This is a genomic window from Arenibacter sp. F20364 (genome assembly GCF_023015905.1).
Classification (GTDB): domain Bacteria; phylum Bacteroidota; class Bacteroidia; order Flavobacteriales; family Flavobacteriaceae; genus Arenibacter.
Map to the genome: position 1 here is coordinate 1 of NZ_JALKBD010000023.1, position 57,671 is coordinate 57,671.

The following is a 57,671-nucleotide window of genomic DNA, read 5'->3' on the forward strand; positions in this document are numbered from 1 at the left end:
TTTCATAACTTTAAATTTTATGATTAAACCTATCCTAAAGGTAGTGAACGGTAAGGTAACACTTGCTTGAAGCTACCTTTAGGTTTAGTTCAACACTGTCCTCAAAATCTTTGGCATGGGCTTCGGATTCGGATACTCCCTGAATACTGGCTCTTTGGGTTTTCCCCACATGTTGTTCAGTGATCCTAAACAAAGGTTTTATTCTTCTAGCCTCCCGGATATAGGGATATTTTGCCAACCCATCATTGGTTCCCATTACGTCCGGCCTCAATCTAATTCCCGGCCAACCTTTGCCACCATCGGCCCTCGGGGCTTCGGTTTGTAGCCAATACAAGAGGGACAAACTTAATTGTTTGGCCCTGACAAAATGATGTTTTAGTTCCTCATCACTTACATCTACCACATTGCCCAGAAAATAATCGTTCTGGGGGTAATTCACCAAGGTGATATCCCCAGTAAGAAAACCTTCTTTAAAATTATCCTTGGCCAATATTCTGCGATAGTTCCATAGGTTCAATACCTCCCCCAAGCTATTGCCCTTAGGATCGAACCCCAAATTCTTAGGTTGAAGGGTCCTCGGGCTGGAATAGTTGAGCTCTAACAGTTTCCCTGCCCATGGTTTTTTCATTTCAGGCTTATAGTCGCGCCAAAACGCGTACTCCTCAGGTTTATCTATGGTCCAATCCTCATTGGACCTATAATCCATTGCAAAACAGACCGTATAGGCCTGATTATTTGTGGGATCAGCAATTTCGGCCGCATGCAGCTCCCCGGTATCGGATTTGGCTTCGGCCCCACAGACATACTCGGTTCCTGTCATGGGCAATAAATCGCCCAATTCCGTAGCGTCTGCAAAATAGGGGGCTACCAAATTCTTGATCTCCCCAGAGCGAAGGTTTTTAACCCTAACCGATTGTACCCTATTCCCCTTGGTAGAGGCGTCCAAGGCCACCGTTTCCTTTAAAAGGACCAGTTTACCGGCACTGATATAGGGATCGAACATGGTTTCCAACACCCGTAACGAAATTTTGGGCTCATGGCTAATTTCGGAAACCGATGCATTACCGGGATTGAACCGTTCGTTTTCTGCAAGCTCTGGTTTTATAGGATAGTTATTGCTATAATACGCCCTGACTTTTTTTCTGAATTCCCTATATAATGCCGTAGCCCCAAAGTCGTTGATCCATTTATGCTCATCCGGGGGTACGCCCTGTTGGGTTAGTTGTCCACCTATCCAATCGGTCTCTTCCGTCATGATAACGGTAAGGCCATTGCGCAGTGCCCCTAGGGCAGTGGCACAGCCCCCGGTCCCCCCACCTATGATGACCAGATCCGCCTTTAAGGTCCTCCCCTCTATGTCTATATTGTCGACCTTTTTAGAATTTGTTTTCCCATGGGATGCATAAATAGGATTCAAAACCACAAATCCAGTGCCAGCGGCCAAATTGCCCAAAAAATTTCTTCTTTTCATAGGTATTAAATTACGAAAATAGCTGTACTGCTTTATATGGAGCAGTTAACAATATTAACAAGAAAGAAAAAATGGTTTCCCAATGTTCCTTTTAATCTAAACTGACTCAAACTATTTTGAGACTAGCTAAAAACGAATATAAAATTGACTACTGCTTCATTTCTGAGCGAACCGATTTTATCCAAGAAGTGTGCAACTGTAATAGTTCATTCAACTTTTCTGGATCGGACTTGGCCAAATTGCTCTTTTCACCAATGTCATTATCCAGGTTCACCAAATACAATTTATCTAAATCTATTTTCTCCCCTTTACCAATGGGCTCCCTTACATTGCCTATAAGTTTCCAAGGACCCTTACGTATTGCCCATTGGGCCATTTTGTCATCATAATTATCCAATTGCCAGTGCACCACCTCATGTACGGATTCCTTTTTGTTATCCAGAATAATGGGCATAAGACTTTTCCCATCCAAATCTGCCGCCACTTTGGAATTGGTCAATTCTGCAAGGGTAGGAAACCAATCCATTTCCATACTAAGCTGATCCCTAACTTCATTTGCGGGGATTACTCCTGGATAGCGAATAATGGCCGGTACACGGATTCCACCTTCGAACAGACTGAATTTACTTCCCCTATAGGGTCCTGCATTACCCCCTCCCCAAAAGGCCCTTTCCTCCAAGGAATGTCCATGATCGGATTGAAAAACAACTATGGTATTATCCGTTAAACCCATCTCATCCAGATAATCCAGAACTTGGCCAATTTTCTCATCGGTATTGGACACAAAGGCGGCATATTCTTTTCTAGGTGTTGGAATATCCTTGTAATGGTCCAACCACTTTGTAGTTCCTTGGTAGGGATAATGGGGTGCATTGAACGCCCAATAAATAAAAAACGGCTTGTCCTGCCTGTGGTTGATCACCTGCTTGACTTCCTCTACCATTAGATCGGAAAAATGTTGGCCATCATAATACACCTCCTGTGAATTTCTATACAAGTCGTGTTTATTCGGTCCGTCCCAATAGAAGGTGTGGGAATAATTATCGATACAACCCCGCTGATGCCCAAAGAAATAATCGAACCCCTGTCCGTTGGGCAAGTTCTGCTCCCTGTGCCCAAGATGCCACTTACCAATTAAGGCGGTATAGTAGCCACTGGGGTTGAGCATCTCGGCCATGGTAATCTGTTCTGTAGGCAGTCCATGTTCACCGCTCTTATCCGCACGTTCCGGTATCGGGACATTGCCTTCAAGACCTGCCCTCAAATTGGTCTTCCCTGTCATTAGGGCGGCACGTGAGGGAGAACACACCGGCGCTCCCGCATAGAATTGGGTGAACCTCACCCCCTCCTTGGCCAACCTGTCCATATTGGGGGTATACAGGTCGGTAGCCCCATAACTATTGAGGTCTATGGAGCCTTGATCATCGGTCATAATAACAATGACGTTGGGTTGACTTTTTACGGAAGTTTGGGGAAAAATTTCTACGGGAAATAATAAAAAAACTAACCCTAAATTAATGCCTATTGATTTCTTAAATACGTTCATTTGGTTGATTTAATTATTTTAAAATTTAGCTGTCGCATAAAGGTTGTAAAAAAGAAATAAACTCCCACAATGAAATGTGGATTTGTTTATGTGCTCATTACCAGTATCAAAATAATTTGAATATTCGATACTAGAAAAAAAGGAACAATGGGAAACCATTGTTCCTTTTAAAACCAAATCCACTTAGATGTCTTTTTTAGTTGGAATTGTCCGCAACAAACTTATAAATTTCATTTTCCTTTAAGGATATGGCTTTTTTCAATCCCCCATATGAAACAGTGATTTCTTGTTCTTTGGCTGCCATAATATTCGCATAAAGCAGTTGTCCCTTTTCCCATTTCATATCTACGGTTATATTCCCCCTCGCCTTAAGTCCTTTAACACTTCCTGTAGGCCAAGCTTTTGGCAAGGCCGGTAAGAATTCAATGGCTCCGGCGTGACTTTGCAAGAGCATTTCAGCAATGCCCGCAGTGGTTCCAAAATTGGCATCCATTTGGAAGGGCGGATGAAGCCCGAACATATTATTCGCTGTGCTCTTGGTAAGAACGGTTTCCAAACTGCTCTTAGCCTTGTCTCCATCGCCCAAACGCGCATATTGGTTTATGAGCCATGCCGCACTCCAGCCAGTACCTCCGCCACCGTTAGCAATCCTATAATCCAATGACTTTTTGGCGGCCTCGGCAAGAGTCGGGGTCTCAATCCTACTAATTTGATTTCCGGGATGCAGTGCAAACAAATGGGAAATATGTCTATGCCCGGGTTCTACTTCCTCAAATTCCTCTGCCCATTCCATTAATCGCCCATCACCCCCTATTTGGGGTCCCGCCAAGTTATTCTTAGCTTCTTCAACCTCTTGGATATATGGATCCCCTATGCCCAGTATTTCGGAAGCATATAGAAAATCGGTAAAAAGTTGCCAGATTACTTGCTGATCATGGGCGGGCCCCATGCTAATCTGACTCCGACTGCCATCTGGGGCGATAAAAGTATTTTCAGGCGATACCGCAGGTCCCGAGACCAACTTGCCGGTTTTGGGGTCCTCTACCAACCAATCCATATAGAAATCTACCGAGCCTTTCAACACTGGGTACATCTGCTTTAAAAAATCCTTGTCCTTTGTAAAGGCATAATGCTCTGCAATATGGGTACTCAGCCATGCACCGCCACCTGTATGCATTCCCCAGGAGGCACTTTCCCCCGGAGAGGTATAGCCCCAAACATTGGTGATGGGGTGCAGCACCCAACCTCTGTTGTGATACTGTACGGCTGCGGTCCTTTCCCCTGATGGTACCAAGGAGGTTAATAAATTGAACAATGGCAGGTGCAACTCAGATAAATTGGTCGACTCTGCCTGCCAATAGTTCATTTGTACATTGATGTCCGTATGGTAGTCCCCATTCCAGGGGGTTTGAATTTTATTGGCCCATATGCCCTGTAAATTGGCAGGCAAGGTACCTGGCCTAGACGAGGAAATCAATAAATAGCGCCCGTATTGAAACATTAATTCTTCCAGATGTGGGTCGTTTTTGGTCTCCTTATACTTTTCCAGCCTTGTATCGGTGGCTATGGGCACTATTTCTTCAGGAGTAATATCCAAGCTAACACGCTTATAGTAATTTTGGTATTCCTCTTTGTGAGCTGCGAAAAGTTCATCAAAAGATTTGGTCAGCGCCTTTTGTATATTGGCTTTCGTTATATTGATATAATCACGGCCCTTATAATTTGGCGGGTCCAAAACATAATCTGTGGAAGCCGATAAAAACAAGGTAACTTCATCCGCTTTTTTAACAATTAAACTGTCCCCAACATATTCCAAAGCCCCATTTTTAGCAACCCCTTTTAGTCGCACCATATACTCCAAGCCATCTTCTCCCTTACCATTGGGCAAGGCCCCCGCCATTATCAATTGATTGCTTTCAGAAAAGGTTTTAGAATTCTCGGGACGGTCCATTGTTGTGCTGAAAGAGATCTTCCCTGGTTTATCCGCCGTAAAGCGGGCCACCATTACCTGATCTGGGTAACTGGTGAAAATTTCCCTTTTGTAATTCACGCCATTTTGGGTAAAGCTGACACGGACAACGGCATCATCCAGATCCAACTCCCGATGATAGTTTGTATAAGCTGATTTTTCTGTATTGTTTATCCAAAGATCGCCTAAGGTTTGAAAGCACCCAAAGGGAACCTCAGCCCCATTCCCATGTCCAGATCCTTCCCCCTTGCAGATTTGAGTACTATTGGTAAGTTCGGTAGCTTCCTTATAATTGCCATTGAACAATAGTTCACGGATTTTGGCCTGGGCAGCAAAAGCCTCGGGATTGTCATTGTCATCCGGGCTTCCAGACCACATGCTCTCTTCATTTAATTGAATTCGCTCCAAAGGTACATCCCCGAATACCATGGCCCCAAAGGACCCGTTACCCAAGGGAAGCGACCTTAGCCATTCAGCATCGTCCTTCCAGCCATTTGGATCGTCTTTGGCCGTGGCCAAGGCCGGTTCATCATACCAGAGTTTTAGGTGGTCCTTTTCGGGTGCTTTTTTTTCCGAACTACAAGAGGTGATAAAAAGTAAAATACTTAATGCTAGGGTGATTTGCTTCATTAGAGGAAGTGGTATTGGTTATTTTTTGGCGTACATCTTGTAAAACAAAACATTAATAAAATAAAAACCTATTGGATTGAACTTAAAATTTTAGCAAGGACCAAGTGGTAATGCACAGGATTTTATCAATATTGTTTTCCTTCAAATATAAAATCCACATAGACCATTATCATAAACTAAAGACTATTTCAATGCTTCCAACTCCATACTGCCAACATATTTAGCTTTCATTTCAGGACTTATTTGGCCATTTTCATTTTATTGGGTCGCCCATTCCAATTTCAATTTTGACCCATAAAAAAGGGCTCCAATATTCTGGAACCCTTCTACTCTCAACTAACTTAACTACTAACTTTTAATTGTAAGGCAATGACCAGGCATTTGGCACTTGCACCCTTTATGAGCTAGTCTTAGCTTCGCATTGTATTTAGGTATAAAACTACACAATTCCTGATTTGCCAAGGATGAACCATATACAACAATACTTAATCGAAATGATTTTAATTTATACTTATCCTTTTATGGCCTTCGCTTATAATATCCTTGATATATATAGTGTTACTTCCTTCATCTTTTAAGGAATTCAACTTATAAATGTTGTCCAATTGACTCTTGAAATGAGCAAATGCCCCATCACCAATTTGCTGAATGGCATTTATCGCGATCAATTTAATGCCTAGATGTTCATCATTCAGATATTTAGAAATTGTTTCGCTTGCAATACCGGTTTGCCCAATTTGATATAAGGTTTTTGCGGCCAGAATAGCAACATCTGGGCAATCATCCTTCAACAATTCCTTTATAGCTTGCTGCGTATCCCATTCTTGGGCGGCAATCCGTGTCAGTCCCATTAAACTCCAATAGCGTACCGTGGCATTTTTATGGGTAATCCCTTTTTGAAATAGAGCATAGTTGTCTTTATCGCCGGTAGCCGACTTAAATGCAACCTCTACAATTTTTTCAATAGGATAATTTTCAGATTGGGCATACTCATATATTGTACCTGTTCTATTGATTTCAATAAGCTCGGATTCCGGTATAAAAGAGGCATTCTTGGTATTGATGGCATTATCTCTCAACTTTCCAAAAAGTTCTTCCTGTACTATTTTGTATTCTGGATTATCTGCAAGATTATTGATCTCCCAAGGGTCATTCTTCATATCGTATAGTTCCATGGTTGGTTTTTTCTCCCAGAAATAGCTTTGCGCTTCATTGCATTCCCCATTTCTATAGGCCTGCTCCCAAGCCCGGGCCGTAGCAGCTCTCCACAAGTACGAAATATGCTGACCTGTAGGTCGATCGGGATAAAAATTATAAATAAGCCGATAACGTTTATCACATACCCCCAACATATAATCGATGCGTTCATCCATCCTACCTCGGAAAAAATTGACATGATCGGGTGCTTCAGTGCTATACTTCCCCAAAAATGGCTTTCCGTCCATATGCTCAGGAGTAGGAATCCCAGCGAGGCTCATGACCGTTGGACCAAAGTCTATAAAACTAACCAATCGATCGTCCGTACCATTGGGCTTGGTAGGAGCCAATTTCTTATACTTTGGCGGAAATTTAATTAAGAGTGGCACACGTGTTCCCGTATCGTATAAAAACCTTTTACTTCTTGGCAAAATGCCCCCGTGATCACCATAGAAGAAAACAATAGTATTATCCTCTTGTCCGCTTTTTTTAAGCTCCTTTAGAATTTCCCCGACCTGTTTGTCCATCAACGTGACGTTATCGTATGATTTTGCCCAATCCTTTCTGATGTCCGGACCATCGGGATGATAAGGAGGTAAATTCATTTTTGAGGGCTCATGGACAAGATCCTTAGGGTCATAATTATGGATTACGTGCTCATGCGAAATTCCTAGATTAAAGATGGCAAAGAAAGGTTGGCCTTTCTTTTTATTCTTATAATGTGCCTTGTCCGAGCTTTCGTCCCATATGGTCCGCTTCAACATGGACGAATTGTAATCTTCCTTGGCGTTATTTGCACAATAATAGCCCTTATCCATCAAATACTGGGAATAGCTCTTTAAATACGACGGAATGTTATAGGTACTCCGCATATTGTGTGTTCCCGTTGTGGAGGCGTACATCCCTGTAATCAAGGTAGATCTGGCAGGGGCACAAACAGCGGTATTAGCAAAGGCATTAAGATAGCGGGTACCTTCAGTCGCCAATTTGTCCAAGTTGGGAGTAATGGCATTGGTGTCGCCATAGCAACCTAAATAGGGGCTTAGGTCTTCGGCTACAATCCAAAGAATATTCGGCAATTTGGTCTTGGATTGGGAAAAGGAAAAGTTGACCGACAAGAGACCTAATACCGAAATATATAGAAATAATTTTGAATACATCTTTAAGAATTTTTCATTTATGGTGGGTTGGATCAATTATATTTATCCCAATTTATTAGAATTTCCGAGATTCCATAAAAGGAGTTAATGGATGTCCAAAAATTTGGCAATTACCCATCCCCATGTTTATACCTATCCCATTTTTTTGGAACACAGTTCCCAAACGGAAGGTTTTCATTAGGCTAAAGGATAAATAATTTTACAGGTTTACCTCACAAAGTAATACGCTAAAAAAAGAGAGTCTGAACAAAAATTATCGTTTTTAGCCATAAAGTATACACAACAGCTATATAAATCAATAAATTTTCGTTCAGCCTCACTAATCATAAAACTTTTATATGGAGCTTAGCTCCTAATATCCAGGATTTTGTTCAATATTTGGATTTTGATCTATAACATCTTGTGGAATTGGGCTCATATATTGTCTCGTCTCAAACTTGGCCGTATATTTCACTTCTTCCTCAACGCTGTAGACCCAAGTACCAGAATTATCCGCGGGGCTTGAATTCCTGATGACCATATTGTGTCTTGGGACTCCCATGGTCTCCTCCTGCTGCATCAAGCGCTTGTTGTCAAAATATCTCTTGTTCTCAAAACACAGTTCTACCCTACGTTCGTTATGTATGGCCGTTCTCATCTCTTCTTTGCTAAGGCCGGCCGGAAGGTCTGGAAGGTCTGAACGATCCCTGACCCTGTTGATGGCATTGTAGACAGATGGGTCCGGCCCTACGGCTTCGTTCTGCGCCTCGGCATAGTTCAATAGAACTTCTGCATACCTATAGAAAACATCATTTTGTCCGCTGGCATCGTTTCCAGGGGCCGCATCTGGATTCAATCGTTTCTTTTGGTAATAGCCAGAATCCCCAACATCGGTCTTACCGGCAAGGTCTATTTGATTGGTCTTGTCTGGATTGGCATAGGTCTCATCGATACGGGTATAGATAATATCCTCTGTAGGCATCCAATCCAATTTATAAGTAGCCCCGTCATAAACGATAAAATCATAGAAGCGCTTTTCCCTATTTTCATAAGGGTTTTGTGGGTCATACCCAGACGCAGGATCGGTAATAGGCAATCCATTGGCCATGGCAAACTGATCTACCAATTCCTGGGTAGGGTTATAATTCCCCCAGGTCAGGTAATTGCCCAATACATAGGTAGGTCCTCCCCGTCTTTCGTAATTGGATCCCATTCCGCCTACATTGGCCACAATTTGTCTATCCCAAATAATCTCCTCATTGTACTCGTTGGAAGCCCTCCAAAGGTTTGGAAGATCATCGAACAGATCATAGGTGCCATCATAAAGATCGATAAACCTTTTGTTCGTCGCCGCCGCAGTGGCCCAACGTCCAGCATCAGCTGTTGCAAAGTGCACAAAATTTCCGGGATCCGAAAGATATCCAGCTCCACTATTGAACAAAGGACTTGCCGCAAATAGCTCCAGCCATCCTTTTAGGGCCAAGGCAGCTCCCAAAGTGGCACGACCTGCACCATTATTTCCATTGCTATATTTTATGGCCAGACTGCCAGCATCAACAATAGCCCCAAGTTCTGACGTAATAAAATTAAAGGTTTCCTCAAATGTTGCCCTGGGCACCAAAAGTTCCTCCTCGCTCATAATATTTCTGTCCAATGGTTCGGTAATAATGGGGAGGCCACCTACATGCATAAAGTACTCGCTATAAAAGAAAGCCCTGAGGAACCTTAATTCATCTATCCTCTGTGAGTAGAACTCTTCTGTATAGTTTTCCTTGTTCTCCTCCAATTTTTGGAGTCCAGTATTGCATTTCCTCAATTTTACAAAAAAAGTTTGCCAGGTATACCCGTTGGTTGGACCATAAGTACCTCCCCATGGGCTACTATTACTAGAGGATGGCGCCTGACATATTCCCTGTCTCCAGTTGGAAGCCGTATAGTAATGACTTATGTTGTAGTCATCGGTATAATAATCCAATTGCTCCGCCAGTGTACAAATCCTGGGTATTTCACTGTAGACGTCATTGATAAAGATATCCGCATTGGCCTCTGAGGCCCATTGAGTGGCATCGGTAAGTTTGGATTTATTCTCGTTCTCCAGAAAATCTTCCGTATCACATGAAATGGCACCCAATAAGAGCGATGCACAGATTCCAATGGTACTGATTTTATATATTAATCCTTTCATGGTTTTTATGATTTTTAAGTTAAAAAGAAATATCGACTCCAAAAGACAAGGTCTTAGTAATAGGATAGGAGTTTTCACGATCGTCATACCCCAGTTCTGGGTCTATAAAATCCAATTTACTAATGGTAAACAGGTTCTGTCCCGTTAAACGCAAACTTATCGATTCCATATTTAGCTTTTCGGATATGCTTTTTGGAAGGGTATAACCCAAAACTGCAGTTTTAAGACGTACGTACCCTGTATCTACCATCCAAAAATCCGAAGCTTGCGTATTATTGGAATATGGTGAGGGTGTAGCCCTGGGATAACTTGCATTCTGATGGTCCGGGGTCCACCTGTTGTTGAAATATTCATAGGAGGTATTACTTCCATTATTGGCAAAAGGGGACGTTAAAAATGTCTGGATATTAATGTCCGAATTAGCCACTCCCTGGAAAAACAAGGAAAGGTTAAAGCCCTTATACTCCGCCGTGGTGTTAAAACCATAAGTAACCGACGGGTAAACAGGATTACCTATTACCGTTTGGTCATTGGAATCGATTATCCCATCAGGTGTGCCATCGGGGCCACTTAAATCCGCGTACCTAACGTCTCCTGGGTGCAAATCCCCAAATTGTACCACGTTATAGCCATCCGTACTGTTTATAATTCCGTCTCCGTTGGTATCATCGGCCGTAGAGAAAAGACCCAAAGATTTATACCCATAGGGCGTTCCAAAGGGTCGTCCTACCCTAGTTCTATTAGGATTGTCCCTTTCGGCATCGGATTGGAACACCTCCAACATATTGTTCTCGGCATAGCTAAGGTTGGCATTAAGGGAGAATCGAAAACCGTTGTCCCACATTTTTTGGGTACCCAATCCCACTTCAAATCCGTTGTTATCCATAGATCCCTTGTTTTCTTGGGAGAGGGCCAGGCCATATTCAACCGGTACGGTAACCTGTGGTGCAAGGAGCATTCCAGTACGATCCTCATGGAAAAAGTCGAACTCCATGTTAAAAAGTCCGTTCCACATAGTAAGGTCAAAACCTATATCAAATTTGGTCGATATTTCCCATGTAATATTAGGGTTTGGCTCAGTACTTACCCTAGACCCCTGAACAAGGCTGCCATTCCCAAACGCATAGGCGTTACCGCGCAGATCATAACCTGCCAAATACTGGAATGCGGCCAGATTGCCATCGATATACGGAAGGTTCCCCGATTTACCCCAGGAAGACCTAACCTTTAAACTATTGATGGATGTCATCTCCTTCATAAAATTTTCCTCGGATATTCTCCAGGCGGCTGAAAAAGCCGGGAAATAGCCCCAACGTTCACCTGGCGCAAAGGAATAGTGTCCATCATACCTACCAGAGGCCTCCATGATATATTTATCCTTAAAAGTATATCCTAAACGATATACATAACCGATCTCACTTGCAGTTCCTGAAGATCCGCCATTATCATAATCCAATTTATCTGAACTTCCCAAGCTCAACTCATCTATTTCAATAGCAAAATTGTTCCTACGGGCATTAAAAAAGTCATTTTTGGTCTCGCGAGCCTCGGCTACAAACAAGGCCGAAACACTATGGTCCCCAAAAATACGATCATAATTAAGGTACCCTTGATAGGTGAATTTTGTTTGCCTACGGTTTTCCAACTGCAACCAGGTATATGGCTGTCCGCTACCTTCCTGCAAGGAAATTGCCTCGGTATAAGTATAAGGTTGCTGATCCAAGTCAATGTTATAAAAGATAAAAGGAACGTGCCAAAGTTTATCATTGTTCGTGGTAGGGTCATAACTAAAAACCCCCTTTACCTTTAAGCCCGGAATAAATGGCAATTCCTGTTCTACATAAACCGAACTGAGTAAGGTATTATCCTCATCCTTGCGATAACCTTCAGACTCCAACACCCCTACTGGGCTACCTCCCGAGGATTCGCCCCATTTGTCCCCTTCCGGGTATCTCAAGGTTTGTATAGGTACAAACTTATAGAAACTTCTCATTAAGTGGGTCAGGTTTTCATCGGCATCGATACCGTCCGTATGCTCTATAGAACCGTACAGTGACATTCCGAACTTGGTGGTCTTGGTGGCCTGAATATCCAAGCTCATATTATAGTTATACCGTTGGTAGCCTACGGGGTCAAAAATTCCCTCCTGATCAAAGTAACCCAGACCAGCATTATATTTTATCACATCGGTCCCTCCACTTATCTGGAAGTTGTTAATGGATACGCCTGTATTTTTTGCAAACTCATCCGTAAAATTGGAGTCGGGATATTTGTAAGGATCTGACTGGTGCAGTTGGTTGTAGTCGGCAATTAGACCTGGATCATTCGGAGGAGTAGTTCCCGAAGGGTTTAAATTGAAATATCCTTCATTCTGCAAGGCCATATAATCCTGGGCACTTAACATTTCTGGAAGGTAGGTAGGGTTTTGAAAACCATAAGAACTGCTCAAGCTTATTGTAGGCTTACCTGTCTTGCCTTTTTTGGTAGTAATAACAATAACCCCATTTGCACCCCCAATTCCAAAGGGGGCAACTGCGGCCGCATCCTTAAGTACGGTTACGGACTCAATAACATTGGGATCTATTTGGCTCATGTTGTCCCTGCGAATTCCATCTACCACTATCAAAGGGTTTGTATTACCTGTAGAGACAACCCCTCGAATATGAATATCCGGGTTATCACTTCCCGGAGCACCACCATTTGGCCTCATACTCACCCCGGTCATCCTACCGGCAAGATTCTGGGAAACATTGGACGTAGGGATGTTCGCTATTTCCTTCCCCTGCATTGTACTTACAGAACCCGTTAAGGTAGACTTCTTTTGGGTAGCATATCCTACCACAACAATTTCATCGAGGCCAGCGGCATCCTCTTTTAGAACCACCGAAATATCCGTCCTTCCGTCAAGAGCTACTTCTTGCGTGGCAAACCCAATATATGAAATAACGAGAGTGGCATCCTCACTACCCAAATCGATGGTGAATTTTCCGTCAAAATCGGCTTGAGTACCATTGGTAGTACCTTTCTCCACAATTTTTGCCCCGGGCATGGGGACCCCAGTATCATCGGTTACAGTTCCCGAAACTTGGATTTGTTCTTTTTTAAGCTCCACTACGGTAGGTTTTGGAACCTCTTTGGGTGTATTTAAATTTTTATCTTGAGTTAGGATAATTTGGGTTCCCCGGACTTTATATGCAGTGTAAGTATTGTCAAATAAACTAAGTAATACATTATCTATATGCTCCTTATTTGCGCGCAATGACAATTTACGCTGAAGGTTTACATCCTTTACCTTATAAATAAATCTAAATTTCGTAGTAGATTCGATGTCATCAATAATGTCCCGTACTGTAGCGTTCTCTGCCGCCAAGGTAACCTTAGTCTTCTGTGCATAGCTATCATTGGCCTTTAAACCTAATAGCGCGGCAAACAACAGTAGCGTGGTCAATTTCATTTTCAAGTCAAATTTCAACAAAGGTTTGCTCAACCTTCCCTGATTAGATGGTTTTTTCATATTTTTGAATGTTTTGTTGTGGTTAGTAAATAATTACTCGATCACTCTTTATTACCGGAAAATGTTAGCGCATTTTCCGGTTTTTTTTACGAGTTTAGAGTGTCGAAGATTCAAGTCGAAAGTCTATGTCATAGTTTATTTTATTTAAGGGTTCTACTTCTATTTAATAATTACCTGATTATTTAAGATGCTATAGTCTATTGCATGGATGTCATTAAAATAACTGAGCACCTCCTCTATTGAAACCTCATTGAAACTTGCGTTAAAAATTTCCTGGCCCAAAACAATATTGGTATTTTCTATCTCAATATTATAGTGGCGCTCCAATTTTGTCAAGATCTGATCAAAAGTCAAATTCCTAAAAACCAAATGGCCCTGCATCCAAGAAGTGTAAAGATCAGTATTGACTTCTTTCACGGTTATGCCCTTGGAGCCCCGATTACACGATCCTTTCTGACCTGGAGACAAGCTAACAATGTCTTCCTCCACTTCATTGTTATTTTCCAAACTCACCGCCCCTTCTACCAATACAACATCAATTTTCTTATCCTCTTGATAGGCGGACACATTGAATTCCGTTCCCAAAACCTTTACATCCAGCTCATCAATATTTACAATAAATGGGTTGGATCCATTCTTGGCAACATCAAAATAGGCTTCCCCGGAAAGAAATACCTGTCTTGGCCCTTCCTTTAAAAAATTTACGGGATACCTTAAAGAACTGCCGGCATTTAGGTGAACCAAAGTACCATCTGACAGTTGCAGTTGAAACTTTTTCCCATTGGGAATTTTTAAAGTATTAAAAACCAATTCCTCCTTTTCGGCTTCCTGGGAATAACTGATCTGGTTTTGTTTTTGGGTCCCTACAATATTCCCTTCGGAATCCCTGACCTCAATCTGCGCGTTAACATCAATGGTTTGAACGGTTCCATTATCCAATTCCAAGGTAATAGGTTCGTCATGAGGTCTCAAAGAGCAATGTTCTTGCTCGGTCACCATAAATTGTTGATAGACTAATCCCAAACCAAAAAGACATACAATAGCAGCAGCAATCTTTAGCCATTTTGGAAAAAGCTTCTTAACCGGTTTTTCATTAAAACCGATTTGATTTGCCACTTTGTCATAGGCCTCATCAAGGTTATTCTCCAAGGTAGCCAAGTTTAGATCGTGATAGTCGCGGATATATGATTCTAGAACAACTTGGTTGGCAGGATCTTTCAACCAATTACGAAGTTCAATGATCTCCAATTCCGTAATAGTACCAAGAAGTAGTTTAGTTATATTTTTTTTCATTATCTTTTTGCCCGATTATCTTCCATTTTATGTTTGTTTTGACCTCCCCCTTCATTACACATAACATAATTAATACATCAAAAAAATATAAAACCCTTAAAAAGAATTGAAAAAAAATTTGATATTCGTACTAATTTTTAAAAAACCAACCAAACCAATACCTAGCTCAAATGAATGAAATAGAGGCAGTAGCGGCCATGAAGAAGGGCGACCGGAGAGCTTTCAAGTATCTTTTTAATATGTTTTATGACCGACTAGTGGCGTATATTACCACCTATACCCACGACAAAATACAGTCGGAAGATATTGTACAACATGCCTTTATTCGTTTTTGGGAAGAAAAATCCAAATTGGACGAAATCAAATCGCCCAAAGTCTATCTCTATGCCATTGCCTACAACAGATATATCGACACCATCAAGAGGGCCAAAAAACAAGAAAAACTATTAAGTCAAATTTGGGAACGTGCGCTTTTGGATCGAATAGAAGAAGACTCGGAGGCTTTGGAAAATCGTATCCAGAAAATGAAACAGATCATTGATGCCTTACCTCCCAAATGCAAGGAAATTATAATACTAAATAAGATACAAGGGGTAAAGTATAAGGATATTGCAGAGCAAATGGGTATTTCCGTTAAAACTGTGGAATCCCAAATGCGAATAGCTTTTACCAAAATACGAGAGGCTTTTAAAGAAGACTATGCGCTTTGGTTTTTACTTATAAAGTAGTTTAATTTTGTAAGCAATCTACTGACCCTTACTGCAATTCCAGAAAACTACCTCGGGGCAGGCCTGTTTGCCGATAAAGGCAGGCCCGCAAAGCATTGAACGGAACCTTATTTAGATTTCGACACCCGCCTGCGGTAGGCAGGTTAAAACCTCGATTATCGAGTAAAATCCCTTCCTCAAATAGCAAAAAAAGCGCAGTAAACACTGCGCCTTTTCAAATAAATAAAACTCAATTAATGAAAAATCTTATAAATCTATTCCCACCCAAAAACTTGTTCCAAACTTGGGTTTAATGTCATTTCCGTTGCAGGGATAGGCCTGTAGTAATCCTTTGGTTCCGTAAAGGTTCCCCTTTCCGGGTTTGCCACTATGTTACCACTGGTACCATTGGTGAGGTACACATCAACGTCATCCCCAAAATTGCCCACTCTGTAATAGATCAAGGTAACTCCCAGACTATTTACTTCCCTATTATCGGGCTCTGGAACCACTTCGGAAGCAGCTATCAAAATAATGTCTTCAACACCATCACCCGTAAGGTCATATTTACCAAGCCCTGGAAAGTAAGGTCCAACAGGCTCCTTTTCCATAAGCTTTCCGGCATTCCAGCGGTTTAGGTCGTCCAATCTTCTGCCTTCCTGGGCCAGCTCAACCCTTCTTTCTCGTCTAATTTCCAACAGAACAGGACTATTAACATCAGGGTAACTCTCGGCCAAAACTGGATCCGCTGTGATTCCCATAGTTAAATTTGGAAGTCCCGCCCTATTTCTTAATTCGTTCACCGTGATATCCAAAATGCTTTGTGACATAGTACCCAATTCCGCCTGGGCTTCCGCATAGGTCAATAATACCTCGGCATAGCGAAATAATGGAACATCCACCCCATTTACATAGTCTATATCCAAGCTATTTATAAACCCCTTTATCAGATGGTATCCGGTAAAGTTTTTGTTTAGCTGCTGCACATAATTTCTTACACCGGCCGAATAATTGGATACATTGATAAGTTCCCAACCTGGAAAGGAAAAAGTCTGGCTTAACCTGGGATCCCTGTTTTGGAATTCCTCCACAAAGGTCTTGGTTTCATAATCGGGCTGACTACTGTAGTAGGAACCATCTGCCATTAAATAACTTTCTACCAAGTCCTTGGCTGGAGACATTTCATAGTTACCAAAAACCGTAACGCTAAAACCATTATTCTTAACATTGGCTATAGATATATTGGAGAAGACTATTTCGTCGTTTGTAGTAAGGTCCTCACTAATAAACAGATCGTAATAATCCGTGTTGGGATTACCGGTATTATGAATGGCAAAAACCCCGCCATCTATTATCTGCTTTGAATAACTGGAAGCCAATTGTAAGTACGCATCCGCAGACCCTTGCAGATTTAACTCGTCATGATGTTTTCTAAAAGTGCCTTCATACAATGCACTTCTACCGGCATAAGCCAATACAACCCATTTGTTTACTGCACCTGATGGCTGGTCTTCCAACACATTGTCTACGGCAAATTGATAATCCTCGAAAATCTTGTCCAAAACAAATTCCCTTGAATCACTTGGTTTATATAAATCTTCAGAGTCGGTACTCAAAACCTCATCGTACCAAGGAACATTGGAATATCGTTTTATTTTTGCCATATAAAATTGAGCCCTAAAAAAACGGGCAACCCCATTGTAATGATTTCTGATCTCCTCCGAAACCACGGCATTGTCAGAATTCTCCAAGAATAAATTGATGTCCCTCAAAGTTTGCCAATTCCAACCAGAAGTAATGGTGGATGAGTTGGCACTGGTGGTCATCATCGTCTTAATTTCCCTGTTTCCTGTTGTTGCTGCATTATCCGTTGCCTCGTCATCATAGTAAAGGCCATATCCCGGAAAATTATACAGGCCATTGACATAAATAGCCAAATCCTCTTCCGTATTAAAAAAATTATCAACTGCTATTTCGGTTTCGGGCAGGCGCTCCAGAAAATCATCATTACAGGAGGACAGTATCCCCAGCCCTATAGCTACACTAAATATTATTATATTTTTCATAATCGATTCTTTAGGTCGTTATTTTTAATTAAAAGTTGACATTGATTCCAAAAGAGTACTTTCTTTGGTAAGGGTACTGATAACCACTGGTCTCACCTCTTCCGGCACTATATGCAGGGTTTATTCTGGAATTTATATCCGAAACAGCCTCAGGATCAAAGAAGTCCGCAATTTCAGACCATTCAAAGAGGTTATCCCCACTGAAGTAAAGACGCAGAGAGGTAACACCTATCTTATCGGTATATTTTGAAGGAATAGTGTATCCAAAAGTGATGTTCTTCAACCTTAGATAAGATCCATCCAACAGATAGGCAGTTTGTGGGATAGACAAACCTTGGGTCTGGTCTATCCTTTCCCCCAGGTTTCTATCTGCCAACCATGCTTGATATACAGGGTATTTGGAATCGGTATTGGCACTGGCCAAACCTGCATCGATATAAGATTGCGAATGGTTGCCATTGTCATCCGTAGGCCTGTAAAAATCCTGCAAATGGGTATAACCTCCGGAATACGGTTGTTGATAAAAGCCCCAATAAAGGTAATCCCTAGGGTAGTAATCCCTTTTGCCCACGCCTTGGAGAAATACCCCCAGATCAAAATTGTTCCAGTTAAAATCCAAATTCAATCCAAAACGCAACCTGGGAAGCATATTTCCAATAACCTTTAAATCTTTTGGTTCATCTACCGTCAATCCCTTTTCTATACTTTGATTCCCATCAAGATCCACATACTTAGGCCATCCCTCAACAATATCCAAAGCTCCCCAGGGAATAATGCTCGTTTGGTCCAAGGCATCTATCTCCGCTTGGGAGGTAAAAAGTCCATCGGAGGTAAGTCCCCAGATCTCCCCTATTTCCATTCCCTCATAATATTGCAAAAGACTATTGTTGGGGTTATCAAACTTCGTGATGGTAGATTTGCTATCACTTAAATTAAATCGGGCACTAAAATTCAGAGGCTTGTTAGGGTTGCCAAATCTCTCCCTAAAGGTTAGCGACAATTCCCACCCCTTTGTTCTAAGATCACCTGCGTTTTCATTGGGCTCACTGGCCCCCAAAACCCCAGGTAAATCCTTTCCTTGGGTAAGCATGCCCTTGGTATCCCTTATAAAATAGTCCATAGTAGCATTGAACTTATTATTGAAAAGGCCCAAATCCACCCCAATATTTTTGGAAACCACTTCTTCCCAGGTATAATTGGAGGATACTATAGCAGGGGAACCAATTTGAAGTGGTAGTTCCCCATCAATAATATAATTGCCCAAACTGGAACTCATGGAAGGAATATAATCGAACGGTCCAACGTCCTGGTTCCCCAAAGAACCGTACGAGGCCCGTAATTTTAACAGGTTTACAGTTGGATATAGACTTTCCATAAAGTTTTCCTTGCTGATATTCCAGGCTCCGGAAACGGATGGAAAAAAGCCGTAACGTTTATCTTCCGGAAACTTGGATGAACCATCATAACGCCCGTTAAGTTCTACAATATAGCGGTCCTTATAGATGTAGTTGGCCCTGTAGAACAATCCTCGGAGCGACCATGACCTAATGTATTGATTACCAAAGAGTGTTCCGGTGGCCAATTGTAAGGTGGGCAAGGAAGAGGATATGACCCCTTCCCTCATTAGGTCCACATAGTCATACCTATATTCCTCTTGGTTGTACCCACCAAGAAGGGTAAGTGCGTGATCCCCAAAGGTATCCTTATAAGTTGCAAAAGCATTAAAAACCTGATATTGTTCGTCCCCTAGGTCTTTCCAAACCTCATTGACCCCAACTTCCCGTACATCATCCGGGCCGTAACCAATATTGTATTTGGCATAGTATGCTTCATAATTTTCATTTTCTTTCTGAAAGGTGTATTCCGCATTTACCTTTAAAACATCCTTTAGGATCCACGCCTGCGCATTAAAAGTAGTTTGAAAGGTATTTATTCTCTCCACTTCGTCACCTCCCTCGGTCAACTGCGCGCCCATACTCCCCACTCCAGTATTGGCCCAGCTTCCATCAGGGTTTTTGTCCCAGTCAGTGGGGGCAAAGTTATAAAGGGTCTGCATATTGAAATAGGAAGGATTTTTACGTTTGGAAACCAGGTAGGAGGTATTGTTGCCCAAACTAAGCCAATCGGTAAGATTAGCATTTATTTTACTTTTGATTCCCGTTCTGGTAAAATAATCCTCGGCAATTTTTAAAGAGCCGTTGTGCTTATTACTGGAAGCCGAGATATAATAATTTACCTTTTCTGATCCCCCAGTAAAACTCAGGTTATGATTCTGTGAGTAGGTGTTGTTGCCCAAGAAATAATTCTCCCAATTCTTGTTCCCCATATATTCCCAAAGTCCAGGATTGTTGATGCTCTCCCTGACCCCGACGGTTCCAGTGGGATTATCACTTCGTTCACGGGCCCAGATCAATCTTTCATCAGAGGTTCCAATACCTGTCCATGGCGTATTGTCCTCCGCCAATTTTTGAAGTGCCAAATATATATACGGATCCGATGTCTTGTTGGGCACCACTGTTGGCGTACCCACCGTAACATAGGTATTGTATCTAATGCTCATCTTATCACTACCCCCAGTTTTGGTGGTGATGAGTAACACACCAAATGCGGCCCTAGCTCCGTAGATGGCTGCTGAAGAAGCATCCTTTAAAACAGATATGCTCTCAATATCTTCCGGGGCAATGAGGTTCAATAGGGATACGTCCGAAGGCACCCCATCTATGATAATAAGTGGATCACCTCCATTGATAGAGGTAAAGCCCCTAATATTCACAATGGGATCGGCCCCTGGCGCACCACTGTTAAAGTCTATATTCAATCCCGGGGAGACACCCTGAAGACCTTGGGTAACATTACTTATGGGCCTGGTATCAAGATCTTCGGTGGAAACGTTGCTTACAGCTCCGGAGAGATTTACTTTCTTCTCGGTGCCAAAGCCTACTACCACTACTTCGTCCAGACCTTGTACATCATCTTGAAGTACCACATTGATGGTACTGGAAGACCCTACAGGCAATGTCTTCGATAAAAAGCCTAGATAGGAAAATGTAAGTTCCTGACCTTCTTCCGCTTCTATGACAAAATTACCATCAAAATCGGTTGAAGCCCCTTTTAAGGTTCCCTTTATGATGACCGATACGCCCGCCAGAGGTATATCTGCCTGGTCAGTGACCTTCCCAGTAATTTCCCGCTGGGCGTACCCTAGGGAAACAACGGACAAAAACAGCATTAAAAATAAATTGTGTTTCATTCTCGTTAAGTTTTGATTGTTAAAATATTGGTGGTTCTAATTTTCTGTCACCCAAGTATTCAGGGTGGTATTAGGGGTTTCCAGTATCAGTTTGCAGAAACCCTTGGGAATTTTTCTTAAAGGAATCTTCAATTGCCCCTTTTCTATGGATACGGTCTTGATAAATTCATAACTGTCTTTCCCTCCGGATTTAATATGGTTGTCAGGACTCATATATAGCTTGCCTTTGGCTTTAGAGTGGCTTTTCCATGTTAGCAGGAGACTGCCTTTCTCTTTCTTGGCCCTTAGATCTGTAACATCAACTGGTTTTATCATGGATACACCGTCCCATTCCCTTCTGACCTCAATAGGGACATTAATGCCCAAAAAGTCGGTCATGGTAGGCAGGATATCAACTACTGCAGGGGTTTCTTTTTTAAAATAGTCATTGGTGTTTTTTGCATTGGTCACGATCCAAGTACTCCTTTCGCGATCACTTTGCCCACCGTGATGCTTACCGTTTTCGGCCGACCTGCCATGATCTGTGGTCACGACCAGCAACCACTCTTCCTGATGCGATTTTTCCCGTTTTTTTACCGCTTTCCAAATCTTGCCTACCAGCATATCCTCAAAATGTACTGCTGCGTTGAATCTATCGCTATCACCAAATCCATGGCCCATATCATCGGAGAATTCAAGATATACCCACGAAACGTCCGGAGCTTTTTCCAGAATGGTCTGTGCCGCATGGTCCGCCACGGAATAGTCTATAAGTTTCATAAAGTTCCGATGTTTGTCATGTGGGAAGTTTATTGTGTCGTATTCCAAGCCATCAAAGGCATAATCTACCTTTATAGACCTGGTCTCCGGCAAGCCATCCCCCACCAATTTTGTCCTATTGTCCAGCCATGAAGAAAAAACCCCTACGGTTCCATTGGGGTTATAATCTTTAAAGAGCCTGAAAATTGTTGGGTAATTGTAGTTGGGGGCTTTGATGGAGTTGCCCCACACATTGTGCTTATTGGCCCAAGTACCAGTAAGAAGGCTGTTATAACCCACTGCAGAAATGGTAGGGGTTTCGGAATAAGTATCTTTCCCTCCACCTACATAGGCATTGGTATAGGACCCTATGGTTCCAATACTGTCCAAATAGGGAGTCTTGGCCGTTTTTAATTGATCGGCAGAAATACCATCCACAATAATGAACACCACCTTTTTAGCGGTAGAATCCAATACAACCGACTGGGCAATTGCTGCAATATGAAACAAGAAGGAAACGATAAAAAAGGTGTAGATCTTTTTCATAAATAGTTAGATGGTTTAACTGGTTATTTATACACAGGCCAAAGAAATGTAAATTGAACAAGCGTTCAATTAACTAATTCTTAAATCTATGTTATCAAAATGTAAAATAAGTTGAATATATGTTCAATTTATTTTAAATACAAGAAAATGTTAAAAAAAAGAAGTATTATAGCCGAAGATTTAGGGAGAGCACCCCTTTCCCGTTCAAAAGAACAAAGTATTAATATGGGTAGAAAAAAACTGGGACCAACCAGAAGATTGGAAATAATTAAATCGTTTTACGAAGTAGCAAAACAGACCGGTCTGGAAAACGCCTCTATAGCGAAGGTGGCAGACTTCATGAACATCAGTAATGGTTTGGTGATGCATTATTTTAACACCAAGTATGAATTGCTGATAGGTCTTAACGAATATATTTTAGAGCAACACTTAAATGTCATGACCACTAACAGTAATGGCGTTATAGAAACCCGCGCAGATCTGGAGAACTTGATAAGGAGCCTGTTTTCCAGAAAATGGAACCAGTATTTTGATGATAGTGTTTTTTACAGTTGCTATGCCCTAATTTATAGGAACGAAGACTTTAATAACAGTTTTAAACAGTATTTACTGAAACTTCACCTAGTACTGAAGGAAAACTTCAATCAGGCCAAGGCCAATAAGGTCATCAGCAATACCAATATTGATGAGCTGACAAAAATAATATATGCCCTTATAGATGGTGCCTACTACTATTTGGGAGTGTTTGATCAAAACGATGAAATACACCAAAGGCAGCAGCAGATCTATATTGATCATTGTCTAAGTCTTTTTAAATACCCTGATTGATGACTATCTTCTCTGAAACTTTAGGTTGGGTGGGTTCCCTTCTTTTAATGGTCCTATTATAAACTAATCATTAAAAAATAGGGTTCCGATGATCTTTAATACCTCTGGTTTAATATGGCAGCTTGTGCAGTGTTCAATATCAACAGGGCATATTATCCTGCTTGGACCCTAATTTTTATAAATTTCGCCTAGGGTGTTATTGCCTTCATTGGCTTGGCCAAGTCCTTAAGGCAATAGGCTTTAAGTAAACTACCTTGGGGCAAGCCCGTCTGCCGACAAAGGCAGGCCCGCCCGAACTGGGACGGGCAAGTTTTATCTCGATTATCGAGTAACAATCTAAATTTTGAGCCAACCCATTCTAAGTGCTATCATACCAGCTTTACTACTTTAAAAAAAGCTGCCCAAACTTCATCAATAAGATTTGGCAAAGGGTTTACAGGTAGAATTTCCCAAAAAGCCAATCGATAATGTGAAGGCTTTTTGTATTTTGGAGCGATGAATTTTAAGTTTACTTTGCCCCTCTTTTTTATCCTTGTCTACAGCTGTTGCCTGGCAGGTTTTTCCAATGAAAATGCATCTACGTCCAAGAGTAACTCCTATTCCCATTCCGTACTACGGTCTACAGATTCCTTGGCCCTGCTTAAAAAGAAGATTGGTGATTTTGCCAAAAAGAAAGACTACCAAAATGCTATTCTACTTTCCAAAAAATTACTCAAAACCGCAGAAACGCTATCCGATAGTAGCTACATTACCAATGCCCATTGGCGACAGGCTTATTACTTTAAGAACATGGATCAATTGGATTCCGCCTACTTCTATTTTGATAAATCCTACGCCATAAATTTAAAATTAAAGGATAGCATTGGTGCCGGGGACCGACTTATGGACATGGCAAATATCCAAAAAAGCCTGGGGGATTACAACGGCGGCATGATAACGGCCACCGAAGGTTTAAAATATCTGGAAGGCACCGAAGAAATAGAATCGATCAGCGGACTGTACCAGACCATTTCGGTATGTCAGAAAGAATTGGGCCATTATACCGATGCCCTGCGGTGGAGCAACAAAATTTTTACCCTCCTAAAAACACGGCCCAACTCCGATGTCTCCGAGGCCAATCTGTACGTACTAAAAATTACCAGGGCAAATATTCTGGCTTTATTGGGCAAATTCCCCAAAAGCTTTGGCATTTTGGATAGTATTGCCCAAAACACCAAGGATAACGACCCAATTCAATATGCCAGGGCCATATGCAATATAGGGCATTACAAATGGATGCAAAACCCGGACAATCCAGAAAGCGAAGTCCTACTTTTAAACTCCCTTCAAATACGGCAGGAACACAATACTATACCTGGCTTAATTTCCAGCACCGTTCATTTGGCGGAGTATTATTTTGAGAACCACAAACCCAAAGCCCTAGCATATGCTCAGAGTGCCCTGGACCATTCCATAACGCTGAATAATTCGGTGGCTATTTTGGAGTCCTTGGATCTTATATTGCCCCTTAAAAAAGCCTTGGGCCAAGATGTCTCCGAAGAGGCTATTCTTTATTCCCAAGCGCAAAATAAGCTCGAAAAAACCAAGCAGGCCGTACGGGCCATATACGCCGCCACAAAATATGACAACGATACTTTGGAGAAAGAGAACCTTACCCTATTGGCACAAGTCGCCATAAAGGAGAAGCAGAATATACTGGCCTTTTCTGCCACAGCTATTTTAGTGATTTCCATTGTTTTTGTGGTCTTTTATAAAAATCAGCAGAAAAAAAAGGAACGGTTGGAGATGGCCTACAAGACCGAGCTACGCCTGTCCAAAAAATTACACGACGAACTGGGCAATGATATTTTTTATCTCATGACCCAGGTTCAAAAAGAAAATTCGGAAATAGCTGCTGCAACTGACTTCCAAATTTTGGAAGGTTTGGACAGTATCTACAAAAGAGTACGGGATATTTCCAAAGAATATACGGCTATCCATACAGGGGAGCACTTTGGCAAGGAATTTTTTGCCCTGCTGAATTCCTATAGCTCCAACAAAACCAAACTGATAACCAAAGAATTGTCCCCCGATTTTTGGAATGACATATCTCCTCAGGCCAAAATTGAAGTCTATAGGGTAGTACAGGAATTATTGGTAAACATGAAGAAACATAGTAATGCATCCATGGTAGCCATTAGCTGCTCCAAGAGTCACAAAAAAGTTACCATAAAGTACGTAGACAATGGGGTAGGATTTTCCCTAAAAGAGAATAACATGGGCAACGGACTTAAGAATGTGGAAAACCGCATGAAGGGTATAAAAGGAAGTATTAATTTCGATGCAACACCAAACGAAGGCGTTACCGCCACCATAACGTTTGCTATTTAAAAAGACATATGCAATTTGAAAAAATATTTGTTGCTGAAGACATAGACAGTAATAATCTGGGGGTCATTACCATGCTTCAGGCTGCGGGATATACCCATATTGGACATTCGCAGTATTGTGACGAAGCTCTTTTAAAGGTTAAGAAGGCCCTACTGGATGGCCAACCCTATGACCTTTTGATAACCGACCTTTCCTTTGATAATCCCAGGACCAAAAAATCGCTTCAAAATGGCCAAGAGCTTATCACAGCCGTCAAGGAAATCTCGCCGGCAATAAAAATACTTGTGTTTTCGGTGGAAGACGACCAAAGCACCATAAAATCACTTTTTGAGGATCACAAAATTGATGGTTATGTCTGTAAGGGATTGAACGGACTTAAGGAACTTCAGAACAGTATTGAGTCCATTGCCAATAACAATACCTACACCTGCCCTATTGCTACAGAGGCCTTACAACAAAAAAACACCTTGGCCTTAAACGAATATGATCAAAAACTACTCACTCTATTGGCCATAGGATATAAACAGAATGAAATTAGCATATTGCTCAAGGAAGACGGCATTTCCCCAAATAGTATCCGATCGGTCGAGGCCAATATCAGTAAATTAAAGGATTACTTTGATGCCGCAAATACAACCCACCTGGTTTATATCGCTTCCAATATGGGGCTTATTTAAATTCGCGGGACAGGCCTACTTTGGGGCAGGATCTATTTTTTCTTGTCCCCTATTGTTGAAATGGAACTATCTGTTCAACAATACGAATAATAGGCTCCTTCCCTTTTCCAAGGGAAGGTGGATCATACGCTATCAGCGGATGAGACGGAAGGGATTGACGGCCCGAGCCTCAGTGAAAACTAATAAATCCTATCCAACTACACCGAATCGCCCAGATACGCACAGTCTCTTGACTTCTTAGCCCGCATAATACTCCCTTCTGGTACAAACCTGCCCCGTGCAGACAGGCTACACGCTCCTACCCCTTCCGTCTTCTCCTCTGTAGAAGCCACCTTCCCCTAGCTAAGGGAAGGATTTCATTTTGTGTGAACCTCATTTTGAATTCATATTTCAAGCTATCAAATTCCATCTCAATGGGCAGCCCAACACTTTTATAAGGCAATTTAATACAAAGTGCTATCTTTATTTTTTTTAAAGTGACTATTGAAAATTTAGCATGGCAATACCTATGAAATACAATATTCTTTGGACCCTCTTAATATTGATCTGTCTTCCCTCCTATGCACAGGATAAGGATGAAACCAAAAAAGACAAATGGGATGTGACCAAGCCTGCACTAGCATACAAAAGTGTCCCCATCACCACAGACGAAGGGTCTTGGATGAGTCTGGATGTAAGTCCGGACGGTAATCAAATTGTTTTTGATATGCTGGGCGATATATACACCATGCCCATCACAGGCGGGACTGCTACCCTGATACGTGGCGGGCATGCTTTTGAGGTACAGCCAAGATATAGCCCCGATGGACAGTATATTAGCTTCACCAGTGACGCAGGTGGAGGGGATAATATATGGATCATGAATATCGATGGCAGTGAGGCCAAACAAATTACCAAGGAAGATTTTAGACTGGTAAACAATGCCGTATGGTCCGTGGATGGCAACTATATTTTTTGCAGGAAACACTTTACTTCCTCTCGTTCCTTAGGTGCGGGAGAAATTTGGATGTACCACAGATCTGGAGGCAAGGGCATTCAGCTTACCAAAAAGAAAAATGACCAGCAGGATGTTGGAGAACCTTGGGCCTCCCCAGATGGCAAATATGTATACTATAGCGAAGATGTTTATCCAGGTGGCTCCTTTCAATACAATAAGGACCCCAATAGTCAGATCTATGCCATTAGTCGCTATAACCTGGAAGATGGTGAAATTGAAAGGATAACAGCTGGTCCCGGAGGAGCCATACGCCCCGTAATTTCACACAAAGGAAATATTATGGCCTTTGTAAAACGCGTAAGGGAAAAAACCGTGCTCTACCTACACGACCTAAAAACCGGAAAGGAATGGCCTATTTACGATAAACTAAGCAAAGACCAGCAGGAGGCCTGGGCCATATTTGGTCCCTATACCGGATTCAATTTTACTCCTGACGATAAATTCATTATTATTTGGGCAGAAGGAAAAATCAAAAAAATTGATATTGATTCGTTAAATGTAACCGACATTCCCTTTGAAGCCACGGCAGAACACAAGATAGTGAACGCTCTCAAATTTAAGAACAATGCAGCCCCGGATACCTTTACCGCAAAGGCAATACGCCAGGCGGTAACCTCTCCGGACGGCAAAATTTTAATTTTCAATGCAGCCGGGTATTTATGGAAAAAATCGCTCCCCAATGGTACCCCGGCCCGACTCACTTCAGGAACCGATCTTGAATTTGAACCCTCATTTTCCAAGGACGGTAAATATCTGGTATATGTGACCTGGAACGATGAAAATATGGGAACTATCCAACGGCTGGATTTAACTTCCTCCAAAAACAAACCAGTACCACTAACCACTGAAAAGGCCATTTATAGGGAACCCACATTTTCTCCCAAGGACATCAACCTAATTCTCTACAGGGAAGAGGAAGGCAATAGCCATCAAGGTTTTGTACACACAAAAGAACCAGGGATCTATTTGATGGAGGTGAATTATTCTAAAAAATCGGGCTTCCAATCCAATAAGAAATTGGTGGTAAAAGAAGGAGAGTATCCTACTTTTAATAAGGATGCCAGTAGGATCTACTACCAAACAGGGGGATATCTTTTTGGGTCATTGACCAAAACCCTGAAGTCGGTAAACCTCGCAGGCAAGGAGCCCAGGGATTTGGTAAAATCCAAATATGCCCAACGGATTATTCCGAGCCCGGACGATAATTGGATAGCCTTTACCAATTTATACAAAGTCTATATTGCGGCGCTGCCGATGACCGGAAACACCATTGAATTGGACGGTAAAGCCACCAATGTTCCGGTAGCACAGGTAGCAAAGGATGCCGGAATAAACCTACATTGGTCCGCCGATAGCAAAAAACTCAATTGGACCTTGGGCGAAGGCTATTTTAGTAGTGCCATTAACCAAAGATTTCTCTTTTTGGAAGGCGCTCCGGACTCCATCCCAAAAATGGATACCCTAGGTATAAAAATTAACCTCAGCCTGAAGTCGGACAAACCAAAGGGTTCCACTGCCTTTACCGGAGCTAGGATCATTACCATGAAAGGAGATGAAGTGTTGGAAAATGCTACTATTCTTATTACCGACAACAAAATTACCGGCATTGGTTCCAAGGATGACCTTAATATTCCTGCCGATACCAAAATTATTGATGCCAGCGGCAAGACCATTATGCCAGGAATAATTGACGTTCACGCCCATCTAGGTCATTTTAGATTCGGCCTCAGTCCCCAAAAGCATTGGCAATATTATACCAATCTGGCTTATGGGGTCACTTCAACGCATGATCCATCCGCTAATACCGAAATGGTATTCTCGCAATCGGAAATGGTACGTGCCGGGAACATGGTAGGACCTAGAATTTTTTCAACTGGGATAATCCTTTATGGCGCTGACGGGGATTTTAAGGCCACGGTAAACAATATGGAAGACGCCCGTTCGGCCATTAATAGGACCAAGGCATTTGGCGCTTTTTCCGTAAAGAGTTACAACCAACCAAGACGCGACCAAAGACAGCAAATTATCAAAGCTTCCCATGAACAACAAATAGAAGTAGTGCCGGAAGGAGGATCTACCTTTTTCCACAACCTCTCCATGATCTTGGACGGACATACAGGAATTGAGCACAATATCCCCGTTGCCAATTTACACAAGGACGTGGTGCAACTTTGGGCCGCCAGCCAAACAGGTTACACCCCTACCCTGATCGTTAATTATGGTGGGTTGAACGGCGAATACTTTTGGTACCAGACCACCAATGTTTGGGAAGACGAAAAACTCCTAAAATATACCCCCCGTGGCATCATAGACGCCAGATCCAGGCACCGTACCATGGCCCCCATGAAGGAATATGAAAACGGCCATATTCTGGTATCCAAAAGTGGCAAGAAATTGGCGGACGCTGGCGTCAAGGTTAATTTGGGCGCCCATGGCCAGATACAGGGGCTTGGAGCACATTGGGAACTTTGGATGTTGGCACAAGGGGGCATGACCAATATGGAAGCCTTAAAAGCAGCTACCATAAACGGGGCCAATTACCTAGGAATGGACGATCAGATCGGTGCCTTAAAAGAAGGAATGTTGGCAGATTTAATTGTTTTGGACAAAAATCCTTTGGAGGATATTCAAAATTCCAACTCCGTCAGATATACCATGGTCAACGGAAGATTGTACGATACGGAAACCATGGATGAGATTGGGAATCATGAGAAGCCCAGAAGTGCCTTTTATTGGGAAATGAACGACTATGCCCCCGGGTTCGACTGGCATGGGGAATCCCATACGGGATGTTCCTGTGAGGTTGGGCATTAACAAAATATCAAGACCTATCGTCCCAAGTGCTAGTCCTTGGGGAGGCTGAAACTTTACCATGTGTACAAATAAGCAGGAACTACCAACATTAAAAAAAACAAGCCACAAATTAACTGCCCGTGTAGTTGCCGTTGTGCGGCACACTGCGTATTTTGTGGTGGCCTTTTTTCCAATTAATAACAATTCATTTAAAGATTGATGAAAGTACTAAAACCATTCTTCCTTGTACTATGCGTACTAACGCTATTTTCCTGCAATACTTCCGAAACCGAGAAGGTTCTTGATCCCTCTCTGGCACTATGGTACAATAGACCGGCTACGGATTGGACCGAAGCCCTTCCGCTAGGAAACGGCCGTTTGGGCGCTATGGTGTATGGAGGTGTTGATAAAGAAATTATACAGTTTAATGAAGAATCCCTTTGGACCGGACAACCCCATGACTATGCGCATGAGGGAGCGCATGAAGTATTGGACGAGCTAAGAAAATTACTTTGGGAGGGCCAACAGGAAGAGGCCCACCAACTGGGCAATGAGCGTTTTATGTCCCAACCCTTTGGTCAGTTCTGCTATCAACCCTTTGGCAATATATTGCTGGAATTTCCAGACCACAAAGAGGTAGCCAATTACAAAAGGCAACTGGATTTGGAAAATGCCATTTCAACAGTGAATTATGAAGTGCAAGGGGTGAAATTTAAAAGGGAGCTTTTTGCTTCCGAACCAGATCAGGCCCTGGTAACACATTTAGAGACCTCCAAAGAGGGCGAATTGAACTTTTACATCGGTTTGGATTCTCCCCATTCCAAGTATGAGGTTTCAGTGGAGGGCAACGAGATTATTCTAAAAGGGAAGGCCAACAACTACCCAAAAGAATTGGATTACCAAAACAAACCCTATCCAGAAAGCAAACTCACTTTTGAGGCGCGCCTTAAAATAGTACACGATGGAGGGGAATTGATGAAGGAGAATAATAGGATCAAAGTTGCAAATGCCACAACTGCTACCTTGTACCTAGTGGCGGCGACCAGCTTTATCAACTATCAGGACATCAGTGGAATTCCCTCCCAGCTATGTGAAAAATACCTAGAGAACCTAAATGGCAAATCCTATGAAAGAATAAAAGAAAGTCATATTCAGGATTTTGGGGAATTGTTTAACAGGGTGGCGCTCGATTTGGGAGAATCGGAAATTTCAAATAGACCTACTGACGAAAGATTGATTTCCTTTCAACAGGATGAAGATCCAAATTTGGTTTCACTGCTTTATCAATATGGACGATACCTGCTTATTTCATCATCACGTGCCGGCACTCAACCCGCTAATTTACAGGGTATTTGGAACGACAAACTGTCCCCCCCGTGGGATAGTAAATACACCATCAACATCAATACGGAAATGAATTATTGGCTGGCCGAAATGACGAACCTTTCAGAATTGACAGAACCATTGACCCAGATGTTGGAGGACCTATCCGTAACAGGCCGTAACATTGCCAAGGAACACTATGATCTAGAAGGCTGGGTGGTGCATCACAACACCGATCTCTGGAGAGGTGCCGCACCGATCAATAACGCAAATCACGGTATTTGGCCTACTGGCGGGGCCTGGTTAAGTCAGCATTTGTGGTGGCATTATCAATATACCAATGACATTGAATATTTAAGAAACAAAGCCTATCCCATTCTAAAAGAAGCATCAAGATTTTTTGTAGGCTACTTGGTACCCGACCCCAATAATCCGGAATGGTTGGTCAGCGGTCCCACCAATAGCCCTGAGAATGGAGGCTTGGCCATGGCAACGACCATGGATCATCAGATTATAAGAAATCTTTTTGCCAACACCATTGAAGCTGCTGAAATACTTGGCCTTGATGCCGATTTTATTAAAATAGTAGAAGAAAAACGCGCTAAGATCGCACCAAATCTAATTGGCCAACACGGACAATTGCAAGAGTGGCTCATTGATCAAGACGATCCCACCAACAAGCACAGACACGTTTCCCATTTATGGGGGCTGCATCCCGGAACCGAGATTCACCCCTTGACAACGCCTGACTTGGCCGAGGCTAGCAAGGTAACCCTTTCCCATCGGGGCGATGGTGGTACTGGTTGGTCCAGGGCCTGGAAAATTAATTTCTGGGCAAGACTTTTGGATGGCGACCATTCATTTTTATTACTAAAAAATTTAATGGTCCCTTCCATAGAACAGGGCGTAGATATGAAAGACAAGGGTGGTTTGTATCTTAATCTGTTCGATTCCCATCCACCGTTCCAAATAGATGGAAATTTTGGGGCCACCTCCGGGATTACCGAGATGTTGCTACAATCGCATCTGAGGGATGAAAACGGCCATTATTTTCAAGATATCCTGCCTGCACTTCCCTCGGCACTTTCAACAGGAAAGATTTCGGGAATAAAGGGTAGGGGCGCTTTTGAAATAGCCTTGGAATGGCAAAACGGGGCATTGGTTTCTTTGGAAGTCAAATCCCTAGAAGGACAGCATCTAAACATAAGGTACAACGGACATGTAATTTCGAAGGAAACCGCAGAAGGTCAAATATTATCCTTTAGCCCTGCCGATTTTAAATAGAAAGTCAGGCCCTAGAAATAATTGAATCATTTTCTTAAGGAGTTTTGATTGGTTATTGGGTACTCTATAAAAATTTAAGCGCTGGGCGACTGATAGCAACCTTCGTGGAACTCCGTATTGCTATTTACACCCCATTTGCCTAACATTAGGCTGTGGGCCTGCCAAAAGACAGAAATACCGAATAATCGAAAATAGCCTATCTTAATTACTAATCCCTAGAGCAAAATCGTTTCCGGATTTCCTTTGCCCCCTTGCATAAAACAGGATCATTTTTAATGTCTTATACCTTCAGAAATACTAAAAGAAAAACAACTGATTCACCCTCAAAGTACTTTCCGTATTGGGCTGTCCTACTACTTTAAAGTATTTCGCGGATGACTCCGGAAACTTAATAGAAATTTCATTGAGTTTATCAGGATTAGCCACCTTGGCCAGGTTCAACTTTTTTAATAAAGTCCAATTTTCCTTATTATTGGAAGACCAAACCTCAACGTACATCACCGATGATTTCTTTGCGCCGTTACGATTGCCACAACTAAGCACCACTTCCTTGATTTTGGGATTTGAAGTGCTAAAATCAGCAATGGCTATAAGCGGTTTGCTATTGAAGGATGCATAAAATTTTGAATAATAATAGGTATTGGCGTCATATTTGGCATCGTCGTTCAATATTCTTGCTGCCTCCCCGGTGTAAGAACTTAAAATTCCGGGATGCACCACTTCCAGTCCGTCGGGAACAAGGCCCTTATCATAAAAAACAAACGTGGAAACTTCACTTGGCAACCAATTGTCTTTGTAAGCTATTGCCTTTACTGTTTTAGATCTTTCTCCCTGCAAATCCATAGTAATTCCAGATTCATAAATTTCGGATTTTTCATTGGGTTCGGTTTCATCCAAGGTATATCAAATACTTACTCCATTCATTTTATGCCCCAAGGAAATACGGTCTCCGGAATTAATTATATTCCTCTCTCCTATTAAGGTAGGTGGTGTCAGGTTCATTTTTTCTTCCGGGTCCGGAATATACCCCTCATTTATGGTTGCGCTTGGCAATTCCTTAGCCAATTGCGAAATATCGGCGTCTGTCATTTGGGTATTCCAAACGAACAATTCCTTCAAACTTTTAATCTCCTTTAAATACTTTAAACCGGCTATATCCACCGAGGTGCCTGCCAAAGAAAGGGTTTGTAGTTTGGGGTTGGCCACAAGGGAGGCCAAAGCCTCATTGGTTACCTCTGTAAAATTCAATACTAAATGCTCTAAATTTTTAAGCTCCCCTACAAATTTTAAGCTATTGTCATCCAGAGGCAAATTGGCTAAATTTAGGTATATCACTTGCTCCTTTATTTTAGCCAAATCGGTTAAAAATTCAGCCTGGTAACTACTTCTGCCATAAATGGCTACTTCAATAGCCGGCGAAGTGGGGGATTTTTGAACTACCGTCCTATAGGGGTTATTTAGATCATCAATAAGTTTGGTGTCCACAAAATCGAACGTATATGCTTCTTTCCCACTATCCCCTTTGAGCCATTTTTCAGTTACCAGTTGCTTCAAACTGTCTTCCATGTTCAATTGGGCGTACGAAATTTCAGTATCCGCGCCATGGCCAATCCAGCTTTCTATCAGCTCAATTTCCCGACCGGTCAATTGCACCTTACCATCTGGCGGCATATGCTCTTCATCTTCCAAGGGCAATGCTACACGTTGCAGCAACAAACTTTCTTCAGGATTGTGCGCCAACCAAACCTCACCGTTCTCTCCGCCCCTAGTTATGGCTTCAACATTTGTCAAGTCCAACTCCCCCTTGCTTTTCTGTGGATTGTGGCAACTGCTGCATTTTCTTTCTAAAATAGGTGCAACATAGGCGGTATAAATTGGCGTATTTTCATCAATTTTTTTAACGGCTGCAAGGGTTATAGGTTCCATTAAAAAATGACTTCCATGTGTTAGCCCGGCCCCAAAATGTCCTCCGAAAACTACCCCCACAAAGCTGGTGTACAACAAGATTTGGAACACTTTTTTGTGTAGATAGGTCAAAACCATTGCATAGACCGTAAAACTGATCCCTATTCCAATCCATTTATGTAAGGTCATGAGTTCGGACTCATACCCTTCCAGCGAGAGCAAAAGGCCCATTATGGTTGCCAGTACCGTTGTAAAGGAGGTTAGAAGTAATAGAAAATAGTTGATCTTTTCAAAGGAAGTGGGATCTATTTGTTTTCTAAACAGGTTTAGCAGTACCATAAGCGCAATAAAGGCTACGGGAAAATGTAACAGCAACGGATGCATTCTGCCTAGCGGCTGTAACCAAAAAGGAATTTCCAAATAACTTTCAAAAACCACTAAGAAGGCCAGAAAAATATGCAGAAAGAACAGTGTGTTCAAAAAAAAGGGAACGGATTTTTTCATGTTTTTATGCCAAAATATCATTTACTACATGGCCATGTACATCGGTCAAACGAAACCTTCTGCCCAAGTGTTTATAGGTCAACTTCTCATGGTCTAAGCCCATTAAATGCATAATGGTGGCATGCAAATCATGAATGTGTACCGGGTTTTCGGTAATATTATATCCCAATTCGTCGGTTTTACCATAGGAGATGCCAGATTTTACACCGCCTCCGGCTACAAAAATACTGAAGCACCGGGGATGATGGTCCCGACCGTAATTATCCTTGGTCAATTTTCCTTGGCAGTAGTTTGTCCTCCCGAATTCCCCACTCCAAATAACCAAGGTTTCGTCTAACAATCCCCTTTGTTTTAAATCGGTAATCAATGCTGCAGAAGCCATATCGACATCTTTGGCCTGACCTTGCATTTCCCCTACCAAATTGGAATGCTGGTCCCAACCTTGGTGGTACAATTGTACAAAACGTACGCCAGACTCCGACAACTTTCTAGCCAATAAACAATTGGCGGCATAGGTGCCCGGTACCATACAATCCGGGCCATACATTTTTTTGATATGGTCCGGTTCTTTAGAAACGTCGGTGATTTCAGGTACCGCGGTCTGCATTCGAAAAGCCATTTCATACTGTTTTATCTTTGCCGGAATTTCAGGGTCTCCAAACTCATCATACCCCAGTTGGTTCAAGGAAGCCAAATTATCCAACATGGTACGGCGTGTTTTTCTATCCATCCCATCAGGATTGTTTAAATACAAAATTGGATCCTCACTGGCACTTAATTGAACTCCTTGATGGGAACTGTCCAAAAAGCCGTTCGACCACAGTTTAGAATAAACACCTTGTCCGTTGCCCTTGCCTTTTGACAGCAATACGCAATAGGCAGGTAAGTTTTTATTTTCACTACCAAGGCCGTAGCTGAACCAAGACCCTATACTGGGGCGGTTGCCCACCTGTGCACCCGTTTGCATAAATGTTAGGGCTGGATCGTGATTAATGGCATCGGTATGCATACTTTTTATGACGCAGATATCATCGGTAATCTTGGCTATGTTCGGAAACAGATCACTTACCCAGGTTCCTGAATTGCCATATTGCTTAAATCCAAACTTTGAGCCTACCAAGGGAAATGATTCCTGCCCAGCCGTCATACCTGTCAACTTTTGATCTCCTCTTACAGAAGGAGGCAGGTCTTGCCCGAACATATCGTTCAACTTAGGCTTATAGTCAAAACTTTCCAATTGGGAAGGAGCGCCATTCTGAACCAAGAGGATAATCCGCTTTGCCTTGGCGGCAAAATGTTTTAAACCCAAGGGCAATTGTTCTTCGACGGCTTGTTTACCGGACAACAAATCTGGCATTAACAATGACCCCAAAGCCACACCCCCAAAGCCCAGTGCCATTTTACCTAAAAAATGCCTACGGTTAGTGTTTAGATGGTGTTCAAAAATTTCCTTTTCCATTAGTATTATTTTTTGAGAAGTTGGTTAACTTTTAACTATAGTTTCCTCCAAGTTATATATCGTGTGTATAATTTGCATGAGGGCGGCTACCTTTACGACATCCCTATCTTTAGAGGCCGGAAATTCCCCGACATTTATAAATGCCTCAGCCTGTTCCGTCTCTTTCATAAAGGCGGATTCCTGTTCATTGTAGTAGCCCAATAACATTTCCTTTTCTTCGGGCTTGATAGTCCTACATACTATTGTGCCAAATGCTTTCTCAATTTTTTCGGCAACCGTACTTTCCTCTTGCATTAAATTTTCGGAAAACACTCTTGCCGACTCTAAAATCGTAGGGTCGTTGAGTGTTATCAAAGCTTGTAAAGGGGTCATTGTTGATTGTCTTTGTACTTCGCACTGATCACGTGTAGCAGCATCAAAAGTAAGCTGTACCGGTGGTAAGGTGGTACGCTTTATAAAAATGTATATACCTCTTTTGTAAAGATTACTTCCGTGGTCCTGTACATAATTGGCCAAAACCCCTCTCCCGGAACTGGCAGCTTCCCACAATCCGTCCGGTTGGTAAACTTTAACACTTCGCCCACCTATTTCAGGATTTAGCAACCCACTGGTAGCCAAGGCATGGTCACGTACCATTTCCGCATTAAATCGCAAGCGCGACATTCTTGACAGGTATTTATTCTCTGGGTCAATAGCCAGTTTATCCTTACTTATAACCGATGATTGCTTATATGTGGCAGACATGACAATTTTCTTGATCATGCGTTTCATATCCCAGCCGTTCTCCATAAAATCTGCCGACAACCAATTCAAAAGTTGGACATTGGTTGGCAAATCCCCTTGCATGCCAAAATCGCCAGATGATCTTACGATTCCTGCCCCAAAAATCTCTTGCCACATTCGGTTTACAAATACCCTACTGGTCAAAGGGTTTTTGGCATCGAACAACCACTTTGTCAAACCTAAGCGGTTGCGCTCATAGGCACTGTCATCATAGGCCAAAACCGATGCAGGGGTTTGGGCCGTTACCTCTTCGCCAACATCGTCATAAACACCACGATTTAGTACATGTGTGGTTCTTACATCAGGCCTTTCTTCAATGACCATAACGTCAACATCTTCTTCCTCCTTCTTATTAATGAAAGGAAGTTCTTTCTGGACAACCTCATCGCTAATCGTTATTAAAGGAGCCTCCGCCAATATTTCACCCTTGTTTTGCCTAGGGGGCATTCTATCAAAAAATGCAAATGTGCTGAAATAATCCTTTTGTGAAATAGGATCATATTTATGGTCGTGACATTTGGCACATTCCAAGGTCAATCCCAAAAAGGCCTTTCCAAAGGTATTGGTTCTATCGGTTACATTTTCGACCCTAAATTCTTCTTCGATAATACCAGCTTCCTGGTTAATTTTATGGTTTCTATTGAATCCTGTAGCCAAAATTGTCTCCATATTCTTCTGGGGAACCAGATCGCCTGCCAATTGGTAGGTGACAAATTTCTCATAGCTGTAATTTTCATTAAAGGCGTGAATCACCCAATCCCGCCAAGGCCACATCGTTCTTAACTGATCGTTTTGAAACCCGTGTGAATCGGCGTACCGGGCAACATCCAACCAGTGGCTAGCCATCTTTTCACCATAATGATCGCTGGCCAATAGCTCGTCAACAACCTTTTCATAGGCATCGGCAGCATCATTCTGGATAAATTTTTTCTGCATTTCGGGTGTTGGAGGCAGTCCAGTTATATCCAAGGAAACCCTTTTTAAGAGTCGCTCTTTATCCGCCATGGGATTGGGAGTCAGGCCTACGTCCTGTAATTTTTGCAGCACAAAATAATCGATTTCATTATTAACCCAATCTTCATTTTCCAACTTGGGCAGCTCGGGTTTGTCAACGGCCACAAAGGCCCAATGAGGTTCATAGGCCGCCCCTTGCTCTATCCACTTTTTTAAAATTTGGATTTCATAGGAAGACAATTTTAAATTGGAATCTAAGGGAGGCATGAGCTCGGTACTGTCCATTGCCGTTATTTTTTGATAGAGGACCGACTTTTCCAAATTATTGGGAACAATGGCGAATTCGTTTTTTCTGTCCTTGAGCGCCTTAAAGGCCCCTTCAGGAGTGTCCAACCGCAAATCTTCGGCCCTTTTATTGACATCTGGCCCATGACAGGCAAAACATTTATCGGATAGTATGGGACGGACATCAAAATTATAATCCACTACCTCAGGAATTTTTTTCGATGGAATTGCTGCATATTCACCTTTTTGTTTGCAAGAGGTAAATACGGTACACAGAAGAAAGAGGTATATTACTTTATTTTTCATAAGGACAATGCGCTTAATAATGTAATGGCACAAACAAAACATGCGTAAATATACTTGCTGCGTGCACATTGTATGTAGACTAATTGTGCAAAAAGGTGCATTTTTTGGGTACCGAGCTGCCTATTTCTATTTTTTGGAAAAAAAGGATGGCGGACGCCCAAACTCCTTTCTAAATATACGGCTGAAATAACGATTATCATTGTATCCCACTTTGAAGGCTATTTCTTTAATGCTCAATTGTCCTTCTTTCAACAGCTGCATCGCCTTTGACAATTTATAGGTATTGATATACTCAATAATGGTCTTACCCGTCAGTGCCTGAATTTTTCTATAGAGTTGCGAACGCCCTATGGCCAATTCCTCGCATAAAAGGTCGATTGAAAACTCGGTATTGTCAATTTGCTGGTCAATAACATCATTGATCTTTACTAAATAATTATCTATAGTAGAAGGTGAATCAGAAACCAAAGATCCTTTTAGATATTTTTTAACCAACTGCCTTCTACTCTCCAATCTGTTTTGAATCTTTAGTTTTATTTCGGATAAATTGAAAGGTTTCTGGATATAATCTTCCGCTCCGGTTTCCAACCCCTTCAACACATTTTCCAACCCTGTTTTTGCCGTCAAGAATATCAAAGGTATATGGGAAGTTAGTTCGTTGGTCTTTAACTGGTTGGCTACTTGAATACCATCCAACTTAGACATCATGATGTCACTGATAATTAGATCAGGTATGTTTTCGACTGCCATTTTAAAACCTTGCTCACCGTTTTCCGCTTGTAGTATCTTATAATCATCTTCGAGTTCCGAACACAAATAGCTTCTTATATCCTCATTATCCTCAATGATGAGCACTACCGTTTGTCCATCCTCCTTATTTTTGGTCGACTCCAAGGTTTGGGTTACGTCAATGCCATGGTCCTTATACCCTATCGGAATCCTAACTGTAAAATGAGAGCCTTTATCCTCTTCACTCTTTAGTTGGATATTTCCGCCATGAAGTTTTACCAGCTCTGATATCAACGATAAACCGATTCCTGTGCTATACCCCTTGTTTGGAGTTTCGTCTAACTGATAATACCTTTCGAAAACTTTTTCTTGATATTTTTTGGGAATGCCCATGCCGTTGTCTATCACCTCTATAGTCAATAAACCATTTGAAACCCTAGCCTGTGAATCAACAGCAACACCTGAATAAGCCGCCTTTAACTCTATTTTGCCATTCTTAGGGGTAAATTTAAAGGCATTGGAAATTAAATTGGAAATTATTTTTTCCAAGACATCGGCATCAAAATAAACCCCATAATCCGCATTCGGCTGCTTACAACTGAATTTGATTCCTTTCTCTTTTGACCAATAGGCATACGCGTCGTGAATGTTGTTACATATAGATAAATCATTCTGTAGCTTTACCCTTAACTTTTGATCACTTTCCAGTTTTCTAAAATCCAATATTTGATTTACCAGTTCCAACAAACGATTGCTATTTCTGTGCATCATTCGCAAAATTTTGGTGTCTGGGGCCACACCATACCTAGTATACTTATCCAGAGGAGAGGCTATCAAGGTCAATGGGGTTCTTAATTCATGGGATATATTGGTAAAGAATCGCAATTTCATCTGTGCCAATTCTTCAAATTGATATACCCTTTCCTTTTCCAATGCGAACTTATTCTTTATTCTTTCCCGTTTAATTATTCCCCATAGGACAACCGTCAGAAGAAGGATTAATAAGCTTACAAAAATAAATTGAACCCACAATAGCTCCCAGAACGGAGGTGTAACCACTATATTCAAATGGGTAATTTTGGTGTTCCAAATCCCATCTTCATTACTTGCTTTCAGAAGAAATTTATAATTCCCGGAGGGTAAATTTGTATATGTTGCCTTTGTTCCATTGGCAATGGTCCAAGAGGTATCAAAACCTTCCAATTTATAGGAGTACTGACATCTTTGGGTATTTACATATTGGATGGCCTGAAACTCCAATTCAATTTTTTTATCCGTATACTCCAAATACAGATTATCTTCAACTTCTATACTTCGCTTTATATAGGAACTATTGGGTTGCACAATTTCATTATTTACCCAAAGCTTGGCTATATAAACCGCTGGCACATTTTTATTGGGTTCCACCTTTTTGGGGTCAAAAACCATTAAACCTTTGTTAGTGGCAAAAACTAAATGGCCATTATCCAGCATGGTACTGGATAGGCCAATTTTGTGGGATATTAATCCATCCTGACTATTTAGTATTCTAATCTCATTTTCGGTGTAATTGAATTTTATTAAACCGTTAGGGGTGCCTACCCATAAATTGCCATCCATATCTTGTTGAATGGAGTTTATGATCTTGTCCTTTATAATATCATGGTTAAGCTGCGTGAAAACATTGGTTTCCCGGTTAAAACTACATAAACCAGAATTGGTCCCCACCCAAAGAACATGAACATCATCTTCAAAAATTGCGTTTATAAAATTATTGTTGATCGTCTGCGTATTTCCAATTTCATGGCGGTAATGTGAAAATTCCTGCGTTTCAGGCAGGTATTTTTTAAGGCCGTCTCCATCGGTACCGATCCATAACTGTCCTTCCGAATCCTCAAAAACGATATTACCCCTATGAAAATAGCCTATTCCTTCAGGTTTATTGGGGTCACAATCAAAATAGGTAGTGGTATCGGTTTTGGGATCAAAAACCCTTGCGCCCAATACTTCCCCTGTCCATATATACCCTTCCGAGCTTTCCAGTGCATCAAACAATTCGCCAGGTTTACGGGGATACTTTTGCAATAGCTCACCAGATGGGGTAAACTTATATATATCATCCCTGTCCACAACCCAAACATTTTGGCCATTAAATGAGGTTATATGGGTCCGATTAATAAACCCTTTTAAAGTCCTTAGTAGTTTGTGATTTTTTTTGTCGATTATCTTAATTTCCCCTTCTTCAAAAACCCAATAATTCTCCTCGGTCTTAAAAATTTTCACCTCTGTTCTAGGTTCTAGAAAAGAATCGAATATTACAGGAGATTTTTTTACCAGAAAAAAATTCCCGTTCTGATCCAAAACCCAAGACTCATTTGTCAGCTCGTTATGGAATACCTTTACAAGGTTAAATCCATTATCTACAAATCTATCATTCAAGGAGATATGTTCCTTTAATTCAAAATACGAATCCACCAGGGCAATCTGATCCTTTTCCAGCAACCAACAATGTCCGCCATAATCCTTTTTTATATAATTGGCCCTTTCAAATAAAAAATTTAAGCTGTGAAAGTCATTGGAATTATCCAAAGTATAAAGCTTTGTATTGGATAGGATCAATTCTTCAAAGAACTCTAAATTTGGATAATAATGTGCGGCACCCTCTGAATCTTGGGACAACCTTTTGAACTTTTCCGTCTTGGGGTCAAAAATGTTCAATCCGATCCAAGTCCCTACATAAAGTACGTCTGTTGGCCCTTCCTCGATTGCAAGTACATTGTTGTGACTAATACTTAATGAATCATTTACCTCATGTGCATAATTTTTAAAGGTCCCTTTTTCCCTATCCATTCGGTTCAATCCACCCCCATCCGTACCCACATAAAATTCCTTTCCAGAAGTTTCAAAAATGACCCTAACCTCATTAAAACTTAAACTTTCCGGATCTGTTGCATTATGGACAAATCTTTGAAAGCGGTCATATTCACGGTTGTACTTTAATAAGCCACCTCCATAAGTCCCAACCCACAGTGTACCCTCAGTGTCTTCGTACAAGCAAGAAATATGATTATCGGTGATACTGGTTGCTTCATTTTCATTTTTTATGTAATTCTTAAAGTTCCCCCCATCGTATCTCCACAAACCATTGGTCGTGGCAATCCATACAAAGCCATATCCATCTTCCAAAATATCGGTGGCATTGGTTTCTATTGGTAGTTTAAATCGTGTTATCTCATAGGTCGTTGTTGGTTCTTGAGCAACAGATAAAACTGTTCCGCAGAACCAAAAACAGAAAAAGACCAAATGATAATAAGGTTGTTTTTTAAACATTTTATAAAAATAGAAACAATTCAATACGAATTTTGAATCATTGATGAACTCACTCGAAAAATCGCGTTTTATTACTTTCGGCTATGTTCCTATATATAATCTTATATACTCGGGGAAAATTGCAAAGCGGAAGATAAAAATTATATTAAAATATTGACAGAAAAACTGGGCACTAAAATGGAAGCTGTGTTATTCTTACTTTTCGATTTCAAAAAACAAAAAGGAAGGTCTTTTTTGGGGTAAAGTCTTAGCAGTCTTTATAATTTGCAGGCGGAAATCAATGAAAACCCGGCATTGGTAAATTAAGATCGGCATTTTCCAAGATTAGGATGCAGTAGAGTATTTATTGGCGAATGTCTTCAAAAAAAAATAGAAACAAGAGTATAAACTTATACAGTGTGAAACTGTACCCTATGGTGATAGGTGGTGTGGCGCCCTTGTGGTTAAACTATGGTTTAAATATTGAGAAAAACTATAAATTACTGATTTACTTGATATTATCTAATATCGCCATTGTGGTGACGCTAGGGTGCACCTGTACACCACAGGTAATAAAATCATTAATGCCACGCAAAATATAAATCCATAAAATGATTTAATATATTTATCCTTTTCCTTTTTTAATGGGGAAGGCAACTTCTTGATCATAAAAAAATACCATTCAACGGATATAATCCAATTTTTATCGATTTAGCAAATACTAAAACCAATAATTACTACCTTAGAAGGTTAGAAGTCAATACTTGGTTGTAGTACCCCCCTCTTTACACCCACAAAAATATAATTGGATTTATAAGAATTATAAGATACTAAATGTATTCAGGTACAGTCTAGTATTTAATGATTCTTAAAATAGAAATATAGTTATTGTCTATATATATCCCATTGTAAGCTGTAAGCACACAAAAAACATATTGCTACATTTGAACATAAGTAATAAACGGAATGAAATTCGAAAATAAAGCTGAAATAGGTACTGGAATTTATACGCTGCCAGATTTAGCTCGTATTTTGAATTTGGAGTACCATAAAGTTCAGCGCCTTTTAAACGAATATTGGGATAAAAGATTTGCAGCAGAATTTAGCGAGAAATATTCTTGGACTGTTGGCAAGAGTAAAGCTGTAAGCTTTCACACTCTTGTTGAATTTTATATATTCTACCAACTCAAAGAATCTGGAGTTTCAACGCATGGTATTTTACAAGCACATAAAGAACTTTCTCAAATATATGAAACACCATTTCCGTTTGCTAAATCAGAAATTTTAGACGGAATTAACTGCTTTGGGAAAAAAATCGTTTTTGAGATTAATAACGATGAGATAATTGACCTAGATTCAACCAAACAATTGAATTTAAAGTTTATTAAAAGCTTTATGCACAAATTGGAATTCGATAACAATAGTCTTGCCATGAGATTATATCCTTTAGGTAAAAAAAATTCTGTTATTGTCGACCCTAGACATCAATTCGGACAACCAACTATTCAAGGGACCAATTTGTTTCCTGAAACAATATATAATCTTTACAAAAAGAAAGAATCTAAAAAATTCATAGCATATTCATATGATATTAGCGTAAAGCAAGTAAATGATGCAATAGAATATTGTAAAACTGCTGCTTAATGACAAAAATTTACATTGACGAAAATTTCGCACCTCAATTAGCAAACGGTTTAGATGTATTTCAAAAACATTTAAATCAAAATGAAAAGTATAAAGTAGAAGTTCTTTCAATAAAGCAAGAATTTGGGAAAGGAGCTTTAGACGAAGATTGGATACCAATTGCAGGAAAACAAAAAGCTGTCATTATAACTCAAGATTTAAGAATTCATACCACAAGACATCAAAATGAATTATATAAAAAACACGGTTTAGGAGTTGTGTTTTTCAAACCACCTTCTGATGGATATTCATTTTGGGAAATGGTTGAGCAATTAATTAAACGATGGCCTGAAATAAAAAATAAAACAAAATTAAACCGACCTTTTGCCTTTAGATGCCGAAGTCGAGGAAACCTTGAAAAGTTGAACTGAAGCCCTAAACTTAATAGCGTATCCTATGAAAATCACTTGTCCATCCCGATAATTATTGGCACCTTAAAATTAATATTTTATTTTATCAGTATTGCCGAATTTGGGGTATTGTGGAATTGTTGGCCTTTATGGGCCTATTTATATCTTATTGGGTGTAGATGATATTTTAATATGAATAACAGGATTCTTTGTCGCACTATATAACACCATAGGGTGAAACGTAAAACACCATAGTGATCCCTGTAATGAAACCTTTGGGTGAAGTAAAACACCATAGGGTTCTATATTACTTAGGTCAGGTCATAAATAAAGTCACACACCTTAAGAGGGTTATCTTATGGTGTAGCTGTGGTGCCCCTGTGGTGAATTCCACTGAAGGGCTATGGTTAAACTAGGATTTAAAAATAACACAAAGCCATTTAATACTTACTTACTAGGTGGTTATGTATTTTAAAGATAATCTAAATGAAGGGTGAGGGGGTGGTGCAGGGGTGGTGTTTTTTATTACAAATTTAGTATTGTACACAATATGCTTTTAGGAGACATAATTCTATAGATGTTGCAAATAAAAAAAGGAACAATAGTTTCCCATTGTTCCTTTACCAACTAAACTAACGAACTCAAATTTCTTTAATAACGGCCGAAAATATTAGGTTCATCTTATAAACGCCTTTACCTAACAATGTATGGCACCTGAAACTGGAAGATCCAATGGTCGATTATTACATATCAACTTTAGTTTAAGAGAAAAATTCCATTTTTTATACTTCTATTTAATCCGAATTTTCAGGTCAATACTTTTCTGATTTCTAAAAACAGTCAAATTCAAACTTCCCTTCCAATTGTGTTCCTGAATTATTTGCATTAAATCCAATATTTCATTTATCTCCTTACCTTCACCACCTATAATAACATCTCCTATTTGAAGTTCCGATTGATCCAATTTGCTATCTGATTTAATTGCCGTAATCAAAATTCCAGCTATCTTATTAAGTCCCGAAGCTGACCTTTCTGCCATAGTTTCAATATTTTTGAGATTCCCTCCAAGCCAATCCATAGTCAATGCTTTCGACCTTTCATTGCCAGAAACCAACAATAAATCTGGAATCTCAGGAATCTTTGTTAATGCCCTTAGTGCCGGATTCTTTACACCAAAACTTTCCATTGGAAAATTCTTAAAACCTAATTTTAGAGCAGGGGAATTTTCAGAAACAGTAAAATCCCCAGAACTTGGGTCAATAAAATTGGGGTTCCCGAAAAGACTATGTAAGTCAGTATTATTTTTTTGAGCTTTTAAAAGGGTTTCTTCATCTGGAAATAGATTATAGTCTACCTCTTTGCCCCAGGCCTGAAGTCTAATATCTTTATGGTCCGTCATGACAATATTTTTACGGAATACATCATCACTGTTCTCAAACCATACGTGGGGGTGAAATCCATTATTAATAATGATATTGTTTTCCACAGTTCTGTGAAATCCTTCCCGCAGTTTTAGGCCTCCATTTAAGCATAAATTATTGTAAATTCTATAATTGGTAGAACCGTCATCCAGGTCAATATCCCAGCCATGGTCACACCTAAAGCGGTTATTTCTAATGATAGTGGTATTTATAGCGTCCCATAAAGGCATGTTTGGATTCTTTGCTGCAATTTGGTCCATGGTTTCACGATCTGGATGCCAAAAGCGATCTCTCCCCCATGAATTGAATGAGCCATGATCCCCTGATTCCAATACAGTATTGAATACATCATTATATTCTATAACATGACCTCCCCAGGTACCTTCGCTCACATTTATACCCGCTCTAGGAACTTCATAAATACTATTATTGCTCACGGTAATATCCATGGCCATTGAAATCTCCACCCCGGCGGTCTGCTTTTCCAATCTTCCTATTCTATAAATTAAATTATTGTCTACGATACATGCTTTTGGGTACAAATTGTTAGTTGGTCCTTTTGTGGTGTCCAATTCTTTGAATGGAACAAACTCATCATACTGAAATGAAGGGGAGCGCACTGCACTAGGACTACCTACGAAACTTACAGCGGAAGCGCCACAGTCATGAATATGGTTTCCAGTAATTGTTGCGCTTCTATTATAATTGCTGACAAAAATAACGTTACCGCCCAAATTTGAAAATTCACAATCCTTAATGGTAACGTTTTCTGTTCCATCAATAAATAGCGCACCCCCTCTGTAAATGGTCCAGTCACTTCTAAGTAGGGGTTCATAATTTTCCATGATTGTTCTTTGGGTATGCTCAAATTGAATTCCTTCTATTGACACACCTTTTACTGGTAATTTTTCAGAACCTTTAATTTGAACCAAATGCTTTAAATTCACCGCCTCGAATATGGAATTTTGAATATCAATCCCGGTTTGTGGCCAATAGTATAATTTACTTGAATCCTTATCATAATACCATTCACCTGGGCTGTCTAGCTCTTCAAATACATTTTCCACCATCCTAAGTTTTTCGTGCATTCCAGCTGATGGTCTATTGTTTTGATGTCCTCCTGATAATACTGGTTCTCCTTTTTCGTTAATCCCTGATATGGTGTAATGAAATCCACCCCATTCACCTGCGTGCATGGCATGAACAATAGCTCCAATAGGTTGAGCCCATGATTTAACCCGCTCTAGGGAAATGGCATCAGCAGCATGCCCTTGCCAATGGCCTGCACTTTCGTCATAATTCGGATAGCGCGCCAAATGTTGTCCAATACCGTTTACAAACAACTGGTCAAAGTCAGTATTGTCCGGAATTCGAGAGACCCAAATGTGGTCATTATATTTTTTCCAATCAGGTTGTAGCTGTTTTGAACCCTTTATAGTAACCAAATCGGAACCTTCACCAATTATTCTAAGATTACTAAGTTTAGGCGTAATGATCAAGGTAGAGTCTAAATAATATTTCCCTTCGGATATATTGATGACTATTGGATTGATTTTATCCTTTGAGCGAATTTCATTTACCATTATTAAGGCCTCGTTGATACCTTTGAAAACTACCTCTGTGGATTCCCCATTTCCTTCTCCCACATAAAGATTGATAGTATTTTCCTTAGAGCCACAGCTTATTAATAAAAAAATCAATAAAAGCTTAGGAGACCATTTTTTCCAATAATTGGATTTAGAATACTGTTTCATTGACAATAGTTTTATTTGTTAAAATTCCATGTCGGGTCGCTCTACACTTATTTGGCACCTTCATTGTCTGATTGCTCGTTAGGACTGGGCCCTGGGCTGATTTTTGATTCATTGGTGGACATTGTTTTTTGTATTGTTTTTAAAAGTTCAAGCGATTCAGGCGAAACAGAGCCATCTTCGTACATTTCAAGATTAATGGATAATGGATATCTGTGTTCTTGTGCATGTTTGATTCGCGAAATAAGTATTTCAGCAGAAAAGTGAGGACTCACTATTTTACTGTTCTGATCAATATGACCCCATCTTCTTTCAAGCGGAAAACAAGTATGGGCCATTAATCCTTTTTGAGGACCTTCTTGAAATTTACCATCTTTAAGCCCTTCAAACTGTTTTAATCCCTCCCCTGCAAAATAATCCTGATACTCAGTTAAACTAGGTAACATCCAAGAATTATATGACACAATTCTTTCAATATTACCTCTACGGGCAGCTTGGGTCATTTCCTCGAATGGCGCACTTAATATTCCACCAGATGAGCCATCAAAATGACAATCATAATAACGTTGCGCACCATCAAACCACCAGCCGTGTAGCTTTCTTTTATACCTTTTACCTATCTCAGACAGAATATTTGTTATGTTATAGTATAATTCTGTTTTGTCAGCTTTATATCCACCTGATGCTTCCATCCAATCAGAGTCAACTGAATGGTAACAATCGTAACCATAATGATAATAAAAGATAAGTTTAATCCCTTTTTTATCAAGGACATCTGCCATTTCTCCCAATAGATCACGTTTAGTTGTTCGACCTTTAATTAATTTGTCAAGTGACTTTAAAGGGGCTGAAATATACTGCTGCCCCCATGTTATCGACCAAAGAACATAAGATGCTCCCGTTTGCTCAACCATATTGGCAAAACGTTCAACATCAAAATCATTCACTTTATCCTCCCAGTTTTTTATTGTGTCACCTTTCTCAGGCGTTGCCCTATTTGTCCATTGAAACATTAGGCCATATCCGGCATCGCGAAACCAATCCGGATACTGCCTGCCAACAAAAGTATCTTCGTTTATTTTTTGTCGTATTTTTGGCTGGGTTAGTTCAATACTAGATAGATTAAATGTGTTGCTAGTCCTAACCATCATTTTGATTAAGTTATCCCCCTCGTTCAATCTTACACTCCCTAGACTAAGCCTTGACCATTCCAGTGCCTTGTTCACGACTTCCTCTTTTTGTCCGTTACAACTTAATTCTATACTAGCCTCCTCTGCAAATACTAAAGTAGATACTTCATAAACATCTGTTTTGGGTGATTTTACCTTCCACTCCAAATAATGAAGTTCAGGTGTTATCGACTCCACCCACAAAAACATGTGATTTTTAACTACGGGTTTTAAATTTGGGCTGATGCTGGCATAACGGGCTGTTAGTACATTAATTTGATTGGGATTTATTTCTACTGTGACTATTCCGTCTCCTATTACATGATCTCCTGTTTCAGCATAGGGGTCAATTTTATTTTGGGCATTCGCCAAAGTGCACCCTATTAACAAGATAAACAGTGGACGACATATGAAGATCCTAAAGTTTTCGAACTTTTTCATATAGTAATAACCTCCTATTTTCTCACTATGCTTTTAACCTCTTTCATCACATCTAGAGCTTTTTTACCAACCGTTCCATCCTGATAAATCCCTAAATTTACGGTAACAGCACCTCCGTTATCCATGCAATCTAGTATGTACTTACTCAATTTTTGCGAGCTTAACCTCGGATTAGGCATTTCAGATTTCTGCTGTACCCAATATGGTTCCATTATTAGTAGTGCCTGATAGGGTAGTTCCGGAGCCGGACCGTTTTGCATATAACCATTTACAGGGATATCGATGGGGCTCCCTACCTCTCCTGCCCAATAATCCTGCCAAGGGGTTACGGATGGATAAATCCAAGAGTTCAGACATATAATTCTATTCTGGTTCCCTATTTTGGTGGCTTTATTGAATTTTTCAAATGGAACTTCAGGAAATTTTTCAAAAATTTGATACCAACTATCAAACCAATAACCTGCAATTTGGTTTTTGTAACGACTTCCCATTTCCTTTAATATATCTTGGAAATTGTTTACGAAACTCTGTTGTTCATTATCTGTCAGGGTTTCTTTTTTAACATCAAGGTTGAACCCTAGAGGTCCATTAATATAGCAAATCAATTCAACCCCTTTCTTATTTAAGGCATCTGCTATTTCGGCGATTAAGTCTCTTTGAGTTGTTTGCCCTGGATGTACTTTTTCCCAAGATTTTATGGGGGCAGGACAATAAGACTCGGCATGGCCGATTGTAAAAATAACATAACCGGCTCCAGTATCTTCAACCATATCTGCGAACTTCTTCACATCAAATTCATTAACAGCCTCTTCATAACTTTTAATACTGCCATCGTGTTGAACACTTTCAGACGTCCAGTGAAACATAAGACCATAACCACTTTTAACTAGCCAATCAACGCTTTCCCTTGATTTTAAGGCACGCAAATTTTCTTTCTCAATGCTTTTTTTTGCCGAAATAGGAACAAGCTCAATCGAACGAAAATCAAGTAAGATATGATCACCGGAAATTCCCTTGGCAGAAAATGACACCATTTGTTGCCCTTTGGTTAAAGAAATTTCAGACTCAAGTTCTATTCTCTGAAAGTTTCTTCCGCCAAGGTAAGGTCCTTTGGTCGGTTTCAATTTAAAGTTCATATTCTCCCCTGTGGTCTTAAATAAAATATCAGTATTCTCACCTTCCTTTCGGATATTAGCAATAAGATATAATTCGTAAATCCCATTAGATGGAACATTAATATCCCATGCCAATTCGAAATTTCCTTTACATTCCATGTTATTTCCTCCTACGAGTTTTAACTCACCTTTTACCGTTGACGCCTCTGTACAGTATAAAAAAGTGCTTTTATCCTCTTTCAGCTGTATAGAAGATCTTAGCTCATCTAAGGAGAAATGATTATTTTCTTTGGGCAATCCGGTTGCAACAACTTGCTCTGATCCAAAAGAAAAAATTAAGTATAAAGTCAACAAATTTAGTTTGATAAATATTTTCATGGTTCTTTAAATTTTAAATAATTTTTTAAGTGCTTTTCTGAAATTGGAGTATAAGAGGTGTATTATGATGAAAGGGCATGATTTTTATATCTGCGGGGTTCAAGGTTATTAGAAAGATTTATCCCATCGTATTAGCCTAATAATCGTGATTAAAACCCCAATTACCTTAGCGATGAATTAAACATGATACTATATCATAAAATCTACACATGAGATATTGGTAAGTAATCAATAATATCCTTTTTTAGGACATGCTAAATTTCCAAAAATAAATATTGATGATACTGGTTTTTCCTGATTAAAAGTGGCGATTAAAAAATCGCCACTTTTATTTTATGTTACTATCCAAAATCGAACTGATATAATTTCGTGTTAGATAGTAGCTATCCTAATTTCCACCATAGGACGGATTCTGATCAATATTATTGTTCGAAATCTCAAAATCAGGAATAAGCCATGTGTTATTATAGGGACCAATTGGCACAACCAATTCCGATCCTCTAGCAGCTTGCACCAAATAAAATGATTGAGTCCGTTTTAAATCAAACCAGGCACTACCTTCAAGATGTAGCTCCCATTTCCTCTCCATTAAAACGGCATCACGGAAATCTTCTTGACTAAGTCCGGACAGATCAGGTACATTGAACGGATCAGCATTATCTATTCTCGCACGCTCCCTAACTTTATTGATATAGTCATAAGCAGCAGCTGGGCCATTCATTTCATTTTCTGCTTCAGCTGCTATAAGGTACATTTCAGCTAGGCGAAGTATGGGGATGGTATAATCAAGAGTACTGCTTGTTTCTGCAGGGCTTAATTCATCTTCAAAGAATTGTTCGTCAATAAATTTATTGTAATAAGTGCGGCTGACAATTTCATTTCCCTTCGCATTTGTGTAACCATCTTTAATCCCCCATTCCGCACGCCTATCTCCTACGGCGAAACTATTTGTAAATGCTTCTGTTGGCAACATTATGGCAGTCTGGTTTCCAGTTGGCGCAGTGTTTTGATGTAAAGGATTACCAACATTAGGTGGCGAAACCAAGGCTTCCCATATTGTTTCGGAGGTGTAGCGATTGTTATGAAAAACTTGAGCATAATCCTCTAACAATTGAAATTTATCAGACGTAATTACCTCAACGGCCTTAGTTTTTGCCAATGAATAGTTTGCGGTAATATTAAGTGGATACCCTGCCGTTGTTAAATAAACCTTGGCCAACAACCCTGTAGCTGCTAATTTATAAACACGTCCTTCGTCCACGGCATCATCGGGTAAATTAGATTCGGCAAAAATAAGATCATTAATAATTAAATCATAAATGTCATTTTGAGATGACTTTTCCTTTTGGATCTCATCTAAAGAACGTACAGGCTCTGTTCGTAAAGGAATGTCACCATATAGTTGAACTAACTGGAAATACGCATATGCTCTCAAACATTTTGCTTCGGCTTCAATCCCAGCTTCCACAGCCGCTTCCAATTCAATATTCTCCAATCCTGCCAATATCAAATTGGCATTATTTATAATTGCATATGGATAACTCCAGTTCTGCCTTATTGGCCAGTAATTTGCCGATGGGTTATTTTGCCAGATATCTCCTGTTTGCTCTGCCGATTCCGGAAAATCACTGTAATCAGCAAAAACTTCTTGTAAATTCTTTTGTAAACCTATATTCCTAACATCTACATAAAGCCCCATTAGCGCAGCATTAAAATCAGCTTCTGACTTATAAAAATTAACGGACGATATAAATGTTTTTGGTTCTTCATCCAGAATGTCGGAACATGCTGTAAAGAAAAGAGAAAACACACATAATAATATGATTAAATTTTTCATGTTATTTTAATTTAAAAGGTTATTTGGATTCCACCAGTTATTGTTTTGGAGGATGCGTATACCCCACGATCCCAACCATTGACTGCAGATGAGGTCCATGAGGCCTCAGGATCATAATGGGGGTATTTTGTTATGGTAAGTAGATTGTTTCCACTAACATAAACAGTAATGTTCGCAAGGTTTATTTTTTCGCTAATGCTCTTGGGGATATTATAAGCCAATTTTATATCTTTTAACCTAAGATAAGACCCATCTTCAACCCACAAAGAACTTGGTGAACCAAAAGTGATATTGTCTGTAGCAGATGAAGACGCAGCGGCATAAGTACCTGTAGAACCAGGACCAGTCCATCTATTGTCCCAAGATTCCTGTGTAACGTTCCACTTTCCTCCCAAGGCTGTATAATACTTATTAAATTCGTTTACTATATCGTTCCCATAACTCCCAACGATCAAAAAGCTTAATTCAAAATTTTTATACCTTATTTCATTGTTCATACCAAAAACAAGCTTTGGTTCAAGATGCGTTAATAACTTTTGGTCTTCTCCATTGATAATCCCATCATCATTAATATCAACAATCCTATAATCTCCGGCTTTTTTACCTGGCTCTAATACAGCTGCTTCGGCATCTGTCTGATAAATGCCATCAAGTTCATAACCGAATAATTGAAAAGGAGCGTTATCTTTAAATAACGGAAACCAGTTGCCACCAGCTATTGGGCTATCAATACGCTCAATAACATTTCCATTATTATCTTTCCCTAAATCAACAACCTTACTTCTGTTGAAAGTCATATTTATGGAACTATTCCATTTTACAGCACCCTCTAAATTCTTATAAGAAAGATCAAATTCTAATCCTTTATTTTCAATTTCTCCAACGTTTCGAGTCGATGAACTATATCCTGAGGAAGGTGGCAAAGTTGCATTGTACAATAAATCCGTTGTTTTTTTATGGTAATAATCTAAAACAATATTAAATCTACTATCCAAAAATGAAAGATCTATACCCACATCCGTTTGTGTAGTTGTTTCCCATTTTAAACTCTCGTTGGAGAAACCTGAAGCAACAAAGCCAACTGACTCTCCACTACCGAAGACGGCCGTATTCGTTGTTAACCTATCCAGGGTTTGATAAGGAGATATAGCCTGATTACCAACTTGCCCGATACTTGTACGTAATTTAAGGCTATTGACCCATGTTACATTATCCATAAAGTTTTCTTCTGAAACTCTCCAAGCAAAAGCTGCCGACGGAAAAAAAGCATATTTATTATTTATCCCAAATTTTGATGAACCATCATATCGCCCAGTGGCTGTAAATAAATACCTATCCTTAAATGTATAATTTAATCGGCCTAAATATGAAAGCAGCTTAGAATCTAAATAACCAGTAGATAATGGTACTGTATTAATTGCAGATTGCATGTTATTGTTTTCGAATACATCGCTTACAAAACCAGAATACCTGCCTGAATTCATAAAGTCGGTAACTTCCTCTTGATATGAAAAACCAGCCATCGCAGAAAGTCGATTATCGTCATTAAAAGATTTAGTATAATTCAAGATATTTTCATTTACCAGCCTGTAAAAATTACTCTTATTTTTCCATGCCTGCCCCCCGCTAGGACCACTACCGGAAAGTTCCATCGAATTATATTGATCATAGCTAGTATTATTTACATCTACCCCAGCCGTCACTTTAAACATCAAACCATCAATAATCTTATAATCAACAGCGATATTTGATACAACCCTATATTTTGAGGTGGCACTTTTACTCAATTGAGAATAACCCACGGGATTTGTCCCTCCCCATGGCGTACCCGTAAATTTGGTATAATTTCCTGATTCATCGAATATAGGAGTAGTTGGTGCCATTACAATTGCCTGAAAAGGAATAGCTCCCCAACCGTCTGCGGCAAAATTACTGGTATTGTCAATAGAGCGGTTAAAACCAATATTAGCTTGTACACTTAGTTTTTCGCTTAATTTCAAATCACCATTTAATCTTAATCCAATGCGGTTATAATCAGAGCCTTTAAGAATACCTTCTTGATTCATATAATTAACCGAGCTATAAAATTTCGCAGTCTCATTTCCGCCGGAAGCTGTTAGCTGATGACTTTGCCATAATGCGTTCCTATAGGCAAGATCTTGCCAGTCATTATTTGGTAAAGCGGCAATTTCTGAAGGACTTAATACAGCACCTCCTTCTTTAACTGCAATTTCATTTTGCATGGCCACATAATCAGTTTTATCCAAAAGGTCGATCTTCTTTCTTAAACTTTGAACCCCAAAATAACCATGATAATTTATTGTTCCCTTACCTTCTTTTCCTCTTCTTGTAGTAATAAGAACAACTCCATTAGAACCTCTGGAACCATAAATTGCGGTTGCCGAAGCGTCTTTTAAAATTTCCATTGAAGAAATATCCTCCGGGTTAAAATCTGCTCCCAGTCCTTCCACTGGTAATCCATCAACCACATATAAAGGATCATTGCCCCCCGATAAGGAATTTCCTCCTCGAATACGAATAATTACCTCATCACCTGGCCTCCCCGATTTTTGAGTCACCCTTACCCCTGCAGCTCTTCCCTGAATGGCTCTTGCCGAGCTTGTTGGTTGCCCCTGGGTGATTTGATCTGATGAAATTGAGACAATAGAACCCGTTAAATCACTTTTTCGCATACTACCATATCCTATTACGACTACCTCATCCAATCCGGCAGCACTTTCCACCAATCCAACCGTAATATTAGTCTGTCCGTTAAGAGGAATCTCCTTGTTTGCAAAACCGACATATGAAACCACTAAAACGGCATTTTCGTTTTCGACAGAAATTGAAAAATCCCCATCAAAATCAGCTTGAGTTCCATTTGTTGTTCCTTTTTCAAGAATATTTGCTCCTGGTAAAGGGGTACCTTCATTATCTGTTATGGTTCCACTCACTTGAAATTGCAATTTCTTATCCAAGATCTCAACTGAACTACTTTCCACGGAATTCGTTGGACTTTTTTTAACCACGATAGTTCCGTCATCTGTAAAGTTATAAGTAAAACTTAAAGGCGATAAGGCTTTGTCCAATAAGTCCCCAGCTTTAATTACACCTTTTTTTAAATTAATATTTGGCGAAGTCTTGATCAGGTCATGGCGATAAATAAACTTATAGTCGGTTTGCTTGTTGATTAGCCGAAATACCTGTTTAACGTTTAAGGTAACATCAGAATCGATGATGATCTCCGCATCTTGGGCCTCACCATTAATAGGACTGAGCGCAAATGAAATCGAACAAATGAGGAAAATAAAGGATTTCATAATAAGGTGTAAAAGAACTTTGCCCAATGGGCAAGGTGGTCGGTTGATTAATTTAATTTTCATAAATTTGTAATGGTTTAGTTAAACATTGTTTTAATTGATCTACTTGGACAAAGGCCGTTGCTGTGGAAGGTGCTGGCCTTTTCCTTTTTTATTTAATACTAATTGTTTTATCGTTAATTTCAAATTTTATCTGGCCCTCACTCGTGGCTTCTATTAGCTTAAGAATATCTTCTACGGATTGAGTTCTTTCCAATATTCCTGTAAAAACAAACTTCTTTTGTTTGGCATTCTCAAATACCACCTCCGTATCGTACCATCTTGACAAGACAGTCAATATTTCCTCCAAGGGTTTTTCGTTGAAGGCAAATAATCCGTTGACCCATGAAATTTCTTGTGACACATCTATTTCCTGAATGTCTATTTGATCACTTTGCTTACTAATTTTGGCTTGTTGGTTAGGCTTTAAAGTTTCACTGACTTCACCTTTTTTAATTCTTATTTTGCCTTCCACCAAGGTGGTGGCCATTACCTCGTCATTATTATAGGCTCTTATATTAAATTCTGTACCCAAAACGTCTATTTCCTGCGATTTTGTAAGCACATGGAACCCTGCGCCTTTGTGCTGAGTACTGGACGAAACCTTAAAATAGACCTCACCATATATTAATTCCACCTTCCGGGTTAGACCTTCAGCGAATGTCACAGGATATTTTAATTTGGTTTCTGAATTTAACCACACTTCCGTGCCATCCGACAATTTGATAAAAAATTGGCCGCCCCGAGGAATTGTTAAATAGTTAAATGACTGTTCCTTTTCAACATCATTACTACGCTTTTTTTCAGCATAAACCAATTCCTCCCCATTACTACTAACCTCTCCAATCTGAAATTTTCTACCTTTTTCCAAGGCCACCTCATCTCCATTTCCAAGGGTAAGGATAGCCTTATCGGTACCCGCTACAATTGTTTGGGGATGATTAACGATTACAGATCCATCTAAGTTTCCATTTTTGTTTATAAGATAAAAAGCCAAGCCTAGTATGAACATAACAGAAGCAGCAACAGCCATTCTCCTATACCGGTTCATCCTTGTTAACCGCCTGTCCTTTTTAAGCCTGTCCTTAATAGACGCCTTAGCTTTATTTACATCAAATTCTGTCATGGAAAGTGTACTTATATATTGTGTTTTGACAAAGCTATTGAAGACTCGAATCCCTTTATCAGTCTTAAGTAAATCTTCCAGTTTTTCCAACTCGGAATGATTTGCTTCTTGATTAAGGAACTTTATTATTATTTTTTCTATTTCGTCCATCTTTAATTCAACACTTATACACCTAATACGCTTCAATTTTTAATACCCCTCTACTTTTTATGGATTTTTTTTAGATATTTACCAAAATTTGATTCTAATATTACGAATAACCTATTTGTATGGACGGTAAAAGAAATTTGTTTTTGGCCAAAAGA

Annotated in this window: 30 protein-coding genes (1 of these 30 running past the window's edge); 9 read left to right on the forward strand and 21 right to left on the reverse strand. The window is 40.2% G+C overall.

The window, feature by feature from the left end; genetic code table 11:
- Positions 1-34: 34 nt before the first annotated feature.
- From MWU84_RS17035 to MWU84_RS17065, 7 genes are all read right to left on the reverse strand, one after another.
- Positions 35-1,471 (reverse strand): FAD-dependent oxidoreductase, encoded by a 1,437-nt coding sequence (locus tag MWU84_RS17035; protein WP_246903977.1) that lies wholly within the window; start codon positions 1,469-1,471, stop codon positions 35-37.
- 148 nt (positions 1,472-1,619) lie between these two features.
- On the reverse strand, positions 1,620-3,017 hold the full coding sequence (locus MWU84_RS17040; RefSeq protein WP_246903979.1) for a sulfatase-like hydrolase/transferase: 1,398 nt from the start codon (positions 3,015-3,017) through the stop codon (positions 1,620-1,622).
- 196 nt (positions 3,018-3,213) lie between these two features.
- The gene (locus tag MWU84_RS17045; RefSeq protein ID WP_246903980.1) at positions 3,214-5,616 is read right to left on the reverse strand and encodes a glycoside hydrolase family 95 protein; all 2,403 of its coding nucleotides are present in this window, start codon (positions 5,614-5,616) and stop codon (positions 3,214-3,216) included.
- A 500-nt stretch (positions 5,617-6,116) separates the two neighbouring features.
- Positions 6,117-7,973: a sulfatase-like hydrolase/transferase gene (locus MWU84_RS17050; protein ID WP_246903982.1), complete on the reverse strand. Its 1,857-nt coding sequence runs from the start codon at positions 7,971-7,973 to the stop codon at positions 6,117-6,119.
- Between the two features lie 352 nt (positions 7,974-8,325).
- Complete coding sequence (locus MWU84_RS17055; RefSeq protein ID WP_246903984.1) at positions 8,326-10,137, reverse strand: RagB/SusD family nutrient uptake outer membrane protein; 1,812 nt, start codon at positions 10,135-10,137, stop codon at positions 8,326-8,328.
- A gap of 19 nt (positions 10,138-10,156) precedes the next feature.
- Positions 10,157-13,651 carry a TonB-dependent receptor gene (locus tag MWU84_RS17060; protein ID WP_246903986.1) on the reverse strand — a complete coding sequence of 1,165 codons (3,495 nt, stop codon included), beginning with the start codon at positions 13,649-13,651 and terminating at the stop codon, positions 10,157-10,159.
- A gap of 159 nt (positions 13,652-13,810) precedes the next feature.
- A complete protein-coding gene (locus MWU84_RS17065; RefSeq protein WP_246903988.1) occupies positions 13,811-14,944 on the reverse strand; it encodes a FecR family protein in 1,134 nt (377 codons plus the stop codon).
- Between the two features lie 170 nt (positions 14,945-15,114).
- Between MWU84_RS17065 and MWU84_RS17070 the strand changes: the two genes are divergently transcribed.
- Complete coding sequence (locus tag MWU84_RS17070; protein WP_246903990.1) at positions 15,115-15,672, forward strand: RNA polymerase sigma-70 factor; 558 nt, start codon at positions 15,115-15,117, stop codon at positions 15,670-15,672.
- 254 nt (positions 15,673-15,926) lie between these two features.
- Here MWU84_RS17070 and MWU84_RS17075 read toward each other — a convergent pair whose 3' ends face one another.
- Genes MWU84_RS17075 through MWU84_RS17085 form a run of 3 tightly spaced genes read right to left on the reverse strand, consistent with a single transcriptional unit; the run spans position 15,927 to position 22,251 of the window.
- Positions 15,927-17,717: a RagB/SusD family nutrient uptake outer membrane protein gene (locus MWU84_RS17075; protein WP_246903992.1), complete on the reverse strand. Its 1,791-nt coding sequence runs from the start codon at positions 17,715-17,717 to the stop codon at positions 15,927-15,929.
- A gap of 28 nt (positions 17,718-17,745) precedes the next feature.
- Entirely contained in the window at positions 17,746-20,967 is a 3,222-nt protein-coding gene (locus tag MWU84_RS17080; protein WP_246903994.1) for a TonB-dependent receptor, read from the reverse strand.
- Positions 20,968-21,003: 36 nt separating this feature from the next.
- On the reverse strand, positions 21,004-22,251 hold the full coding sequence (locus MWU84_RS17085; RefSeq protein ID WP_246903997.1) for an alkaline phosphatase family protein: 1,248 nt from the start codon (positions 22,249-22,251) through the stop codon (positions 21,004-21,006).
- A 147-nt stretch (positions 22,252-22,398) separates the two neighbouring features.
- On the opposite strand from MWU84_RS17085, the gene MWU84_RS17090 reads away from it, so the two are divergent.
- The 5 genes from MWU84_RS17090 to MWU84_RS17110 all read left to right on the forward strand — a co-directional run bounded on the left by MWU84_RS17090 (position 22,399) and on the right by MWU84_RS17110 (position 32,523).
- Positions 22,399-23,079, forward strand: a complete 681-nt coding sequence (locus tag MWU84_RS17090; RefSeq protein WP_246903999.1) for a TetR family transcriptional regulator — start codon at positions 22,399-22,401, stop codon at positions 23,077-23,079.
- Positions 23,080-23,574: 495 nt separating this feature from the next.
- Positions 23,575-25,449 (forward strand): hypothetical protein, encoded by a 1,875-nt coding sequence (locus MWU84_RS17095; protein WP_246904001.1) that lies wholly within the window; start codon positions 23,575-23,577, stop codon positions 25,447-25,449.
- 8 nt (positions 25,450-25,457) lie between these two features.
- Positions 25,458-26,126 (forward strand): response regulator, encoded by a 669-nt coding sequence (locus MWU84_RS17100; protein WP_246904003.1) that lies wholly within the window; start codon positions 25,458-25,460, stop codon positions 26,124-26,126.
- 508 nt (positions 26,127-26,634) lie between these two features.
- Positions 26,635-29,937, forward strand: coding sequence for an amidohydrolase family protein (locus MWU84_RS17105; protein WP_246904005.1), 3,303 nt, complete (start codon positions 26,635-26,637; stop codon positions 29,935-29,937).
- Positions 29,938-30,135: 198 nt separating this feature from the next.
- Entirely contained in the window at positions 30,136-32,523 is a 2,388-nt protein-coding gene (locus MWU84_RS17110) for a glycoside hydrolase N-terminal domain-containing protein (RefSeq protein WP_246904007.1), read from the forward strand.
- 297 nt (positions 32,524-32,820) lie between these two features.
- On the opposite strand, the gene MWU84_RS17115 is transcribed toward MWU84_RS17110, so the two are convergent.
- From MWU84_RS17115 to MWU84_RS17135, 5 genes are all read right to left on the reverse strand, one after another.
- Positions 32,821-33,420: an FN3 associated domain-containing protein gene (locus tag MWU84_RS17115; protein WP_246904009.1), complete on the reverse strand. Its 600-nt coding sequence runs from the start codon at positions 33,418-33,420 to the stop codon at positions 32,821-32,823.
- Between the two features lie 6 nt (positions 33,421-33,426).
- Complete coding sequence (locus MWU84_RS17120; RefSeq protein WP_246904011.1) at positions 33,427-34,932, reverse strand: c-type cytochrome domain-containing protein; 1,506 nt, start codon at positions 34,930-34,932, stop codon at positions 33,427-33,429.
- Positions 34,933-34,936: 4 nt separating this feature from the next.
- Positions 34,937-36,391 carry a DUF1501 domain-containing protein gene (locus tag MWU84_RS17125; protein ID WP_246904013.1) on the reverse strand — a complete coding sequence of 485 codons (1,455 nt, stop codon included), beginning with the start codon at positions 36,389-36,391 and terminating at the stop codon, positions 34,937-34,939.
- 24 nt (positions 36,392-36,415) lie between these two features.
- Positions 36,416-38,719 carry a PSD1 and planctomycete cytochrome C domain-containing protein gene (locus MWU84_RS17130; RefSeq protein ID WP_246904015.1) on the reverse strand — a complete coding sequence of 768 codons (2,304 nt, stop codon included), beginning with the start codon at positions 38,717-38,719 and terminating at the stop codon, positions 36,416-36,418.
- A 126-nt stretch (positions 38,720-38,845) separates the two neighbouring features.
- Positions 38,846-42,757 carry a two-component regulator propeller domain-containing protein gene (locus MWU84_RS17135; protein WP_246904017.1) on the reverse strand — a complete coding sequence of 1,304 codons (3,912 nt, stop codon included), beginning with the start codon at positions 42,755-42,757 and terminating at the stop codon, positions 38,846-38,848.
- A gap of 945 nt (positions 42,758-43,702) precedes the next feature.
- Here MWU84_RS17135 and MWU84_RS17140 point away from each other — a divergent pair.
- Both MWU84_RS17140 and MWU84_RS17145 read left to right on the forward strand, forming a co-directional pair.
- Positions 43,703-44,380 carry a DUF433 domain-containing protein gene (locus MWU84_RS17140; protein ID WP_246904030.1) on the forward strand — a complete coding sequence of 226 codons (678 nt, stop codon included), beginning with the start codon at positions 43,703-43,705 and terminating at the stop codon, positions 44,378-44,380.
- Positions 44,380-44,790, forward strand: a complete 411-nt coding sequence (locus tag MWU84_RS17145; RefSeq protein WP_246904032.1) for a hypothetical protein — start codon at positions 44,380-44,382, stop codon at positions 44,788-44,790. The genes MWU84_RS17140 and MWU84_RS17145 overlap by 1 nt, the downstream gene beginning before the upstream one ends.
- 769 nt (positions 44,791-45,559) lie before the next feature.
- Here the strand turns inward: MWU84_RS17145 and MWU84_RS17150 are convergent.
- From MWU84_RS17150 to MWU84_RS17175, 6 genes are all read right to left on the reverse strand, one after another.
- On the reverse strand, positions 45,560-47,944 hold the full coding sequence (locus MWU84_RS17150) for a PDZ domain-containing protein (RefSeq protein ID WP_246904034.1): 2,385 nt from the start codon (positions 47,942-47,944) through the stop codon (positions 45,560-45,562).
- 47 nt (positions 47,945-47,991) lie between these two features.
- Positions 47,992-49,482, reverse strand: coding sequence for an alpha-L-fucosidase (locus tag MWU84_RS17155; protein ID WP_246904036.1), 1,491 nt, complete (start codon positions 49,480-49,482; stop codon positions 47,992-47,994).
- An 83-nt stretch (positions 49,483-49,565) separates the two neighbouring features.
- Complete coding sequence (locus MWU84_RS17160) at positions 49,566-51,044, reverse strand: alpha-L-fucosidase (protein ID WP_246904043.1); 1,479 nt, start codon at positions 51,042-51,044, stop codon at positions 49,566-49,568.
- A gap of 388 nt (positions 51,045-51,432) precedes the next feature.
- Positions 51,433-52,881 carry a RagB/SusD family nutrient uptake outer membrane protein gene (locus MWU84_RS17165; RefSeq protein ID WP_246904045.1) on the reverse strand — a complete coding sequence of 483 codons (1,449 nt, stop codon included), beginning with the start codon at positions 52,879-52,881 and terminating at the stop codon, positions 51,433-51,435.
- Positions 52,882-52,892: 11 nt separating this feature from the next.
- Positions 52,893-56,264, reverse strand: coding sequence for a TonB-dependent receptor (locus MWU84_RS17170; protein ID WP_246904047.1), 3,372 nt, complete (start codon positions 56,262-56,264; stop codon positions 52,893-52,895).
- 88 nt (positions 56,265-56,352) lie between these two features.
- On the reverse strand, positions 56,353-57,552 hold the full coding sequence (locus MWU84_RS17175; RefSeq protein WP_246904049.1) for a FecR family protein: 1,200 nt from the start codon (positions 57,550-57,552) through the stop codon (positions 56,353-56,355).
- An 83-nt stretch (positions 57,553-57,635) separates the two neighbouring features.
- On the opposite strand from MWU84_RS17175, the gene MWU84_RS17180 reads away from it, so the two are divergent.
- Positions 57,636-57,671, forward strand: the 5' portion of a protein-coding gene (locus MWU84_RS17180) for an RNA polymerase sigma-70 factor (protein ID WP_246904051.1). It continues 564 nt past the right edge of the window; the window shows 36 of its 600 coding nt (coding positions 1-36); the start codon lies at positions 57,636-57,638; the stop codon falls past the right edge of the window.

Bases quoted from the DNA above. Each gene is read 5' to 3' on its own strand.
- MWU84_RS17065 (WP_246903988.1), bottom strand. From the start codon at position 14,944: ATGAAAAAAAATATAACTAAACTACTTCTTGGTACTATTACGGAATTG.
- MWU84_RS17095 (WP_246904001.1), top strand. From the start codon at position 23,575: ATGAATTTTAAGTTTACTTTGCCCCTCTTTTTTATCCTTGTCTACAGC.
- MWU84_RS17160 (WP_246904043.1), bottom strand. From the start codon at position 51,044: ATGAAAATATTTATCAAACTAAATTTGTTGACTTTATACTTAATTTTT.
- MWU84_RS17085 (WP_246903997.1), bottom strand. From the start codon at position 22,251: ATGAAAAAGATCTACACCTTTTTTATCGTTTCCTTCTTGTTTCATATT.
- MWU84_RS17100 (WP_246904003.1), top strand. From the start codon at position 25,458: ATGCAATTTGAAAAAATATTTGTTGCTGAAGACATAGACAGTAATAAT.
- MWU84_RS17090 (WP_246903999.1), top strand. From the start codon at position 22,399: ATGTTAAAAAAAAGAAGTATTATAGCCGAAGATTTAGGGAGAGCACCC.
- MWU84_RS17075 (WP_246903992.1), bottom strand. From the start codon at position 17,717: ATGAAAAATATAATAATATTTAGTGTAGCTATAGGGCTGGGGATACTG.
- MWU84_RS17125 (WP_246904013.1), bottom strand. From the start codon at position 36,391: ATGGAAAAGGAAATTTTTGAACACCATCTAAACACTAACCGTAGGCAT.
- MWU84_RS17165 (WP_246904045.1), bottom strand. From the start codon at position 52,881: ATGAAAAATTTAATCATATTATTATGTGTGTTTTCTCTTTTCTTTACA.
- MWU84_RS17120 (WP_246904011.1), bottom strand. From the start codon at position 34,932: ATGAAAAAATCCGTTCCCTTTTTTTTGAACACACTGTTCTTTCTGCAT.
- MWU84_RS17055 (WP_246903984.1), bottom strand. From the start codon at position 10,137: ATGAAAGGATTAATATATAAAATCAGTACCATTGGAATCTGTGCATCG.
- MWU84_RS17135 (WP_246904017.1), bottom strand. From the start codon at position 42,757: ATGTTTAAAAAACAACCTTATTATCATTTGGTCTTTTTCTGTTTTTGG.
- MWU84_RS17045 (WP_246903980.1), bottom strand. From the start codon at position 5,616: ATGAAGCAAATCACCCTAGCATTAAGTATTTTACTTTTTATCACCTCT.
- MWU84_RS17040 (WP_246903979.1), bottom strand. From the start codon at position 3,017: ATGAACGTATTTAAGAAATCAATAGGCATTAATTTAGGGTTAGTTTTT.
- MWU84_RS17035 (WP_246903977.1), bottom strand. From the start codon at position 1,471: ATGAAAAGAAGAAATTTTTTGGGCAATTTGGCCGCTGGCACTGGATTT.
- MWU84_RS17140 (WP_246904030.1), top strand. From the start codon at position 43,703: ATGAAATTCGAAAATAAAGCTGAAATAGGTACTGGAATTTATACGCTG.
- MWU84_RS17150 (WP_246904034.1), bottom strand. From the start codon at position 47,944: ATGAAACAGTATTCTAAATCCAATTATTGGAAAAAATGGTCTCCTAAG.
- MWU84_RS17050 (WP_246903982.1), bottom strand. From the start codon at position 7,973: ATGTATTCAAAATTATTTCTATATATTTCGGTATTAGGTCTCTTGTCG.
- MWU84_RS17130 (WP_246904015.1), bottom strand. From the start codon at position 38,719: ATGAAAAATAAAGTAATATACCTCTTTCTTCTGTGTACCGTATTTACC.
- MWU84_RS17170 (WP_246904047.1), bottom strand. From the start codon at position 56,264: ATGAAAATTAAATTAATCAACCGACCACCTTGCCCATTGGGCAAAGTT.
- MWU84_RS17145 (WP_246904032.1), top strand. From the start codon at position 44,380: ATGACAAAAATTTACATTGACGAAAATTTCGCACCTCAATTAGCAAAC.
- MWU84_RS17080 (WP_246903994.1), bottom strand. From the start codon at position 20,967: ATGAAACACAATTTATTTTTAATGCTGTTTTTGTCCGTTGTTTCCCTA.
- MWU84_RS17070 (WP_246903990.1), top strand. From the start codon at position 15,115: ATGAATGAAATAGAGGCAGTAGCGGCCATGAAGAAGGGCGACCGGAGA.
- MWU84_RS17105 (WP_246904005.1), top strand. From the start codon at position 26,635: ATGAAATACAATATTCTTTGGACCCTCTTAATATTGATCTGTCTTCCC.
- MWU84_RS17060 (WP_246903986.1), bottom strand. From the start codon at position 13,651: ATGAAAAAACCATCTAATCAGGGAAGGTTGAGCAAACCTTTGTTGAAA.
- MWU84_RS17110 (WP_246904007.1), top strand. From the start codon at position 30,136: ATGAAAGTACTAAAACCATTCTTCCTTGTACTATGCGTACTAACGCTA.